This is a genomic window from Pseudomonas sp. CFBP2511 (assembly GCF_030209255.1).
In the GTDB taxonomy this organism is placed as follows: Bacteria; Pseudomonadota; Gammaproteobacteria; order Pseudomonadales; family Pseudomonadaceae; genus Aquipseudomonas; species Aquipseudomonas avellanae.
Map to the genome: position 1 here is coordinate 57,672 of NZ_JARVSI010000019.1, position 56,290 is coordinate 113,961.

Here is a 56,290-nt window from a genome sequence, read left to right on the forward strand (position 1 = left end):
GAACAGATGACACTGTGGTAACTCTGGCACAGCGAGGACAGCGCCAGCGAGTTGGCCGCTGTGCCGTTGAAGGCAAAAAACACTTCGCAGTCGGTTTCAAACAAACGGCGGAAATCATCCGAGGCGCGCGCAGTCCATTGATCGTCCCCATAGGCACGTTGATGGCCTTTGTTCGCCTGCTCCATCGCGGCCCACGCTTCAGGGCAGATACCGGAGTAGTTGTCACTGGCGAACTGTTGGCTTTGGTCTGTCATGGCCGATTCCTTATGGGCAATTATGCTGCGCACTGTAGCGAACAAAGAGGGGGGCGGTCATGCTTTGCATGCACGGCGCGCCCACACATTCAGGAGTGATATGGATCTTTCCAACCCGCCTTTTCTGCCCGGACGCAACAAGGCGCTGGACCTGCTCAAGTGGCTGGCGATGCTGAGCATGGTGCTCGATCATCTGCGCTACGTGGGTTGGTCGATTGATTTTCTGTACGTGCCAGGGCGTTTCGCCTTTCCCTGGTTCTGTCTGGCGATTGCGGTAAACCTGTCACGGTGCAGCGCAGCCCTTGTGGCCCCGCGTGTGCAATGGCGGTATCTGGGCTGGTTGTTGGCGTTCGCCGCGTTATCGGAGATTCCGTATCGACTGTTCATGGCGGATGCGACCGTGCTGAACGTGATGCCGACCCTGTTACTGGGGCTGTTGATTGCTCAGGGCTGGCAGCATCGCAATGTAACGACCCGTGTCATGGCCATCGTCGCACTGCTGCTGGCAGCGGTTTTTCAGCAGCACTTGATGTTTGGCTTCGCCGGCGTGCTGTTGCCGCTGGTCTTTGTGCTGGTGCTGCAAAAACGGCTTTGGTATGCAGCGTTCCCGGCTGTTTTTTGTCTGGCGGGGAACGCCTGGTCACAGATGTTCGCCGGTGCGGCCTGGGGCGATCCTATTTCCATCGGTTCGATAATTGCGTGTGCGCTGGCGCCGGTACTGGGCATCGCGTTGCTGCGGACAAAGCCTGAGTTCTCAGTGATCCCGATGCGGCGTTGGGCCTACGCGATCTACCCGCTGCATTTTCTGATGTTGCTGGGGGTGCGGGTGGTGTTGGGGCGGGTGTGAGAACCGCAACTATCGGGTATCAATTGCAATTATCGTGCGACGCTCCGCGTCGGCATGCCGTTCTGGACGCTCCGCGTCCTCTTTGCGACGCAGAGCGTCGCGAACGGCATTCCCACGCAGAGCGTGCCGAACGATAACCTCAACTATCGTGCGACGCAGAGCGGCCCTTCATCCATCAGCTATTGGGCAGTAACCGGCAAGTAATGCTCTTGATGTAGCGCGTCTCGGCAATCGCCGGGTGTACCGGGTGGTCCGGGCCCTGACCGCCGCGTTCCAGCAGCTGGATGTTGCGATCCAGATGGCGGGCGCTGGTCAGAAGGATGTTCTGCAAGTCGTCTTCCGGCAGGTGCATGGAGCACGACGCGCTGATCAGGATGCCGTCCTTGGACAGCAGGCGCATGGCCTGTTCGTTCAGGCGGCGATAGGCACCTTCGCCGTTCTTCATGTCTTTTTTACGTTTGATGAACGCAGGCGGATCGGCAACGATGACGTCGAAACGCTCTTCACCGGCTTTCAGCTCTTTCAACGCTTCAAAAACGTCGCCTTCGATGCAGGTCATCTTTTCCGCAAAACCGTTCAGCGCTGCGTTGCGCTCCACGCCATCCAGGGCAAAGGACGAGGCATCGACGCACGTCACGTCACTGGCGCCAAACGCTGCGGCCTGAATCCCCCAGCCACCGATGTAGCTGTACAGGTCCAAGACACGCTTGCCTTTGACGTAAGGGGCGATGCGTGCGCGATTCATGCGATGGTCATAGAACCAGCCCGTCTTCTGCCCGGCCATGACCGGTGCTTCAAACTTGACGCCGTTTTCTTCCAGCGCAACCCACTCCGGCACCAGCCCGAACACGGTTTCGACGTAACGATTCAGGCCTTCCGCGTCGCGGGCCGCCGAGTCGTTCTTGAACAGAATACCGCTAGGCTTGATGACCTGAACCAGTGCCGCAATGATGTCTTCCTTGTGGTTTTCCATGGTGGCCGAGGCCAGCTGGACAACCAGAATGTCACCGAAGCGATCCACCACCAGGCCCGGCAGCAGGTCGGAATCGCCGAAAACCAGGCGATAGAACGGCTTGTCGAACAGACGTTCGCGCAGCGAAAGCGCCACGTTGATGCGGTGCACAAGCAGGGATTTGTCGAGCGGCAGTTTGATGTCGCGCGACAGCAAGCGTGCACAGATCAGGTTGTTGGGGCTCATGGCGACGATGCCCAGCGGCTTGCCGCCAGCCGCTTCAAGCAATGCCTGATCACCGGCCGCAAAACCATTCAGCGGAGTGGCGGCTACGTCGATTTCGTTGCTGTAGACCCACAGATGACCCGCGCGCAGGCGGCGGTCGGCGTTGGCTTTGAGGCGCAAGCTAGGCAGGGACATGACGTCGCTCCTGAAAAAAGAGCGGGATTATAGCGCGTCATCCCGCTGATGCGCCGGGTTGACGACAACTTTCGTAACCTATTGTGCCGACAGCGCCTCAATGATCGGGACTGACCTTAACGCCATGGGGCACAGGGCCTGAAGCTGTCTATCAGCTAAAGTTCCGAGAATATCTTCTTCCCCGGTGATGGACCGTTGCCCCTCAAAAGGGTCAGAATCCCTTCACCACCGAGAGTGATTACCTATGTCCGAAGAGCTTACCTCCGAGCAGATCCAGATAGCGTTGCAAGGCATCAGCGTGCCCCCGCAGCCGCAGATCATGGTGGATCTGCAGATGGAGCAGTACATGCCTGACCCGGACCTGGGCGCGATTGCACGTCTCATCGCACAGGATCCCGGCTTGTCCGGGGCGCTGCTGAAGATTGTCAATTCTGCGCATTACGGACTGTCCAACAAGATCGCCTCGATCGACAAGGCGGTGAATCTGTTGGGCAGTCGGACCGTTATCAACCTGATCAACGCGCAGTCGATCAGGGGCGAGATGAGCGATGAAACCATCGTGGCACTCAACCGCTTCTGGGATACCGCTCAGGATGTCGCGATGACCAGTCTGACGCTGGCCAAGCGCATCGGCTCGCAGACGGTGGATGAATCCTACGCATTGGGTCTGTTTCATGACTGCGGCATTCCGCTGATGCTCAAGCGTTTCCCCAATTACATGCCGGTGCTTGAAGACGCTTACGCCAATGCCGGGCCTGAACGCCGCATCGTGGATACCGAAAACAGTGCATTTGACACCAACCATTCGGTTGTAGGCTATTACACGGCCAAGTCCTGGCGCTTGCCGGCGCACATTACCGACGCGATCGCCAATCATCACAACGCATTGGCGATTTTTGAAGACGATACCAGCCGTAATGCCACATTGAAGAATCTGTTGGCGCCCCTGAAAATGGCCGAGCATATCTGTCAGTCCTACCGGGTACTGGGCAATCAGGACGAGGATCACGAGTGGGAAAGCATCGGCGCGCTGGTGTTGGACTACGTCGGGTTGTCCGAATACGATTTTGAATACCTGAGGGAAAGTATTCGCGAGCTCGGTGCGCGCTGATCCTGCGCGCTGTCAGCCCTTACTTTCCGCACGACCGAGTTATCCATGCCTGAATTACCAGAAGTCGAAACCACCCGCCGTGGCATTGCGCCCCACCTCGAAGGCCAGCGCGTCAGCCGCGTGATCGTGCGTGATGGCCGTCTGCGCTGGCCCGTTCCCGAAGACCTGGACATCCGTCTTTCCGGGCAGCGCATCGTTCAGGTGAGTCGCCGCGCCAAGTACCTGCTGATTCAGGCCGAAGTGGGCACGTTGATCAGCCATTTGGGCATGTCGGGCAATCTGCGCCTCGTCGAGGCGGGGCTTGCGGCGCTCAAACACGAGCACGTCGATATCGAGCTGGAATCCGGGCTGGCGCTGCGTTACACCGACCCGCGTCGTTTCGGGGCGATGCTTTGGAGTCATGATCCGCATAATCACGAATTGTTGATCCGTCTTGGTCCCGAGCCGCTGACCGATCTGTTCGACGGCGAGCGTCTTTACGAGCGCTCGCGCGGCAAGTCGATTGCCGTAAAGCCGTTCATCATGGACAACGCCGTGGTGGTGGGCGTGGGCAATATCTACGCGACAGAAGCGCTGTTTGCGGCGGGCATCGACCCTCGGCGCGAAGCCAAGGGGATTTCCAGGGCGCGTTACCTGAAGCTGGCCATCGAGATCAAACGCATTCTGGCGTATGCCATTGAGCGCGGTGGCACGACGTTGCGCGACTTCATCGGCGGCGATGGCAAGCCCGGCTATTTTCAGCAGGAATTGTTTGCCTACGGGCGCGGCGGTCAGTCTTGCAAGGTCTGTGGCACAACGTTGCGCGAGATCAAGCTGGGCCAGCGCGCCAGCGTTTACTGTCCCAAGTGCCAGCGCTGAACGACTTATGAGCCCTGCGCCGCTTGCTTAACCCGCATCCCTGTTTATAGTGATGGCACCCTAATTTGCGACGCCTGAAGGACCAAGCCATGAACCCGTTTCGTATTTTCGCCGCCACGCTGGCGTTGTTCATCGGCTTGCAAGCCCTGCCCGCAGTCGCTGCCGATATCACGCAAGGCAGCGGCGATCCGGTCTACACCATCCAGAACCCGCCGGCGTTCGCCATGATCGGAGACTTGCTGATTGCCCGACCGCTGTTGATCGGCGCGACCATCATCGGCACAGGTCTGTTTGTCATTGCGGCGCCATTTGCAGCGGCAGGCGGCAACCTTGGCGCGACGGGCAAGGCACTGGTAGTCGATCCGGGCAAGGCGGCGTTTGTGCGTTGCCTGGGTTGCACCGGTGACGGATACGGCAAGCAGCAGTAGGGTCTGGATCAGACGTTGCTGGTGATGATCCGGTACTTGTCCATCAGTTGCTCTTTGCTTTCGACGTGATTTTCATCCAGCGGGATGCAGTCGACCGGGCAAACCTGCTGGCATTGCGGCTCGTCGTAATGCCCCACACATTCGGTGCACAGGTTCGGATTGATCACGTAGATCTCTTCACCCTGTGATATCGCTTCGTTTGGGCACTCGGGTTCGCAGACGTCGCAATTGATGCAATCGTCAGTGATGATAAGGGACATGAATTGCTCCTGCCGCGGCCGACGCCGGGGCATATGAAAACCAATGCGGCGAATTGTGCCGCATTAGGCTTCGGGATGCACCTTGATGTGCTAGCGTTTAAATCGCTCGGTCAGTGCCTGGGCGACGGCAGGGTGTACGAACTTGGTGATATCACCGCCCAACGTCGCGATTTCGCGCACCAACGTCGAAGAAATGAACGAGTAACGTTCTGACGGCGTGAGGAACAGGCTTTCGACGTCCGGTGCCAGTTGCCGATTCATGTTCGCGAGCTGAAACTCGTACTCGAAGTCCGACACCGCACGCAGGCCGCGCAGAAAGACATTGGCGTTCTGTTCCTTGGCAAAATGCGCCAGCAGCGTCGAGAAACCGACGACCTCCACGTTAGGCAAGTGCTTGGTCACCTCACGGGCCAGCTCGACGCGTTGCTCCAGGGGGAACAGCGGGTTTTTCTTCGGGCTGGCGGCAACTGCAATGACCACTTGGTCGAACAGGCGCGAGGCGCGTTCGACCAGATCGCCATGGCCCTTGGTGATAGGGTCGAAGGTGCCTGGGTACAACACTCGGTTCATCGCGTCGTCCTGGTCGGAGTCCGTTGTGGGACTCGGATGGTATCGCAGCCGTCCCGATGGGCCAAGCGACTCGACTGATGGAAAAGGCCGTATTGCGCCGATTATCGGCCATGTGTGGCGTGAAACCCCTGATTCAGGGGCTATTTACTGTTATGGCTTTCACGCAATCAACGCATGAAAAGTTTATAAACCAGGCGCTGAATCGCTTTGCCGTACGGTGGATAAATCAATCGCGCTGTGTTCAGGCGCTGTTTGGTGAACACCGCCTTGGCCTGGCTGAAGGTAAGAAAGCCTTCGCGGCCATGGTAATTACCCATGCCTGACGGGCCGACCCCGCCGAAAGGCAGATCGTCCTGAGCGGCATGCATCAGCGTGTCATTGATCGACACCCCGCCAGAATGCGTTCGTTCCAGTACCTGCCGTTGCTCGGCCTTGTCGTAGCCGAAGTAGTACAGGGCCAGCGGGCGAGGGCGCTGGTTGATGTAGGCGTATGCATCTTCGATACGGTGGTAAGGCACGACCGGCAGCAACGGTCCGAAAATCTCGTCCTGCATCACCAGCATGTCGTCGCTGACATCAAGTAACACACTGAACGGCATGCGCCGATTCTGACTTTGCTCATACAGCGTGATGATTGTCGCGCCTTTGTTCTCGGCGTCTTCCAGGCAGTGGTTCAGGCGCAGCAATTGGCGTTGATTGATGATTGCGGTGTAATCAGGGTTGTCGATCAGCGTCGGGTAAAAGCGTTTTACTACTGCGGTGTAAGCGTCGACAAACCCTGTCAAGCGGTCCTTCGGCACCAGCACATAATCCGGAGCAATACAGGTTTGTCCCGCATTGAGTGTCTTGCCGAATGCGATGCGCTCGGCGGCGTCTTGCAGGGGCACATCCTGCGACACGATAGCGGGCGATTTGCCGCCCAGCTCCAGAGTGACCGGCGTGAGGTTTTCAGCGGCAGCGCGCATGACATGCTTGCCAATGCTGGTTGCGCCGGTAAACAGCAGATGATCGAACGGCAGGCGCGAGAACGCCATGCCCGTTTCAGCTTCGCCGAGCACTACCGCAACCAGGTCTTCCGGGAACACGTTGGCCAGCAAACGCTTGAGCAGCGCGCCGGTTGCGGGTGTCGATTCACTGAGCTTGAGCATGACCCGGTTGCCTGCCGCCAACGCACCGATCAAGGGCCCGATCGCCAGGAAAAGCGGGTAGTTCCACGGCACAATCACCCCGATCACGCCTAGCGGCTGATACACGACTTTCGCCGATGCAGGCTGAAACATCAGGCCAACGCGCCGCCGCGACGGTTTCATCCAGCGCTTCACGTGTTTTCGCGCATCAGCAATACCCAGCAGGCTCGGCAATAGCTCGGCCAGAAGGGTCTCATCGGCACTGCGCTGGCCGAAGTCTGCGCCTATCGCGTCGATCAGATCCTGGCGATGAAGGCTCAACACCTCGCCCAGCGACTTGAGCCATTGCAGGCGCTGCGCGGCCGAAGGCATCGGATTGGCCCTGAATGCGGCACGTTGCAGGGCAAATGCACGGTGCATGGCTTCAATTGAAGGGTCAGTGTGCTGAGGCATTGTTTCGGCGAGCATGGAGGTTTCCGGGTTGGGTATGAAAGGGTTTCTAGAGTTTTTGCTCTACAGCGTCAAATTGGTCATGCCACTGGTCGTTGCAACCAATGGTTTTTTGAATGCTTAAAGGCATATGGTCATCTGATTTCTGTATGCCTTCAGGTGTTCGCCTGCTATTCGATACAACAATCACGAGGCTGACTGACTGCTGTCAAAGCGACGATTCAGTCACCATAGTGGCACTTGCCTGCGCTAAGATTGCCATCATCCCATCAGCAACCGAGCGTCCCGGCCCAGCATGGCACCCCGTACCAAAACCCGTGAACGTATTGTGCAAGCCAGCCTTGAGCTGTTCAATCAGCAAGGCGAGCGTTGCATAACCACCAATCACATTGCTGCGCACATGGAGATATCGCCCGGCAATCTCTATTATCACTTTGCCAACAAGCAGGTAATCATTGCCGAGCTGTTCACCCAGTACGAGACGCTGGTGGGCAGTTTTCTGACGTTGCGCACAGACCGTCTGCCGACTATCGAAGACAAGCGCGATTACTTTCTGGCAATGATCGACGCCATGTGGCGCTATCGTTTTCTGCACCAGGACCTTGAACACCTGCTGACGTCGGATGCGGAGCTTGCCAGGCGCTACCGGCGTTTTTCGTACCGCTGCCTGATGCAGGCGATGAACATTTACCGGGGTTTCATCAAGGCGGGCATCCTGCAGATGGATGAGTCGCAGATCGAGTGGACCAGCCTCAATACCTGGATTGTGCTGACGTCGTGGGTGCGGTTTTTGTGCACTAACCGGGAAAACAATGCCGAGCTGAACGAATCAGCCATCCGGCGTGGTGTCTATCAGGTGCTTATGCTCGAATCGGTCTTTGTCGCGCCTCAGGCTCGCGAAGCGTTCGATGCGTTATGTGAAACGTTCCATTCATCGTTGCCAGAGGCTCTGGCCTGAATCCAGAACCGATGAGCAGCCTGACCATCGGGTTTCTGCCACAGGAGTGTGTCATGTCCATTGCGCAACTGATCAGCCCTGAACGCCTGGCCATGCGCCAGAAAACGCCGGGCCTGGTCATTCTCGATTGTCGCTTTGCCCTGGAAGATGCGGATTACGGCCAGCGTAACTATGCGCAGGGCCATATCGAAGGTGCGTCGTTTGCCGATCTGAAGCGTGACCTCAGCGGGCCGGCTATCAAAGGCAAGACCGGACGCCACCCACTGCCGGAACCCGGTGCCTTGCTGGAAAGCATTCAGGCATGGGGTATCAATGCCGACAGCGACGTCGTGCTGTACGACGACGGCCCCGGTATGTTCGCCGCGCGCGCCTGGTGGCTGTTGGCCTGGATGGGCAAGCGCGAGGGTGTGTACCTGCTCGACGGTGGGCTTAAAGCCTGGCACGCGGCGGGTTTGCCGCTGAGCCTGGATGCGCTGAACCATGAGCCGGGCAATTTCAGCGGTGAGCCGGACATGTCGATGTTGCTCAGTGGCAGCCGATTGCAGAGCCGCCTCGGACGTGCGGAGATGACGTTGATCGATGCCCGCGCTGAAGCCCGCTTTCGCGGCGACGTGGAGCCCCTGGACCCTGTTGCCGGACACATCCCTGGTGCGCAGTGTGCGGCCTGCACCGACAATCTCGGGCCGGACGGGCGTTTTCTGCCGCCCGAGCAGCTCAGGCAGCGTTTCGCCGAAAAGCTGCAAGGCCGCCCGCCGGAAAGTCTGGTGTCCTATTGCGGCTCGGGTGTCACGGCCTGTCATAACCTGTTCGCACTGTGCCTGGCAGGCTACCCGATGGGCACCCTGTATGCAGGGTCCTGGAGCGAATGGATTACCGATCCGACGCGTGAAATAGCCACTGGCGCCGGTTGACCTGGCGTCAGCTTGAGCGGGCGCTTTCACGTTCCTGCGCGGCGCTCAGCCATGACGGGATACGCCGTTCGAGGTAATAAGTCGGGTTGCGCAACGAGCCGTCGACAAAACCGACGTGCCCGCCTTTGGCATGCAGTTCAAATTCGGTGCAGGCTGACAGTTCGCCGGGCTCGGGCAGGCTGTGGGGGAAAACGAACGGATCGTCGCGAGACTGGATAATCAGCGTCGGCGTTTCAATCTGGCCCAGGTAATAGCGACTCGATGCCCTGCGGTAATAATCCGTGGCATCGACGAAGCCGTGCAAAGGGGCCGTCACCCGGCCATCGAAGTCCCAGAACGTTCGCATGTTCTCCAGCGAGCCCAGGGCAGACAGTTCAGCGAGCCCTTCTGTCAGCCCTTCATGTTGAAAGCGCTGTTGCTTGTCGCGGATGTACGTCAGCATTTCGCGCATGAAGTGCCGTTGATAGACCTTGGAAAACCCCTGGCCGATACGGTTGGCGCACTCGTCCAGACGAAAAGGGACAGACACCGCTACCGCACCCAGCAGCTCGCTGTGCTTGCCTGACTCGCCCAGATACTTGAGCAACACATTGCCGCCCAGTGAATACCCCACGGCATACAGCGCAGCCAGTGGGCGCAGCAAGCGTAAATGAGCGATCACCTCGGCGAGGTCTTCGCTCGCCCCGGAGTGATAACTGCGCGACAGCAGATTGGGCTCCCCCGAGCAGCCGCGCCAGTTCAGCGCCACACTGGCCCAGCCCTTCGCCGCCATGGCCTTTTGCAGGCCGGCTACATACGGCGAGTTGGACGACCCGGTCAGGCCGTGCAGCACCAGCACCAATGGCGCATCGGCGTCGTTCGGCCCGTGCCAGTCCATGTCCAGAAAATCCCCGTCCTTCAACCACAACCGCTCGCGAGAACGCGCCAGCAGCGTTGGCCTGCGCACCAGCGGGCCCCAAAGCGTCTGCAGGTGCGGATTGCCCATGCCGACGGCCGGGACGAACGGGTTTGCATGGGGCACAAAGGCAGGGCGTGTAGGCACGGTATTGCTCGACGATCAATTCAAGGGCTGATGCGGTACGTTGCCACTAAGTGGGCCGGGATGTAAGTGGGGAATGGCAGGTGGTTTGATAAGCCGTCCTGGCAAGATCGGCACTACCCCGGGTTTGCCATGACATAAGGCTCGATCGGCGGCTGCTCGCGATGCTCCGCTTGCCACAAATCATAGTCCGCCTGTATACCCAGCCACAGGCGCGCGCTGCTGATACCCGCTCGCTCGAGCCTTACCGCCAGATCAGGGCTTACAGGTGCATGCCCATGCAGAATTCTTGACAGCGTTTCTCTTGCAAAACCCAGGTGACTGGCGAATTCAGTGATGGTGGTCTGCAAGCCGGGAATGACCTCTTCAAGGAGGATTTCCCCCGGATGGGGAGGATTGAACATTTCCATGGGGACCTCGGTTCAGTGGTAATCCAGGTAGTCGACCAGTTCGACATCTGTATCGAAAAAACGAAAAATAATCCGCCAGTTCGCATTGATAGTTATTGACCAGAAACCCTCCAGTTCACCTTTCAGGGGATGAAGCCGCCAGCCGGGCATGTTGACGTTAGCAGGGGTTCTCGCTCGATTCAGTACTGCCAGGACGTGCGCGAGGCGTTTTGAGTGATCAGCCCTGATGCCGCTGCTAGAGCCGGTTTCGAAAAAAGCTTTGAGCCCTTTGTGTCTCCAGCTGACGATCAATGGGTGATTGTGATGCGATACATCACACTCTGCAATTGCCGTATTGCAGTCCTTTGTAATCTGTTCATAACCTTCCTTTTAGACATGGCAAAAAGCCGCGAACGCGTATGAGGGGTATGAGCAGATGGGACTATGGCTGCTAGCTTGAGTCAACGAGGGCGACGTAGGACTGGTCTTCGATTTAGGTAGGTCGCTTGGGGAAGGACTGATTATCCGGCCAACGGGACGCCAGTGGGTGCGTCCCGTCTAATCAGATTTCTGTGCTACCCCCGCTGCCACAACGCGTAATACACCTGTCCGGCTTTTTTCTCGCGATGCAATCGCCAACTGCCCGGCAGGCCGGTGGTCGAGGGCGGTGTTTCGCTTTCGGTGTAGATCCAGGCGGTGTCGGCCAGCCAGCCGTGGGTTTCCAGCAGGGTGCAGGCCGAAGCGAGCAGGCCCTGGTGGAAGGGCGGGTCGAGGAAGACCAGGTCGAAGGGCGATGCGGTGGCGGTTTCCAGATGGCGCAGGGCGTCGGTCTGGGCAACCTGGCCGCTGGTGCAGTTCAGGGCGTTGAGGTTCTGGCGCAGGCTGGCGATGGCGGCAGCGTTGCTGTCCAGTGCCAGGCCCATGCTGGCGCCACGCGACAGCGCCTCGAAAAACAGCGCGCCGCTGCCGGTGAAGACGTCCAGCACCCTGGCGCCCGCGATGTAAGGCGCGAGCCAGTTGAACAATGTTTCGCGCACGCGATCAGGCGTCGGGCGCAGGCCGGGGGCGTCGGGGAAGGTCAGGCGGCGGCTGCCCCATTCTCCCCCGATGATACGAAGCTGACCCAGGCCGTTATGGCCCTTCGGACGTGGATTGGCCATCAGTGTTCCGGGACCCCTACAGGTTGGCGAACGGGTTTGTCGGTTGGCGCGGGCAGCGGCTTTTGCTCCACTGTCGGGCCAACGCTGACGATGACCATCTTGTCGGCGCTCAGATGCTTGCTCATTGCAGCCTTGACCTGATCGACCGTCACGCTCTGGGCGGCGGCAATGTAGTCCTCAAGGTAGGTCAATGGCAGATCATAGAAGCCGATGGCGCCCAATTGGCCGACGATGGCCGAGTTGCTGGCTGCGGTAAGCGGGAAGCTCCCGGTCAGCTCGCGTTTCACGTCGTCGAGTTCTTTCTGGGTCGGGCCGTTGGCGAGGAAGTCGCGAACTATGTCCTGGACCAGCTTGAGGGTGTTTTCGCTCATTTCCGCACGGGTCTGCAGGCCGATCATGAACGGCCCGGCCACTTGCATGGCCGTGAAGCCAGACGAGACACCGTAGGTCAGTCCGCGTTTTTCACGCACTTCGGTCATCAGTCGGCTGCCGAAACCGCCGCCACCCAATACCGAATTACCGACGGTCAGCGCCGCATAATCCGGATCGTTGCGGTCGATGCCCAGTTGCGCGAGCATCAGGTGGGTCTGGTTGGAAGCAAACTCGATGTGCGTCGGGCCAGCCTTGGGTTCGACCGGGTCGGCAACCTTGGCCAGCGCCGGGCCTTTTGGCAGCGAGGCGGACACCTGCGCCGCGATGGCTTGCGCTTCGTCTCGCGACAAGTCGCCAACCAGTGCAATCACCGCATTGCCAGCCGCATAGGCTTTGGCGTGAAACGCTTTGAGTTGAGCCAGCGTAATAGCATTGATACTTTTTACATTACCTTCGCTCGGATGAGCATATGGATGATCGCCATACAGACGCTCGAACAGCGCCTTGTTGCCGATGGCACCCGGGCTCTGCTTCTGGCTTTCCAGGCTGTCGATCAGCTGGTTTTTGAGGCGCGCCAGCGAGTCGGCAGGGAAGGTGGGCTTGCCCACGACCTCGCCGAACAGCTTCAAGGCCGGGTCGCGCTTGTCGACCGCACTCAGGCTGCGCAACGATGCGACGGCCATGTCGCGATAGGAGCCGTTGCCGAAGTCTGCGCCCAGCCCTTCAAAACCCTGGGCTATGGCGCTGACGTCCTTGCCCTTGACGCCTTCATTGAGCATGGCGTTGGTCAGCAAGGCGATACCGGGCGATTTTTGATCCTGACTGCTGCCAGCGGCAAAAATCACGCGCATGTCGAACATCGGTAGTTCGCGAGACTCGACGAACAGCACCTTGGTGCCTTCAGCGGTGTTCCAGGTCTGGATGTTCAAGGCGCGGCGAGCTGGGGCCTTGCCGTCCAGTTCTTTCAGGGTTTGCAGGTTGCTGCCCAATGCGGGCGTGGTCTGGGTTGCCTCGGCAACAGCGGCTTCGTCAGCCAGAACCGGCTGGGCGACAAAGGCACCCAGCGAACCGGCCAGGATCAGGCCGAGCAGCGCATGACGTGGAGCATTGCGCTTGATCATTTGGCTTTCTCCTCAGGCAAAACGTGCGCAACGCTGAGGCGCTCACGGGTGAAATAGGTGTTGGCGGCTTTCTGAATGTCCTGCGGGGTCACGCTCTGCAGGTCTTCCAGTTCCTTGTCCATGAGTTTCCAGGACAGGCCGACGGTTTCCAGCTCGCCGATCATGGTCGCCTGGCTGGTGATCGAGTCACGTTCGTAAACCACGCCGGCGATGACCTGAGCACGGACGCGTTCAAGTTCTTCAGCGGACGGCGCCTTGGTTTTCAAGTCATCGAGCAGACGCCAGATGCCGGTTTCGACATCGGCCAGGGTCTTCTTCTTTTGCATGTTCGGCGTGGCGCTGATCATGAACAGGCTGTCGCCACGAGCGAAGGCGTCGTAGCGCGACGAAGCACCGGACACCAGCTCTTCGCCACGTTCCAGGCGTGTCGGAATGCGCGCGCTGTAACCGCCGTCGAGCAGGGCGGCGATCAGGCGCAAGGCGTTGGCCGAGCGTGGGTCTTCGGCGGTGGCTACGCTCGGCACGTTGAAGCCGTAGATCAGGCTCGGCAACTGGGTTTTGACGTGCAGGGTAATCTTGCGCTCGCCGGGTTCGGCCAGCTCAAGCGGCTTTTTCGAAGGCGGCACGTCGCGGCGCGGGATCGGGCCGAAGAAACGCTCTGCCAGTGCCTTGACCTCGTCCGGCTGCACGTCACCGACCACCACCAGCGTGGCGTTGTTCGGCGTGTACCAGGATTCGTACCAATGGCGCAGCTCTTCAACCTTCATGCGTTCAAGGTCGGCCATCCAGCCGATGGTCGGCGTGTGGTAGCCGCTGGCCGGGTAGGCCATTGCCTTGAAACGCTCGAAAGCCTTGCCCATCGGTTTGTCATCGGTGCGCAAACGGCGCTCTTCCTTGATGACTTCGATCTCGCGGCCGAACTCGTCGGCGGGCAGTTTAAGGGTTGCCATGCGATCGGCTTCCAGCTCCAGCGCAACGCTCAGGCGATCGCGGGCCAGCACCTGATAGTAAGCGGTGTAGTCATCACTGGTGAAGGCGTTCTCTTCAGCGCCCAGATCGCGCAGAATCAGCGACGACTCCCCCGGCCCGGTCTTGCTGCTGCCTTTGAACATCATGTGTTCAAGGGCATGAGACAGACCTGTCTGGCCCGGCGTCTCGTAACTGGAGCCGACCTTGTACCAGATCTGGGAAACCACCACCGGAGCGCGGTGATCTTCGCGGACAACCACCTTCAGGCCGTTATCCAGGGTAAATTCATGGGTCGGTTGCGGGTCAGCAGCCAATGCTGTCAAAGGCAGACAAATCGTGCTGAGCAGCAGGCCTGCGGCGCGGCGGGCTAGAGCATTCATTCGTTGTTTGAACCTGTAGGACGGCCCGCGTGAACTTAGCGTCGGCGGGCGCGGGGGTGTTAGGATACTGATCCGTTTGCCTCAGAGACAGCCTTCACTGGCCAATTGCGAGTGAAACCTGTTTAAAGCGCAGGTAAAGGTAGCTGCTTAAGCGGCCGCTGAGTGAACAAGAAGTCTTAAACGCAGTCTGTTTTGCATGTCAGAATTTTCCGCGCCGCCCTCTGGCGGCCCGCAACCTTGAGATAGCCGTCATCCATGTTTGGTTCCAGCGACGACAAGAAGACCCCAGCTGCGGCTGGTGAGAAGAAAGGCCTGTTCGGATGGCTGCGCAAGAAGCCGCAGCAAGAAGCCGAACCAACGCCGCCAGAATCATCGCCGGCGCAACCCGAACCGGTCGTCGATCAGGTTATAAAGACCCCCCTGGTCGAGCCATCTGCTGCCCCGCAACCTGCGCCCGAGAGCATCCCCCAGGCGGATGCGCCTGCCCCGCAGATCAATGTAGAGCCGGGCGCGCCGTCACCTCAGCCCTGGCTGACCTTGCCGGTCAACGAAGAGTCGGTGGCGCTGAGTGATGAGCGCGAGCCGCACGTAACTCCGGCGATTCCACTACAGGGTCATGTTCATGTCGTGCCTGAGCCGGTGGTGTCCGAACCTGTCGCCTATGAGCCGCAAGCCGAACCTGTAGCCGATATCCTGCCGCTCAGCGCTCAAGAGTCGGTATTGGTTGAGCCTGCTGCAGAACCTGCTCCGGAACCTGAACCTGTCGCGGCCCAGCCCGTCCTTCAGCCAGTGCAGCCTGCTCAGACAGTGGTTCCGATCATAGCGCCAGCAGCACCGGCACCTGTGCCAGAGGCAGAAGCCGGCAAGGTCGGTTTTTTCGCTCGCCTCAAGCAGGGCCTGTCGAAGACCAGCGCCAGCATCGGCGAAGGCATGGCCAGCCTGTTTCTGGGCAAGAAAGCCATTGATGATGACCTGCTGGAAGAAATCGAAACCCGTCTGCTGACCGCAGATGTCGGCGTCGAGGCCACGTCAGTCATCATCAAGAGCCTGACCCAGAAAGTCGCGCGCAAGCAGTTGACCGACGCTCAAGCGTTGTACACCTCGCTGCAGGGTGAGCTGGCAGCGATGCTCAAGCCGGTCGAGCAACCGCTGGTGATCAAGGCCGAGCACAAGCCCTTCGTGATTCTGGTGGTAGGCGTCAATGGCGCAGGCAAGACCACGACTATCGGCAAACTGGCCAAGAAGCTGCAACTGGAAGGCAAGAAAGTCATGCTGGCGGCGGGTGACACCTTCCGCGCTGCCGCTGTCGAACAATTGCAGGTCTGGGGCGAGCGTAACCACATTCCGGTCATCGCCCAGCACACCGGCGCCGATTCCGCCTCGGTGATCTTCGATGCCGTGCAGGCCGCCAAGGCCCGTGGCATTGATGTACTGATTGCCGACACTGCCGGGCGTCTGCATACCAAGGACAACCTGATGGAGGAGTTGAAGAAGGTTCGCCGTGTGATCGGTAAACTCGACGCCGACGCCCCCCATGAAGTCCTGCTGGTACTCGACGCTGGTACTGGTCAGAACGCCATCAATCAGGCCAAACAATTCAACCAGACGGTCACCCTGACCGGGTTGGCACTCACTAAACTGGATGGCACAGCCAAGGGCGGCGTGATTTTCGCCTTGGCCAAGCAGTTCGGCCTGCCTATTCGCTATATCGGCGTGGGCGAGGGCATAGATGATCTGCGTACCTTCGAGGCCGAACCCTTTGTTCAGGCTCTGTTTGCGGAGCGGGAGCGTCCATGATTCGATTCGAGCAGGTCGGTAAGCGCTACCCGAATGGACATGTCGGGTTGCATGAACTGAGCTTTCGAGTACGTCGCGGCGAGTTTCTGTTCGTCACCGGTCATTCCGGTGCCGGCAAGAGCACGCTGTTGCGCCTGTTGTTGGCCATGGAGCGCCCGACGACCGGCAAACTGATGCTGGCAGGTCAGGACCTGGGGCAGATCAGTAACGCGCAGATCCCGTTTCTGCGTCGGCAGATCGGCGTAGTGTTCCAGAATCACCAGTTGCTGTTCGACCGCACGGTCTTCAACAACATCGCCTTGCCCCTGCAGATCCTCGGCTTGTCCAAGCCGGAGATTGCCAAGCGGGTCGATTCGGCACTTGAGCGTGTGGCGCTGTCCGACAAGTCCGATCTGTACCCCGGCGACCTCTCCACCGGCCAGCAACAGCGTGTCGGCATTGCCCGCGCTATCGTCCATCGCCCGGCCTTGCTGCTGGCCGATGAGCCGACCGGTAACCTCGATCCACGTCTGGCAGCGGAAATCATGGGCGTGTTTGAAGACATCAACCGACTGGGGACCAGCGTGCTGATTGCCAGTCACGACCTCGCATTGATTGCCCGCATGCGCCACCGCATGCTGACCCTGCAACGCGGTCGTCTGATCGGTGACGGGGAGGCTGGAGTATGAGTGCTACACGCAGCCCCAAGGTTTCAGAGCGCGTCGCGCCCAAAGCCGCCGATCCTTCGCCGCAAAAGCAGAAAAAACCGCGCCACGATCATGATGATGACGGCCCTGACTTCAGTGCGCTGTTGTCTGCCTGGCTGGAGAGTCATCGGTCCAGTCTGCTCGACAGCCTGCGTCGTCTGACCAAGCAGCCGATCGGCAGCTTCTTTACCTGTCTGGTGATGGCCATTGCCCTGAGCCTGCCCATGGGCCTGTCATTGTTGTTGAGCAATGTCGAGCGCCTGGGTGGTTCGTGGCAGCGTGCGGCGCAGATTTCGATTTATCTGAATCTGGATGCCAGCACCACTGATGGCACCCGCATGCGCGATGAGATCAAGGCCATGCCCGGCGTGGCAGATACCGAGTACATCAGCAGCGAGCAGGCATTGGGCGAGTTCAAGCAACAGTCCGGCCTGGGCGAGGCGCTCAAGGAATTGCCGGAGAACCCGTTGCCTGGCGTAGTGCTGGTTACGCCGGACGAAGTGGACAAGCCCGCGCTGGAAGCCTTGCGCACCCGGCTCGCCGGCCTGCCGAAAGTGGAGCAGGCGCAACTGGATCTGGTCTGGGTCGAACGACTGGCGGCGATCCTCAAACTGGGTGACCGGTTCGTTTTCGGCTTGACGGTTCTGCTGGTCTCGGCTTTGCTGTTGGTAATTGGTAACACGATACGTCTACACATCGAAAACCGCCGTACCGAAATCGAAGTCATCAAACTGGTGGGCGGCACCGACAGCTACGTGCGCAGACCCTTCCTTTATATGGGCGCGCTGTACGGTTTCGGGGCAGGGATCCTGTCCTGGGGGGTTCTGGCGTATGGTCTTAACTGGCTGAACGGTGCGGTCGTCGGGCTGGCGGGTCTGTATGGAAGCGACTTTGCGCTGGCGGGTGTTCCGACGGGTGATGGTCTTTCGCTCTTGCTTGGAGCCGTTCTGTTAGGGTATATCGGTGCCTGGATTGCGGTCGCTCGTCACTTGCGTGAACTGGCGCCCCGCTAAAGGGAATTTTTTCGTTCACCAGATTGGCTTCTGAAAATCAAGGAACTTGGTTAGCGGTTCCGGGTCAATCTGGCTAGTGTTGAACTGCACATCACATGTGCGCTGGAGGTTTTTTCGTATGACCACTTCTTTGCAACCTGCTTATGCCTTAGTCCCGGGTGCAAACCTTGAGGCCTATGTGCACACGGTCAACAGCATTCCCTTGCTGACGCCGGAGCGGGAGCGTGAACTGGCTGAGAGTCTCTACTATGAGCAGGATCTGGACGCGGCCCGACAAATGGTCCTCGCTCACCTGCGATTCGTCGTGCACATCGCGCGCAGTTATTCGGGTTACGGTCTGGCTCAGGCTGACCTGATCCAGGAAGGCAACGTCGGCCTGATGAAGGCTGTGAAGCGCTTCAACCCGGAAATGGGCGTGCGTCTGGTGTCGTTTGCCGTGCACTGGATCAAAGCCGAAATTCACGAGTTCATCCTGCGCAACTGGCGTATCGTCAAGGTCGCCACGACCAAGGCGCAACGCAAGCTGTTCTTCAATCTGCGCAGCCAGAAGAAGCGTCTGGCCTGGCTGAACAATGACGAGGTGCATCGCGTCGCCGAAAGCCTGGGTGTCGAGCCGCGCGAAGTTCGCGAAATGGAAAGCCGCCTGACCGGTCACGACATGGCCTTCGACCCGGCAGCCGAGGCGGATGACGACAGCGCGTTCCAGTCGCCTGCCAACTACCTGGAAGACCACCGTTACGACCCGGCGCGTCAACTGGAAGATGCAGACTGGACCGACAACTCCACCGCCAACCTGCATCAGGCGCTGGACGTGCTGGACGAACGCAGCCGCGACATCCTCTACCAGCGCTGGCTGGCCGAAGAAAAAGCCACGCTGCACGACCTGGCGCAGAAGTACAACGTCTCCGCCGAGCGCATTCGTCAGCTGGAAAAAAGCGCGATGAACAAGCTCAAGACGTCGATCGCTGCGTAAGGCTACCCCGGCAACGAAAAACGCCCCGAGATGATCGGGGCGTTTTCGTTTGTGTATCAACTATCGTGCGTCGCTCCGCGTCGCATGCCGCTTCGGACGCTTCGCGTCCTCTTTTGTGACGCAGAGCGTCACGAACCGCATTCCCACGCTGGAGCGTAGGGAACGATAATCTCAATATCGCATGCCGTTCTGGACGCTCTGCGCCCTCTTTGTGGCGTGCTCACCACCGACGGCTGCTATTGAGCCCCTGCAAATACTCATCCCCACCCAGTTGACGCATCTGTTGACGTATCCAGCCCGCGCGACGCGAGACGTAGCCGCTCGGGTGGCTGGCGCTCCATTGGCGGGGGTTGGGCAGGACGGCGGCGAGGTAGCTTGCCTGTTGCTCGGAGAGGGCGCTGGCGTTGGTGCGGAAGTGGTGTTGCGCGGCAGCCTGGGCGCCGAATACGCCTTCGTCCCATTCGACGCTGTTGAGGTACACCTCAAGGATGCGCTCCTTGGACCACAGCAGTTCAATGAGCATGGTGAACCAGGCCTCAAGCCCTTTGCGCAGGTAGCTGCGGCCCGACCACAGAAACAGGTTCTTCGACACCTGCTGGCTCAACGTGCTGGCCCCGCGAATCGAACCGCCTTGCTCGTTGTGCAGAATGGCGGCCTGAATCGCGTCGACGTCAAAGCCCCAGTGCTCGGCAAACTTCTGGTCTTCGCCGGCAATGACCGCGATTTTCAGGTTGTTGGAAATTTTGTCCCACGGCTCCCAATCGCGCTGCAGGTCGATGGGTTCGCCGTCGAACCAGGATTCGACCTTGCGCTCGACCATCAGCGCCGTGCCTGGTGGCGGTACCCAGCGCAGGACCAGAACCACGAGTGCGCTGCCCGCAGCGAACCACAGCAGGGCTTTTATGAGGCGACGGAGAATGATTTGCAGCATAGAGATGGCTTGGCCGAACCCGTTGAGCGGGCCATTATACAGACCGTGCGCCTTCCGACGATTTTTCCCTGGAGTTCCTGATGCTTCGTAGTTTTTTGATGCTGGCCGCTTTCTTCGGCTTTACCGGCGTGGCGTTGGGCGCATTCGCGGCTCACGGCCTGAAAGAACGCCTGAGCGCCGAGTACCTGGCGGTTTTTCATACCGGTGTGCTTTACCAGCTTATCCATGCGCTGGCGCTGCTGGGCGTGGCCGTATTGGCGACGCACATCCCCGGACGCCTGATCAATTTTGCCGGGTTTTCTTTCGCCATCGGCATTCTGCTGTTCTCCGGCAGCCTGTACGCATTGACCCTGACCGGCATCAGCAAGCTGGGCATCATCACCCCGTTCGGCGGTCTGGCGTTTCTGTTCGGCTGGTCGATGCTGGGGCTGGCGGCCTGGAGGCTGGGTTCCGCTCCTTGAGTGCTCCCTGAACAACAGGCCGCTCGAGACGAATGGCGTGGCTTTGCCTTGGTCATACCGGCTGATCGGGCTAGAATGCTGGCCCCCTAAAATGATGGCTGCTGTCGCATGCGCATTCAGTTGAACGGTGAATCCTTTGAATTGCCCGATGGCGAGACCGTCACGGCGCTGTTGACCCGCCTGGACCTTGCCGGACGCCGGGTTGCGGTGGAGCTGAACCTGGACATCGTGCCGCGCAGCCAGCACGTATCGACCGTTTTGCGCGAAGGCGATCAGGTCGAAGTGGTGCATGCCATCGGTGGTGGCTAGTTCGCACTCGCCCTGCACCGAACCCCAATTTGCACGTTATGAGGATTTCCGATGAGCGATGTTCGCAGCGACAAGCCCTTCGTCCTGGCCGGTCGGACTTTCGAGTCGCGCCTGCTGGTGGGCACTGGCAAGTACATTGATATGGAGCAGACCCGTCTGGCCATCGAAGCCTCGGGTGCCGAGATCGTCACCGTTGCCGTGCGTCGCACCAACCTGGGCCAGAACCCGGGCGAGCCGAACCTGCTCGACGTGTTGCCACCTGACCGCTACACCATCCTGCCGAACACCGCTGGTTGCTTCGATGCCGTCGAGGCCGTGCGCACCTGCCGCCTGTCTCGCGAGCTGCTCGACGGCCGCAATCTGGTCAAGCTGGAAGTGCTGGCGGATCAGAAAACCCTGTTCCCGAACGTGATCGAAACCCTCAAGGCCGCTGAAATACTGGTCAAGGACGGTTTCGACGTCATGGTCTACACCAGCGATGACCCGATCATCGCCCGCCAGCTGGCTGAAATCGGCTGCATCGCGATCATGCCGCTGGCCGGTCTGATCGGCAGCGGTCTGGGGATCTGTAACCCGTACAACCTGCAGATCATCCTTGAAGAAACCAAAGTGCCGGTGCTGGTCGATGCCGGTGTCGGCACTGCGTCCGACGCCACCATCGCGATGGAGCTGGGTTGCGAGGCGGTGTTGATGAACTCGGCCATCGCCCACGCTCAGCAGCCGGTCATGATGGCCGAAGCGATGAAGCACGCTGTAATTGCCGGTCGTCTGGCGTACCTCGCCGGGCGCATGCCACGAAAACTCTATGCCAGCGCGTCTTCGCCGCTGGATGGCCTGATCAAGTAAGAGCCCGTTGATGACTGATACACACGTTCCGCCCCCCGAGTTGCCTGCTGCCGAAGAAGGCGAAGAGCGACCTCACCGCCGCATCAAGAGTTTTGTGATGCGCGCTGGCCGTATGACCGAAGGCCAGCAGCGTGGTCTGGACCAGGGGCGCCCGCTGTTCGGCCTGTCGCTGACCGACACGCCGGTGGATTTCGACCAGGTGTTCGGCCGCTCTGCGCCGCGCACCCTGGAGATCGGCTTCGGCATGGGCCATTCGTTGCTGGAAATGGCCGCGGCGTCACCGGAACAGGATTTCATCGGTGTCGAAGTGCATTACCCAGGCGTGGGCGCGATGCTCAATGGCGTGCTCACCCAAGGGCTGACCAATGTGCGCGTCTACGATTGCGACGCCATTGAAGTGCTGAACCGCTGCATCGCCGATAACAGCCTTGATCGACTGATGCTGTTCTTCCCGGACCCGTGGCACAAGAGCCGTCACCACAAGCGCCGTATTGTGCAGCCTGAGTTTGCCGCCTTGGTGCGCAGCAAGCTGAAAGTCGGCGGCGTATTCCATATGGCCACCGATTGGGGCCCGTACGCGGAATACATGCTGGAAGTGATGAGCGTAGCGCCTGGCTATCGCAATCAGGCCGAAGACAACCAGTACGTGCCGCGCCCTGCGGAACGTCCGATCACCAAGTTCGAGCGCCGGGGTGAAAAACTCGGCCACGGTGTGTGGGATTTGAAGTTCGAGAAAGTCGACTGAGTGAGCTTGCGGGTTGGTAACAACCCGCAAGTCCTTCACCGCTTACTGAATCTCGTCCGGCTTGACGATGACCCAGTTCTTGTCTGCCGTCACCGGCAACTTCTCCTTGGCCTGAGCTTCGGCATTGGCTTTGATCATGCCGTTGAGCTGGGTCATGTACTTGTCCTTGCGGTTGATCCACAAGTGCACGCCGCCTTTGCTCACATCGACGCTGTGAAACAGCATGTAGCCGTCACTGGTGGGCGTGTCGCCGCCGACCAGCACCGGTTTTTTCCACTGATCGATGTAAGTCAGAATCGCCGCCTGCTTGCCGGCCATCCAGGTTGCCGGGGTCCACAGGTAGGGCGTCAGCTCCAGGCCCATGTTGCTTTTCGCATCGTATTTGCCCGCGGTGATCTGCTTGCGCGCGGTGGTCAATTCGCCGGTCTTGCGGTCCTTGAGCAGCGTGGTGACGCCGATCACGTTCTGCGGTTTGACGTTGTAGCCGTACTTGGGATCGGCGGCGACCATGCGCACCAGCTCTTCGGACGCGGCGGTCATTACATAGACCTCGATGCCGTTTTCCATCAGCTTGTTGTACAGCTCGGTCTGCCCGGTGAACACGCGTGGCGGCTCGACATTTAGCTGCTTGACGGTATCGCCGTCGTAATAGGTCGCAGGGATCGGCTTTTTCAGGGCCATCAGCTCATCGACGTAGCCTTTGAGTTCCTGAAGCGTGAAGCCGGAAAACACCTGCGCCACCCACGGGTAGCAGACCATGTCGTCGAGTTCGCATAGGCGATAGTAGTAACTGAACAGGCTTTCCTTGTGTTCGGCGGTGTCTTTGAAGGGGATCAGTTTCAGGGACGGGTCAAGGGTTTCGCGGGTGATCAGGCCTTTGTTTTCCATGTACGGCAGCAGCGACTCTTCAAGGTCGAAGCGGTAGCTGGTGTTGTCCATGTCGAAGACCGCGTAATTGCCCTTGTTGGCATTCGCGGCAATCATCGCGTCAAGTGCCTTGGCGGCAGGCTCGGGCCAATGCTTCAATTGGGTGGCAGCAAAAGCCTGGCTGGCAAGCCCGGCGCAGAGTGCAACAGCCAGCAATTTTGGCGCGAATTTCATAGGTGATTTCCCCTTGTCAAAAAAACGAAGGGGCAGACCGTAACAAATTATTGTGAAGGCAAAAGTACGTCAGCGACCCGAAAAAGGTCGAAAGACGCCGTTTGCCCCTTTATTTGCGACGACGAAACCAAAAACGACACTTTTGTTGCGGTTTTTCGTCAGCGACCTCAAAAACGCTGATCAGACGCGCTCCCAGACTTCGAAGCTGTAAGCAGGCTTTTCATCAACGGCAGCGTTCTCGGCATTGGACACCAACGCCCACTGCGCCGTATCGAATTCCGGAAACCATGCGTCGCCTTCAGGGCTCAACGCTACGCGAGTCAGGTACAGACGATCCGCCTGCGCCAGACCCTGCGCATAAAGCTGCGCACCGCCAATCAGCATCACCTCATCGACGCCCTGTTCTTGCGCCCATTGCTCGGCGCGTACCACGGCGGCGTCCAGTGACGGGAAGACCTCCGCACCCTCAAGTTGCAGGTCCGTCTGGCGGCTGACCACCAGATTGAGACGGCCGGGCAGTGGGCGGCCCAGCGAGTCCCAGGTCTTTCGACCCATGATGATCGGCTTGCCGAGGGTCGTGGCCTTGAAATACTTGAAATCCCCCGGCAGATGCCAGGGCATGGAATTGTCGACGCCGATCACTCGGTTTTCACCAAGGGCGGCAATCAGGCTGAGCGGGAGATGAGTTTTCATGGGCGCGAGGATATCAGAGGTCGCGGGGCGGGCGAATGAACTGATACGCGCCGTGCTCAGTCCCATGACAGCGGTTATGCTCACCGCAGTATTCAATCCCGCAGTATCCATTCAAGAGACCCCGTGTGACTGCACTGACCCCCCTCGATACTCTCTGGCTGACCGAAGCCGTGCGTCTGCGTGAACAACAGGCGGGCGCACTGGATGATCAGGAAGCCAACCGCCGTGCCCGCGCTGCCGGAGGCGACCTGACTGCCCGCATCACGCACCGTGCCCTCGGGCTGGCTGAACGCGACGGCATGCTAGCGGCGCTGCATCGCTGGAAGCAGGGCGCACGGCTGGCGTTGATTGTTTTGGCCGTGCTGGCCGTCATCAGCGGCGCGGGCCTGGCCTTCGCGGCGATGGGGGACGGCCAGGCCCCGGTCAATGTGTTCTGGGCGCTGGGCAGCTTGTTGGGCCTGAACCTGATGCTGTTGGCCAGTTGGGCGCTCGGTTTGATCTTCGCCGGGCGCAGCAACACCGGGCTGGGGCGGCTGTGGCTGTGGTTGAGCGAAAAGCTCGCCCGCGATGCTCAGGCCGCACAACTCGCGCCTGCGCTGGTTCTGCTGCTGCAACGCAAACGCCTGAATCGCTGGGTGCTTGGATTGATGGTCAATAGCCTGTGGCTGCTGGCGCTGATTAGTGCGCTGGTGGTGCTGTTGATGCTGATGGCGACCCGGCGTTACGGGTTTGTCTGGGAAACCACCATTCTGAGCAGCGACACCTTCGTCAGCCTGACTCAGACCCTCGGCACGCTCCCGGCCTGGCTGGGTTTCAGCGTGCCGGATGAAACCATGATCCGCGCCAGCGGAAATGGCGCGCTGAGTATCGAGAACGCTCGGCAGGCCTGGGCCGCCTGGCTGGTCGGTGTGCTGCTGGTGTACGGCATCCTGCCGCGCTTGCTGCTGGCGGTGTTTTGCCTGTGGCGCTGGAAGCGCGGGCGGGCGGCCCTGCGTCTTGACCTTGAGCTGCCGGAATACCTTGAGCTGCGTGAGCGGCTGATGCCCAGCAGCGAGCGATTGGGCGTCAACGATGCCGAGCCTGCTGCGCTGCATCAGGTGCAGTCCAATGCGGGTGCTGCTGAAAGCGACGGCGCGCTGCTGGTGGCCATCGAGCTGGATGATCAGCAGGTCTGGCCGCCACAGTTGCCGTCTGGTGTGGCCAATGCCGGGGTGCTCGACAGCCGTGAATCGCGCCAGAAGTTGCTGGAGCAACTGGCTCACTATCCGCCTGCGCGCCTGGTCATCGCCTGTGATCCGCGTCGTTCACCGGATCGCGGCAGTCTGGCGCTGATTGCCGAACTGGCGCGTTGTGCAGGGGCGACACGCCTCTGGCTGCTGCCCGCGCCTGCCGGGCAGACGCTCGACCCTGAGCGCCTTGACGACTGGCATGTCGCGCTGGATCAACTGCAATTGTCCCGCACAAATAGCGCACCCTTGAACTGGCTGGAGACGGGCCATGACTGAAATGGACAACGCACCCGCCATCAAGCTCGCAGTGGTGGGGCATACCAATGTCGGCAAGACCTCGCTGTTGCGCACGTTGACCGGCGATGTCAGCTTCGGCGAAGTTTCTCATCGGCCCAGCACCACCCGTCATGTGGAAGGGGCACGCCTGTCGGTAGACGGTCAGGCGTTGGTTGAGCTGTACGACACGCCCGGTCTGGAGGATGCCATTGCGCTGCTCGATTACCTGGAGCGGCTGGATCGTCCCGGCGAACGACTGGATGGCCCTGCGCGATTGGCGCGCTTTCTGGAGGGCAGCGAAGCACGGCAGCGCTTTGAGCAGGAGGCCAAGGTCATGCGCCAGTTGCTCGCCTCGGACGCAGGGCTGTATGTGATCGATGCGCGCGAACCGGTGCTGGCCAAATACCGTGATGAACTGGCGGTGCTGGCGAGCTGTGGCAAGCCGCTGCTGCCGGTGCTGAATTTCGTCAGTGCGCGCGAACACCGCGAGCCCGAGTGGCGAGAAGCGCTTTCGCGTCTGGGGCTGCATGCGCTGGTGCGTTTCGACAGTGTGGCGCCGCCCGAAGACGGCGGCCGTCGTCTGTATGAAAGCCTGGCACTGCTGCTGGAAAGCGCGCGGCCCCGGCTCGAGCGTCTGATTGAAGATCAGCAGCAGCAACGCCAGGCCAGAAAACACAGCGCGGCACGCCTTATCGCTGAGCTGTTGATTGACTGCGCGGCCTGTCGGCGCAGCGTCGAGACGCTTCCCGAGCAAGAGCGGCAGGCGGTGGAAGCGTTGCGCCAGGCTGTTCGTCAGCGTGAGCAGCACTGCGTCGAGGCGCTGCTCAAGCTGTACGCGTTTCGCAAAGACGACGTGTCCACCAGCGACCTGCCGTTGATGGACGGCCGTTGGGGCGATGACCTGTTCAACCCCGAAACCCTCAAGTTGATGGGCGTGCGCGTCGGCGGCGGCGTGGCGGCGGGTGCAGCCGCCGGGGCGGGGGTGGATTTGATGGTTGGTGGCGTGACCCTCGGTGCGGCGGCGCTGGTCGGCGCGCTTGCAGGCGGAGCCTTGTTGACGGCGCGCAGCTATGGCGGCCGTTTGCTGGGCAAGCTCAAGGGCCGCAGAGAACTGACCGTCGATGACGCCGTGCTGCGCCTGCTCGCGCTGCGTCAGGGCCATTTGCTGCTGGCGTTGGGGGTGAGAGGGCACGCAGCCATTCACAGCATGGAATTGACCACGCCACAGGACAAGACCTGGCGCAAAGGCAAGATCCCCGAGCCGCTTTCTCGAGCCCGCGCCCACCCGCAGTGGTCAACACTCAACCCGCATCCGAAACCGAATCAGGGCGAGAGGCAGGAAGCGATTGATGAATTGGCGAGTGTGGTGTTGCAGGATTGAGCTGTTCCAGCGCTGAAGACCGGACGCAGAGCGTCCAGAACGGCATGCGACGCGGAGCGTCGCACGATAGTTGAGGATGAGGCATTAGCACGATAGTTGAGGTCATCGTTCCCAACGCTCCAGCGTGGGGATGCCTGTCGTGACGCTCCGCGTCACAAATCTGCGCCTTGACGCATCCCCCGGCACACCCGCATTCAGGCGCTTTTCAGCTTGCCACTTGCCGCTAAAAACTCGCCACTGATTTTTATTGATTGATCGTTCAATAAAAAATCTTTAGACTGGCGTCACCATTTTGGTACAACGATCACTGCAGACAACCGGGAGATTTGCGCCAATGCCCAAGGTCGGTATGCAACCCATCCGCCGCCAACAACTGATCCAGGCCACGCTCACGGCGGTCGATCAGGTCGGTATGGGCGATGCCAGCATTGCGCTGATCGCACGCCTGGCAGGCGTCTCCAACGGCATCATCAGTCACTATTTTCAGGACAAGAACGGCCTGATTGCCGCGACGATGCGGCATCTGATGAACGCCCTGATCCAGAACGTCCGCGAACGCCGTCAGGCATTGACCGAAGACAGCCCCAGGGCGCATCTGCAAGTGATCATCGAAGGCAACTTCGACGCCAGTCAGGTCAGCGGCCCGGCCATGAAAACCTGGCTGGCCTTCTGGGCGACCAGCATGCATCACCCCTCGCTGCACCGATTGCAGCGTATCAACGACCACCGTCTGTATTCCAACCTGTGCTGCCAGTTCCGTCGCACCTTGCCACTGGAACAGGCACGCAACGCCGCCCGTGGGCTGGCAGCCCTGATAGACGGGCTGTGGCTGCGAGGCGCACTGTCAGGCGATGCATTCGACACCGAGCAAGCGCAACGGATCGCTTACGAATACATGGATTTTCAACTGGCGAAATCAGCGAGCTGAGTGCTTTTGAAGCCCGCTCGCCGAACGACTGCATACACGTGTTGCCCAAAGTTTCCGGCACACTGAAATCAGTCATCGCCCCCCCACTGAATTTGCGAGGACTTTATGGCCCGTTTTGAATTGCAAAAACTCTACATCGACGGCGGTTATGTCGATGCCAGCAACACTGAAACCTTCGACTCGATCAACCCTGCGAACGGTGAAGTTCTGGCTAAGATCCAGCGCGCCAGCAAGGAAGACGTCGAGCGTGCGGTGGTCGCCGCCGAGAATGGCCAGAAGATCTGGGCCGCAATGACTGCAGTCGAGCGTTCGCGCATCCTGCGTCGTGCCGTCGATATCCTGCGCGAGCGCAACGATGAGCTGGCCGCGCTCGAAACGCTGGACACCGGTAAAGCCATTTCCGAAACCCGTTACGTTGACATCGTGACCGGCGCCGACGTGCTGGAATACTACGCAGGCCTGGTGCCCGCCATCGAAGGCGAGCAGATCCCGCTGCGTGATTCCTCCTTCGTCTACACCCGCCGCGAGCCGCTGGGTGTGGTCGCCGGTATCGGTGCGTGGAACTACCCGATCCAGATCGCCCTGTGGAAATCCGCCCCCGCACTGGCTGCGGGCAACGCGATGATCTTCAAGCCGAGCGAAGTCACCTCGCTGACCACCCTGAAGCTGGCAGAAATCTACACCGAAGCCGGCGTGCCGAACGGCGTGTTCAACGTGTTGACTGGCAGCGGTCGTGAAGTCGGCACCTGGATCACCGAGCACCCGCGCATCGAGAAAGTCTCCTTCACCGGCGGCACCGACACCGGCAAGAAAGTCATGGCCAGTGCGTCGAGTTCGTCGCTCAAGGAAGTGACGATGGAGCTGGGTGGCAAGTCGCCGCTGATCGTTTTCGACGACGCCGACCTGGATCGCGCCGCCGACATCGCCATGATGGCCAACTTCTACAGCTCCGGTCAGGTCTGCACCAACGGTACGCGCGTGTTCGTACCGAATGCCCTGAAAGGCGAGTTCGAAGCGAAAATCCTGGAGCGTGTGAAGCGTATTCGTCCCGGCAACCCGGAAGACGAAAACATCAACTTCGGTCCGCTGGTCAGCTTTGAACATATGGAAAGCGTGCTGGGCTACATCGCCAAGGGTAAAGAGCAGGGCGCACGCCTGTTGTGCGGCGGCGACCGTTTGACCGGTGGCGTGTTCGACAAGGGCGCGTTTGTGGCTGCAACCGTATTCACCGATTGCACCGACGAGATGACCATCGTGCGCGAAGAGATCTTCGGCCCGGTGATGAGCATTCTGGGTTACGACACCGAGGACGAAGTGGTGCGCCGCGCCAACGACACCGACTTCGGCCTGGCTGCGGGCATCGTGACCCGTGACCTGAACCGCGCGCACCGCGTGATTCACTTGCTGGAAGCCGGTATCTGCTGGATCAACGCGTGGGGCGAGTCGGCGGCGCAAATGCCGGTCGGCGGTTACAAGCAGTCGGGCGTCGGTCGTGAAAACGGCATCAGCTCGCTGGCCCAGTACACGCGCATCAAGTCGGTTCAGATCGAGTTGGGCGACTACGCCTCGGTGTTCTAAAGACCGTTCAAGTGGCACGCGACAAGCCTCAAGCAGACGCAATCAAAAGCGGCTTGCCGCACCCCATTTTCACAAGTATCGCCTGGCTGCTTCTGCTTGCAGCCCAGGCTTGAGACTTGCAGCTCTATGAGGGAGCCTCTATGACCACGCAATCCGAATACGACTACATCATCATTGGTGCCGGCTCTGCCGGTAACACCCTGGCAGCCCGTCTCACCGAGGACGCAGGCGTCACTGTTCTGCTGCTGGAAGCCGGTGGCCCGGACTATCGTCTGGACTTCCGTACCCAGATGCCCGCCGCCCTGGCGTTCCCGTTGCAGGGCCGTCGCTACAACTGGGCCTACGAGACCGAGCCAGAGCCGCACATGGACAACCGCCGTATGGAATGCGGTCGCGGCAAGGGCCTGGGCGGTTCGTCGCTGATCAACGGCATGTGCTACATCCGCGGCAACGCGATGGACTACGACGGTTGGGCGAAAGAGCCGGGCCTCGAAGACTGGAGCTACCTCGACTGCCTGCCGTACTTTCGCAAGGCTGAAACCCGTGACATCGGCCCGAACGATTACCACGGCGGCGAAGGCCCGGTCAGCGTGACCACGCCCAAGGCCGGTAACAATCCGTTGTTCCACGCGATGGTCGAGGCGGGCGTGCAGGCCGGTTTCCCGCGCACCGACGACCTCAACGGTTATCAGCAGGAAGGCTTCGGTCCGATGGACCGCACCGTGACCCCGAAAGGCCGTCGCGCCAGCACTGCTCGCGGTTACCTGGACGAAGCGAAAAAGCGTGACACGCTGAGCATCGTCACACATGCGCTGACCGACCGCATCCTGTTCGAAGGCAAGCGCGCTGTGGGTGTGGCCTATCTTGTGGGTGACAGCGACACGCGCATTGAAGTCCGTGCCCGCAAGGAAGTTTTACTGTGTGGCGGCGCCATCGCTTCGCCGCAGATTCTGCAGCGCTCCGGTGTTGGCCCGGCCGACGTCCTGAACAAGCTGGATATTCCAGTGGTTCATGATCTTCCGGGTGTGGGTCAGAACCTTCAGGATCACCTGGAGATGTACCTGCAGTACGCCTGCACCCAGCCTGTGTCGCTTTACCCTTCGTTGAAGTGGTGGAACCAGCCTGCCATTGGCGCAGAGTGGATGTTCCTCGGTACCGGTATCGGCGCGAGCAACCAGTTTGAAGCCGGTGGTTTCATTCGTTCCAGCGAAGCCTTTGAGTGGCCAAACATTCAGTATCACTTCCTGCCGGTGGCGATCAATTACAACGGCACCAAGGGTGTTCAGGAACACGGCTTTCAGGCGCATGTGGGTTCGATGCGTTCGCCAAGTCGTGGTCGGGTCAATGTCAAATCCAAGGACCCGCGTGAATACCCAAGCATTCTGTTCAATTACATGGCATCGGATCAGGACTGGCAGGAATTTCGCGACGGCATCCGCCTGACCCGCGAGATCATGCAGCAACCGGCTCTCGATCCGTACCGCGGCCGCGAAATCAGCCCGGGCATCGACGTGCAGTCTGACGAAGCGCTGGACCAGTTCGTGCGTGAACATGCCGAAACGGCGTATCACCCGTCCTGCTCCTGCAAAATGGGCACCGACGAGATGGCAGTGGTCGATGGTCAGGGCCGTGTGCACGGCATGCAGAACCTGCGTGTGGTGGATGCCTCGATCATGCCGATCATCACCACCGGCAACCTGAATGCGCCGACGATCATGATCGCCGAGAAAATCGCCGACAAGATCCGTGGCCGTCAGCCCCTGCCACGCAGCACCGCCGACTACTTCGTCGCAGGCGACAAGCCAGCACGCGGCAAGCCGCTGCGTGAGATCAGCCACCAGGCGTGATCTGATCTGGGCGACCAGTCGTTCTCACGCCGTGAGGGCGACTGGCGTCCGCTAGCCAACGCTACCGTCAGCCTCCCGACAGACGCCAATTGCCACTCCCCCTCCGCTCTGCCACAATCGCGAATGATTCTCTTTAGTTAGATCTTTCTCATCGAGGCCATTCGTGTCGTCAGTCCCAAGCGCTCATAGCGAGATCGTTGGTGCGTTGTATCGCGATCATCGCGGCTGGTTGCTGGCCTGGCTGCGGCGCAATGTCGCTTGCCCACAACGGGCTCAGGACCTGAGCCAGGACACGTTTGTGCGCCTGCTGGGGCGCGATGAACTGCAATTGCCCCGCGAGCCGCGTGCTTTTCTGGCGACCATCGCCAAAGGTCTGATGTTCGATTACTTCCGGCGGGCCGCGCTTGAACAGGCTTATCTTGGGGAATTGCTGCAGGTCCCCGAGGCCGAGCAGCCGTCGCCCGAAGAGCAACTGCTGATTCTGGAAGACCTCAAGGCCATCGACCGCATGCTGGGCACGCTGTCCAGCAAAGCGCGGGCTGCGTTTCTCTATAACCGTCTCGACGGGCTGAGCCACGGCGAGATTGCCGAGCGCCTGGGTGTCTCGGTATCACGCGTCAGGCAGTACCTCGCCCAGGCTGTGCGCCAGTGCTATGTCGCGCTGTACGGAGAGCCGACATGAACACACGACCGGTATCTGCCCGTGTGCTCGACGCCGCAATCGAGTGGCAACTGAACATGGATGGCAACAGCGGCAGCGAAGCCGACCGCGCCGAACTGGCCCGCTGGCTGGCCGCCGACGAAGAACATGCCAGGGCCTGGAGCCAGTTGGGCATGGTCAACCAGCGCTTCGTCCTGCCAGCCGGCCCGGCACGCAAGGCCTTGCAGCAATCGCCGGTTTCGCTGCGGCGCAGCGTGCGCAAGCTTGGCGGTGGTCTGGCGGGAGTGTTCATGGCGTGCGGCCTGGCGCTGTTTGTCGGGGACCGTTACTTGCCGATGGATTACTGGCTGGCCGACCAGCGCACCGCAACCGGCGAACAGCGCGAAGTGCGTCTGGCTGACAACACCCTGGTTCGTCTCAACACCCACAGCGCAATCGATGTGCGCTTCGACGCGCAGCAACGCCGGATCATTCTGCAGGACGGCGAAATACTGGTGCAGACCGGCAATCACGACGATCCCCGGCCATTCATCGTTGAAACGGCAGACGGCAATATGCGCGCGCTGGGTACGCGATTTCTGGTCAGACGCGAGGCCGACGGGACTCTGCTCAGTGTTCTGCAATCGGCAGTTGTCGCCCAGCCACGCAACGCACCGGGCGAACAGGTGCTGCATGAAGGCCAGCAGATTCGCCTGACCCGCAGCGGCTTTGGCACATTGCTCGCCTTGCCGTCAGGTGCCGATGCCTGGACGCGAGGCATGCTGGTGGTGGACAACGCGCGGCTGGCCGACATGCTCGCTGAACTGGGCCGCTATCGTGCCGGGCACGTTGGCGTCGATCCGAAGGTGGCGGACTTGCGCATCACCGGCAGTTTCCCGCTGGCCGATACCGATCTGGCGCTCAAGGCACTGCTGCCAACGTTGCCGGTGCAGATCGAGCACCACACCCAATGGTGGGTCACGGTGCTGGCGCGCGATGAGCAGGCGGCCGCCAACCCGGCAAAACCCTGATACACCTCGATTTACATCAGCGTCGATTCGCCCTGACACTTTTCCGGTTTCGAGCGGCTTAGTCTTATACGTCATTTCGAGGCGCGCTCAGCGCCTGGCCTCATCGCCTGTGGATAAACCATGAAAAGCCAAACCGTGCGTCGCTGGTCCATCGTGCACACCTGGAGCAGCCTGATTTGCACCCTGTTTCTGTTGATGCTGGCGATCACCGGCCTGCCGCTGATCTTCCACCATGAGATCGATCATCTGCTGGGCGACGCGCCGCATTACAAAGAGATGCCGGCCGACACGCCGCATCTGAATCTGGAGCAACTGGCCAGAGCTGCCGAAGCTCATCGGCCCGGCGAGGTCATGCAGTATTTCGGCTGGGATGACGAAGACCCCAATGGCGTGATGGCGATCACCGCTGCCACGGCAGGCACCGAGCCCAACTCATCACACACCTTTGCCCTGGATGCGCGCACCGGCGAGGCGCTGGAAATGCCTTCAGCCAACGGCGGTTTCATGATGGTCATGCTGCGCCTGCACGTGGACATGTACGCCGAGTTGCCCGGCAAACTGCTGCTGGCCTTCATGGGGCTGCTGTTCGTGGTGGCGATTGTTTCCGGGACCGTGCTGTATTCGCCGTTCATGCGCAAGCTGGAGTTTGGCCAAGTGCGGGTCAACAAATCCACGCGTACGCGCTGGCTGGACCTGCACAACCTGATCGGCGTAGTAACGCTGACCTGGGCGCTGGTGGTGGGCGTAACGGGGGTGATCAGTGCCTGCGCCGACCTGCTGATTGCTTCATGGCGCAACGACGCGCTGGCCAGCATGATCGCCCCTTACAAAGATGCGCCGCCGCTGACGCAGCGAGCAGCGCCGACACGCCTGCTGGAGATTGCCGAGTCGGCTGCGCCCGGCATGCAAGCTGACTTCATCGCGTTTCCCGGTACGCGTTTCTCCAGCGAGCACCACTACGCTGTATTTCTCAAAGGCAATACGCACCTGACCGCGCATCTGGCCACACCGGTGCTGATCGACGCACAGACTCTGCAAGTCACCGCAGTGGTCGAGCGTCCGTGGTACATGGATGCGCTGGGCATGTCGCAACCGCTGCATTTCGGTGATTACGGCGGCATGCCGATGAAAGTGCTCTGGGCGGTGCTGGATGTGCTGACCATCATCGTGCTTGGCAGCGGGGTCTACCTGTGGTGGGTCCGACGCCGCGTCGCCCGTTCGGTCAGCGCTGTTCAAGCGCAGGTCGCGCAATGAGCGCGAGGCCGTCGCGGTTCTGGAAGGCTTTCGCCATCCCCGGCGTGATTGCCGTGCTCACCGCAACAGGCCTGTTCGCGGCGCTACTGGGTGACGGCTGGTGGGACACGCTGGCCTGGCTGGCGATGGGCAGTGCATCGGTCTTCAGCGTTCGGGGGTTGCTGGCGCGGCGCGGCTGATCAACACATCGATTGCAGACCGGCTACTCGCTGACTAGTCTAGGGAGCTGTCTCATTCGAGGAACACTCATGTCCGCGCCCACGATGACGTTGTACTTCAACGCCGCTTCGCCTTTCGCCCGCAAAGTGATGGTGATGCTTCATGAAACCGGTCAGCTCGACCGTGTGCAGTTGCAGCCTACCGTGTTGACGCCGGTCAGCCCGTCTGCCGAACTCAATGAAGACAATCCGGCGGGCAAGCTCCCGGCCTTGCGCCTGGCCGATGGCAACGTGATCCACGACAGCCGTGTCATCCTTGATTACCTCGACCACCAGCACGTGGGACAGCCGCTGATCCCCCGCGAAGGCTCTGCGCGCTGGAGACGCCTGACCCTGGCGTCGCTGGCCGATGCCGTACTCGACGCTGCGGTGCTGATTCGCTATGAAACCGCCTTGCGCCCGCAGGAAAAACACTGGGATCAATGGCTGGACAATCAGCAGCAGAAGATCGAACGCTCGCTGAGTTATTTCGAGCGCGATGCAATTACCGAACTCAGTTCGTCGTTCGATGTGGCCTCCATCAGCGTGGCGGCCGCATTGGGTTATCTCGACTTCCGCCAGCCCGAACTGCGCTGGCGCAACACGTACCCACGGCTGGCCAACTGGTACCTGGAAGTCAGTCAACGGCCGTCGATGCTGGCAACCCAGCCGCCGGCGTAAGTCATGACCGTGACTATCGTGCCTCACTCCAGCGCCGGAACGCATTGCGTCACAGATCTGCGTCACGTCGCGTGTTCAGGATCGGACGCGGAGCGTCCAGAACGGCATGCGACGCAGAGCGTCGCACGATAGTTACGCTTTAGCTCAGACACCTGTCGTTCCTCACGCTCTGCGTGGAAATGCCTTGCGTGACGCTTCGCGTCACAGGTTTGCGCAGCGCCGCACGATAGTGCAAGGCGATAAAAACCTCAGCAATCAGGCTCGTCAGCGGTATAACGGCGTGCCGGGTTGATGGCAGCGCCGAACTCGCGCAATGCCTTGGCCCCGATCAGCAGCGGGAAGTTGAAGTGGCTGCGGTCTACAAGGTTGACTTCGACGGTGCGTTTCTTATTGCCCAGGCAAAGCTCCAGATCAACGACAGGGCGTTTGGCGGGGTTGATGCCTTCGTCGTCCTCATCATCACCTTCGGCACGGCCCTTAATCTTGCTGATCCGCGACACCTTGTGCTCGTACACCTTGTCATCCGCGCCCTTGGTTGCCAGGCGGAAGCGAACCCAGTCATCGCCATCACGCTGGAACAGCTCGATGTCCTTGGCCGACAGCGAAGCGGTCAGCGCGCCGGTGTCCATCTTGGCTTTGAAGGTCTGGCCTATTTCCAGAACCTTGATGTTCTCGTAGCGGCCATACAGCGTGGGTTCAGCGGCCATGACCGGCAGAGCCAGCAGAGACAATAGCGCCAGGATCGGTTTCACGTGAGAGGTTCCTCGCAAGGGGCAGCGCCGGAGTGGCGTCCGGGTTTAGACAGCGAACCGCTGGCAGGTTCGGTGGCATGAGTGTCTATTCAGCATAAATGCCCAAGCGTGAAACATTTGTAAGTACCTGTGTAATTGGCGTAAAACGCGCAGATCATTATCATTGCCGCCCCTGAACCCTCAAGAGTCCGTCATGCGCCGTCTGCTCACCGGCTGTTTCGTTGCCATTTTGTTGCTGATAAACACACTCGTGCTGATCGGCCCGCTATTGATTTTTGCGTTGCTCAAGCTGCTGTTCAGAGGTCGAATGCGCGATCATTGCTCAACGGGCGCGATGTGGGTCGCCGAGACCTGGGCCGAAATCGACAAGCTCATTTTCGCCTGGTGCGTGCCGACGCAATGGGACATCCGCGGCGATAAAGGCCTGCGCAGCGACACCTCGTATCTGGTCATCAGCAATCACCAGTCTTGGGTCGATATCCCGGCGCTGATTCAGGCGCTTAACCGCCGCACGCCGTTCTTCAAGTTTTTCCTGAAAAAGGAACTGATCTGGGTGCCGTTGCTGGGGCTGGCGTGGTGGGGGCTGGATTACCCATTCATGAAGCGCTACAGCAAGGCTTTTCTGGCAAAGCACCCGGAACTCAAAGGCAAGGACCTGGAAATCACCCAGGCGGCCTGCGAACTGTTCAAGCGCCAGCCGGTGACCATCGTCAACTACCTGGAAGGCACACGTTTCACACCGGCAAAACATGCCGCCCAGGCTTCGCCATACGCCAGCCTGCTCAAGCCCAAAGCAGGCGGCGTTGCATTTGTGCTGGCGGCAATGGGCGAACAACTGGACGCCATTCTGGACGTCACCGTGGTCTATCCTGGCTCAGGCATTCCGGGGTTCTGGGACATGCTTTGCGGGCGGGTTGCCAAGGTGATCGTCGACATCCAGACCCGCGAGCTGGACCCTGCGCTGTGGCAGGGCGATTACGAGAACGACCCGGTGTTTCGCGAGAAAGTGCAGGCTTGGGTCAATCAGCTCTGGGTCGAGAAAGATGCGCGTATTGCGGCGTTGCGGCGTGAATCAGCTGCCGGCACCCCATAACCCGCTCAAACTCTGCAATGCCGACCCGCTGGCGCCTTGCTGGCCGAGGTATTGCAGAATCAGCGGGGCAAACTGGCTGACCATGGTGCTGTCCATGCCCAGTGCCTTAAAGGCAGTGTTCACGTCGTTCATGTTCTGCACATTGCCCAGCGCGCTGTTGAGCATCGAGTTGTTGGCCGAGTTGCCGCCCAGCAAACTGCCCAGCCCGTTTGCGCCACCCAGACTCTCAAGCGCCGATGTTCCGGACAATTGCTCCAGCCCAGGGACCGACTTGCTCAATTGCGAGTAGTCAGCGCTGGTCAGCTTATTCTTTGCCAGCCCCAACAATGCGCCCGTTCCGCCGACAGCCTGCTCAGGTGTGACATTCAATTGGCTGCCCAGCATATTGAGCAAGCCGGCCGCCTCGGGTGCCGCCGTGGCTTTCTGATTGCCGCCCGTGGCATTGGAAACCGCATTTGCGGCGTCATTCAGATTGAAGGCAAACGCCGGGCTTGCCGCAAGCGCCATCAACGTTACCAAAGCCATACCGCGTGCAGTTTTCATTGCGTCACCTTTATCGAACTCGAACCGCCCGTGAGTGGGCGATAAAGCACACGGTTTGACTGTGAGCAACAGAGGCTTGTTCCCAACGCGCTGAAGACAGGCGGTTATTTCATCTGTCGGAATCAGCTCTGGCAGGCAAGGCGGGCTCCCTAGCACAGTTGCTAGCTGTGCAGCACGAGATCATACGCCCAGAATTACGGTTCTATCATCGATTGCCGCGGGTGATGTTCATGTCTTCTGCCAACCCTGTAGTGCTCTGCACTTACCATTACGACGCAACGGATCGCTTGGCTGACTGCTCGCCTGCGGAGCAGGACAGCACTCGGCTTTTTTTTATCAGAAGAGCCGCTTGGCGACGCAAATTCAAGGGCAGATCCAGCACACGCTTCTGCGTACGGACGAGTATTTGCTGGCCCGCCTGAGTGTGGAAAACAACCAGAGCAACTGTGCGTTGCTGGCGACGGATCAACAGCAGTCCGTGATCGCAGCTCAGAGTTTGGCGTTTGCTTATACGCCTTACGGCCATCGTCAGCCTTCAACAGGGCCGATGAACCTGCCGGGCTTTACAGGTGAGCGAGTTGATCCGGTAACGGGGCATTATTTGTTGGGCAATGGTTACCGGGCGTTTAACCCGGTGTTGATGCGGTTCAATAGCCCGGACAGTTTGAGCCCGTTTGGCGAGGGTGGGCTGAATGCGTATGGGTATGGGTATTGTGCGGGGGATCCGGTTAATCGGGTTGATCCGAGTGGGCATATGCGAAAGAGTTTATCTCGATTTTTTAAAAAAACACGTGGTGATCAACAGCCTTTACTTGGCAGGTCACCCAGCCTAGAGTCTATGGAATCCTCGGCGAATTATTCTGCCGCGAATCCCATGTCCATACAAACTACTGCTCTGGATACCTCGAGTGAGGTGAGCGTACCTTTGTCTGCACCTCATGTTATGGATAACTCACGCGTTGGACCACCCCGTCCTCCCAAGACAAGGCCACCCCTTCCTCCCAAGCACGGGCAACGCGGTAAATTCCCACCAGTCGCTCCTCCCAAAAGCATGCCACCACCACCCCTCCTTTTTCCCAGGAACGGGCAGGCCGTTAATTTCCCATCATCCCCTCCTAAAGAAATCGTCGTGTCTATAGAGGGAAAACAAATGGGCATTCGTGACGCTTATAAACAGTTGGATGAGTGGATCCCAAAAACGTGAATAATTTACTGGCAAGGATAAGCATGTGCCGTATGTTGTAGATAATAATATTAACTATTATGAAGCGGTTGTTAAAAACTTCGACATGGCAATGACACATTGTACACGCCGGTAGACGTGCCAACTCGATTTCGATCATGGCCAACCATTCAGTTGGTTAAAGGGTAGGTGGAGCGCCTTTTAATCATGAAGGTGATGATAAGTTTGTTGTGTTTAAGTCATGCCAAAAACCCCTGCGGATTAATTACAAACTTCTTCGGCACGCCCGCATCAAGCTCCGCGATGGCGTGTGCTTCGGGCTAAGCGCCGGTGTGACCGTGCCCAGCGCCTTCCTGCCTGGCACCTAGTAGTTCTGCTAGCTGGGCCAAAGCACTGAGTAAGCCCAGACTGGCTGTCACAGCGTTGCATCAAAGGAATGACACCGTGGCTATTTCTGATCGATCTGTACTCTGCGTTTATCGCTACGACCCATTGGACCGCTTGGGCGACTGTTCGCCTGCGGGGCAGGGCAGCGCCCGGTTTTTCTATCAGAAGAATCGCCTGACGACGCAAATTCAAGGGCAGATTCAGCACACAGTTCTGCGTACGGACGAGCATTTGCTGGCGCAACGGCGTACGGAAAACAATCAGAGCGATAGCGAGTTGCTGGTGACCGATCAACAGCAGTCTGTGATCGCGGCTCAGGGTTTGCCGTTTGCTTATACGCCTTACGGCCATCGTCATCCTTCAACAGGGCCGATGAACCTGCCGGGCTTTACAGGTCAGCGACTTGATCCGGTGACGGGGCATTATTTGCTGGGCAATGGGTATCGGGCGTTTAATCCAGTGTTGATGCGGTTCAATAGCCCGGACAGTCTGAGCCCGTTTGGCGAGGGCGGGTTGAATGCGTATACGTACTGTGAGGGGGATCCGGTTAATAAGGTTGATCCTAGTGGTCACATACTTGGGTATTTAAAAGCGCCGTTTTCTGCAAGTTTGGTAGCGAAACCACGGTCTGTTATAATCCCCCCACAAAATGGAGTGCGTTCGCAAAAAAAACCGGTTGCGATCAATCAGAGTACTCAAGCCGCACCATCGCACGAGGGCTACAGTAAAATTGATGTTTTTTATGCCGAATATCGTAAGGTCAGTAAGGTGTTGTCTGGAGCAGAGCGTTCTATCGAGGTCATGCGTAGTAAAGGAGTTTATAAGACTTTGGCTAATCAATTACGTGATGAGCAAATTTCGAAACTGGCTGGGCTTGAAATAAAATTAAGTGGTGGGGATCCACCTAGTTATGCTTTTGCTAAATTTTACGAGGGAATGCCCTATGTTCCTGTGCGTAGTTACGGATCGGTAAGTTCGGTTCGTCCCCCGCCTCCACGCCCACCCGGTCCTGATCCTGATCGAGTAAGGCATCTAACAGGAAGAAACTAAAAATCGTTTATCGATGATGGGTGCGGGATAATATCTAAGCCGATCACCTCGACATCCGCTACAGACCTGTCTGGTTTTCCGCGCTCTAGCTTGTCGTATAAATTCTTATTTTGTTAGGCGGGCAGTACCGACTGCCCGCTCACAAAACCTACACCCCACCAAACAACCCATGCGGATCAATCACAAACTTCTTCGGCACGCCCGCATCAAACTCGCCATAACCACGCGGCGCATCGTCCAGGCTGATCACCTCGACACCCACCACGTCGGCGATCTTGATGCGGTCCCACATGATGGCTTGCATCAGTTGGCGGTTGTATTTCATGACCGGTGTCTGGCCGGTGTGGAAGCTGTGGGATTTGGCCCAGCCCAGGCCGAGGCGGATGCTCAGGCTGCCCATTTTCGCGGCGGCGTCCACCGCACCTGGGTCTTCGGTGACGTACAGGCCGGGGATGCCGATCTTGCCGGCTACACGCACCACGCCCATCAATGAGTTGAGCACGGTGGCGGGTGCTTCGGCCTGCGCGCCGGCGTGACCGTGGCCGCGTGCTTCGAAGCCTACCGCGTCGATGGCGCAGTCGACTTCCGGTTCGCCGAGCAATGCAGCGATCTGCTCGTGCAGCGGCGTGTCCTGAGACAGGTCGGCAATCTCGAAACCCTGTGCCTTGGCGTGGATCAGGCGAGTCGGGTTCACGTCACCAACGATCACCACCGCTGCACCCAGCAAGCGTGCTGAAGCTGCGGCGGCCAGACCGACCGGGCCCGCGCCTGCAACGTAGACCGTGCTGCCAGGGCCAACGCCTGCGGTCACTGCGCCGTGGTAGCCGGTGGGCAGGATGTCGGACAGGCAGGTCAGGTCGCGAATCTTCTCCATCGCCGCATCGCGGTCCGGGAGTTTGAGCAGGTTGAAGTCTGCGTAAGGCACCAGCACGTATTCAGCCTGACCGCCGACCCAGTCGCCCATGTCGACATATCCGTAAGCACCGCCGGGGCGGGCAGGGTTGACCGTCAGGCAGACGCCGGTATTTTGTTCCTTGCAGCTGCGGCAACGACCGCACGCCACGTTGAACGGTACGGAAACCAGATCACCGACCTTGAGATGCTCGACATCGCGACCGGCTTCCAGCACTTCGCCGGTGATTTCATGCCCCAGCACCAGCCCGGTTTGCGCCGTCGTGCGGCCACGTACCATGTGCTGATCGGAGCCGCAGATATTGGTGGAAACAACGCGCAGGATGACGCCATGTTCGATGCGCTTGCCGCGTGGGTCTTCCATTTTCGGGAAGGGGATGGATTGCACTTCGACCTTGCCAGCGCCGAGATAAACTACACCGCGATTACCAGACATACATGTCGCCTCGCTTTTATTGTGGTGAAGCAGAGAGAAACTCTTGCAGCTACAAAACTACCGTCCTGTTGGCGTTGAGAAACACCCGTCGTTCGATGTGATAACCCACCGCGCGGGCCAGTGTCAGCCCTTCAATGTCCCGACCCTTGGCAATCAGGTCTTCGGGGTAGTGGCTGTGATCGACCACTTCGACGCCTTGGGCAATGATCGGGCCTTCGTCCAGATCGTTGTTGATGTAATGCGCCGTTGCACCCACCAGTTTCACGCCTTTTTCGTAGGCCTGATGGTACGGTTTGGCGCCTTTGAAACCGGGCAGCAAGGAGTGATGGATATTGATCGCCTTGCCATCCAGCTTGCGGCACAGCTCCGGTGACAGCACCTGCATGTAGCGGGCGAGGATCACCAGTTCAGCACCGGACTCCTCGATCACCTGCCAGACCTTGGCTTCCTGCGCAGGCTTGTCGTTAGGGTCCAGAGGGAAATGGTAGTACGGAATTCCGTGCCAGCCAGCGAGCGGTTCGAGATCCGGGTGGTTGGACACCACCGCGACCACGTCCATTGACAACTGGTTGATGCGTTGGCGATAGAGCAGGTCGTTCAGGCAGTGATCGGCTTTTGAAACCATGATCACCACTTTTGGCCGGTAGTTGGGCGCTGTGAGTTCGAAGATCATGCCGAACGTCTCGCCGCGTTCAGTCAGCCCTTCACGAAATGCCTGCTCGTCGAAGGCGTCAGGCTGACGAAATTCCACGCGAATGAAGAACCGCCCCGACAGGCGATCATCGAAGGAGTGGTGCTCTGTTACGTAGCAGCCCTGCTCGAACAGAAAGCGGGTCACCGCATCTACCGTGCCCAGCATGCTGGGGCAGTCGGCTGTCAGAATCCATGTGTCCGGGGCGCGGCTCATTCAATCAATGCTCCTGGGTATTTGTTATCCGCAAAGCTATACACAAATCTGCTTTTGATTCTGGCCGAAGGCCGTGGGAACGAACTTGTTCGCGAAGGGGACGGTATATTCACCGAAAATGTATCGCCTGGACTACCGTCTTCGCGGACAAGTCCGCTCCCACAGGCTTTTCACGCCTGAATGCTCAGCCCGTACTCGGCACTCGCATCCTGCAACCACAGCCACCAGTAATCCGAGAAGCTGCGGCGGATCAGCAGTTCCCAGGTCTCTTCGCCGGTCCTGCGGATCACCAGTTGCGATTTGGCGAACACCGTGCCGACCGCCTTGCCCACCGGGAAGTTGTCCGGGTGGACGTCGTAGCTGGTGGACTTCATCAATACCTGGCGCACTTTCGGGCCGGTCAGTTCGAGGATCGACTGGCCGCCGCTGACGTTGACGATGGCGATGTGCAGCCCGGTCAGTTCAGCACGCAGTTTCTGCTCCGCAGCGAATTCCTCGCCGCTTGGCACAATCAGCAGCCACTCATCCGGGCCGAGCCATTGCAGCGAGCTTTCGCCGTTGATCACCAGCATCAGTGCTGCTGGCAGTTCCATGCCCAACGCCTTGTGTACGCCAGCGGCGAAGGCCGGATCATGCGCATCGCCCCGAATCGTGAGGTGGCCCAGCAGTTTCTTTTCGCGCAGAAACACGCCCGGACTGGCGCGGCCTTTGCCGATCAGGCTGTCGAGGCTGGCGTGGGACAGCGGCGACTCGGCTTTGACATCGCTGGTCGGGCGCTGCTGGTAAACGTTGGCTGTGCTCATGATTCACCTGCTTTGAATGCTGTGTGGCCCTGCTGTTTACTCGACATTCTGCTGCTCGCCCTTCGGATCGAAGAACACCGACGAGACGATTTCGGCTTCAATCACGCGGCCATCGGCCAACGGCGCGAACACGCGTTCGCCGATCCGGTTCAGGCCGCCTTTGACCACGCCCATCGCGAACGAATAGCCCAGCGAGTTGTGCGCATAGCTGGAGGTCACGTGGCCGACCATGCTCATCGGGATCGCCTGCCTGGTGTCGAACACTAACTGAGCGCCTTCCGGTAGCCATTGGGTCGAGTCTATGGGTTTGAGGCCGACCAATTGCTTGCGTTGTTCACGCACACAGTCTTCGCGGTTCATGCCGCGCCAGCCAATCCACGAGAACGGTTTGGTCCGCCCGACGCACCAGCCCATGTTCAGATCGTCCGGGGTCATCGAGCCGTCGGTGTCCTGACCGACGATGATGAAACCCTTTTCGGCGCGCAGTACGTGCATGGTTTCAGTGCCATAAGGCGTCAGGTTGTACTGCTTGCCGGCCTCGGCGATCTTTTCCAGAACACCCATCGCGTAGTCGGCCTGAATGTTGACCTCATAGGACAGCTCGCCGGTAAACGAGATACGGAACACCCGCGCCGGCACGCCTGCGACCAGGCCTTCTTTCCAGGTCATGAACGGGAACGCTTCACGGCCCAGGTCGATATCGGTCACTTCGCTGAGCAGCTTGCGGCTGTTGGGGCCAGACAGCGTCAGGGTCGCCCAGTGATCGGTCACTGAGGTGAAATATACTTTCAGATCCGGCCATTCGGTTTGCTGATAGATTTCCAGCCATTGCAGGACGCGTGCAGCACCGCCCGTCGTGGTGGTCATCAGGAAGTGGTTGTCGGCGAGGCAGGCAGTCACACCGTCATCGAAGACCATGCCGTCTTCCTTGCACATCAGGCCGTAACGGGCCTTGCCCACGTCCAGTTTGGTCCAGGCGTTGGTATAGATGCGGTTGAGGAATTCGCGCGCATCCGGCCCTTGAATGTCGATTTTGCCCAGCGTCGAGGCGTCCAGCAGGCCAACGCTGTCACGCACCGCCTTGCATTCACGCGTCACGGCAGCGGGCAGGTCTTCACCGTTTTTAGGGAAATACCACGGGCGTTTCCACTGGCCGACGTCTTCGAATTCGGCACCGTTTCTGATGTGCCAGGCATGCAGCGCGGTGAAGCGCACCGGCTCGAAGATGTGCTTGCAATGACGCCCGGCAATCGCGCCGAAGGTGACCGGTGTGTAGTTGGGGCGGAACATGGTGGTGCCCATTTCCGGGATCGACACGTTCAGCGAGCGGGCGGCGATGGCCAGCCCGTTGACGTTGCCCAGCTTGCCCTGATCGGTGCCGAAGCCCAGCGCGGTGTAGCGTTTGACGTGCTCTACCGACTCGAAACCCTCGCGGGTCGCCAGTTCAATGGCGGCGGCGGTCACGTCGTTCTGGAAATCGACGAATTGCTTGGGCGCCCGTGCAGTGCCTTTTTCATGGGGCACCTGGAACAGCGCCAGCGTCGGTTCTTCGGCGCGGCTGAGGGCTTTGGGCATCACGCCCTCGACAATCTTGAAGCCTGCTTCGCTGGCAGCGCGCACGCCACCCTCGAAACCATCGGCCAGGCTGTCTGCCAGGCTGTAGACGCCGTTCACGCCGCCCACACAGATACGTTTCTGCGGCGCTTCGCCCGGCACGAAACCGAGGATGTCTTCACGCCAGACCGGCTTGCCGCCCAGGTGCGAGGCCAGATGGACGATGGGGCTGTAACCGCCGGAACTTGCCACCAGATCGCACTCAAGCCACTCGCCGGGGCTGGTGACGCTGTGCGTTTTTAGGTCGATGGCGGCAACGCGTGCAGCGCTCACCCGCTTGCTGCCACGCGCTTCGATCACGGCGCTGCCGGTCAGAATACGAATGCCTTTGGCGCGAGCCTCTTCAACCAGCGGGCCGCGTGGATTGTGCCGCGCATCGGCAATCGCCACAACGTGCAGGCTGGCGTCGAGCCAGTCCAGCGCGACGCGGTAGGCGTGGTCGTTGTTGGTGGACAGCACGAGTTTTTTGCCCGGCGCGACGCCGTAACGACGCACATACGTCGAGATTGCACCCGCGAGCATGTTGCCCGGCACATCGTTGTTGCCGTAGACCAGCGGCCGCTCGTGCGTACCGGCAGCCAGCACCACACGTTTGGCGCGCACCCGGTGCATGCGCTGGCGGACCATGCCGATGGGCGCGCGATCACCGAGGTGATCGGTCAGGCGCTCGTGGATGGTCAGAAAATTGTGATCGTGATAACCATTGACCGTGGCGCGAGGCAGCAGAGTAACGTTGCGCAGGTTTTTCAGCTCGGCGACCACGCTGGCGACCCATTCAGCAGCGGGTTTGCCATCCAGGCTTTCACGGCTGTCGAGCAGACTGCCGCCGAATTCTTCCTGTTCATCGGCAATGATCACTCGGGCGCCACTGCGGCCCGCCGCCAGCGCGGCGGCCAGACCGGCAGGGCCTGCGCCGACGATCAGCACGTCGCAGTGCTGGTTCATTGCGTCGTAGCTGTCCGGGTCGTTCTCGGTCGGTGAGCGGCCCAGGCCCGCCGCCTTGCGGATGTATTTCTCGTACGTCATCCAGAACGATTGCGGGTACATGAAGGTTTTGTAGTAGAAACCCGGTGGCATCAGTTTGCCGCCGACCTTGCCCAGAATGCCCATCACATCTGTATTCACGCTCGGCCAGCCGTTGGTGCTGGTCGCCACCAGCCCGGAATAAAGCGCTTGCTGCGTCGCGCGCACGTTGGGGATCTGCGTCGCTTCGGTCGCGCCGATCTGCAACACGGCGTTCGGTTCTTCCGAACCCGCCGCGAAGATGCCGCGTGGCCGGGAATACTTGAAACTGCGACCAATGATCTCAACACCATTGGCCAGCAGCGCGGACGCCAGCGAGTCGCCTTCAAAGCCCTGATAGGTCTGGCCGTTGAAGGTGAAGTTGAGCACTTTGCTGCGGTTGATGCGGCCGCCGTTGGGCAGGCGATTGCTCTGGCTCATGCCTTTTCTCCCTGATCCGTGAACTGCGGCTTGCTACCGATCGGATAGGTTTCGAGAATCTCGTAGGTCACCGTGTTGCGCGTCATGTTGAAGTACTGACGGCAACCGGCAGCGTGAATCCACAGCTCGTGGTGCAGGCCACGAGGGTTGTCGCGGAAGAACATGTAATCGCCCCATTGCTCATCGGTGCAGGCAGCGGGGTCCAGCGGGCGTGGGATGTGCGCCTGGCCGGACGGATGGAATTCCTCTTCGGAGCGCAGCTCGCCACAGTGAGGACAGAAGATATGCAGCATGGTCGGGTTCTCCTGTTAGTGGGCTACGGCTGCAGCGCCGTGTTCGTCGATGAGCGCACCGTTATGGAAGCGGTCGATGGAGAACGGTTTGGCCAGCGGGTGCATTTCGCCCTTGGCCAGGCTTGCAGCAAATACGTTGCCCGAGCCCGGTGTGGCCTTGAAGCCACCTGTGCCCCAGCCGCAGTTGAAGAACATGTTCGGCACCGGCGTCTTGGAGATGATCGGGCAGGCGTCCGGCGTGGTATCGACGATGCCGCCCCATTGGCGGTTCATGCGTACGCGGGACAAGACTGGAAACATTTCGACGATGGCCTGAATAGTGTGTTCGATCACCGGGTACGAGCCGCGCTGGCCATAGCCGACCCAGCTGTCGATACCGGCACCGATCACCAGGTCGCCCTTGTCGGACTGGCTGATGTAGCCGTGCACGGCGTTGGACATGATGACGCTGTCGATAATCGGCTTGATCGGCTCGGAGACCAGCGCCTGTAACGGGTGTGACTCGATCGGCAAACGAAAGCCGGCCAGTTTGGCCATGTGCCCGGAGTTACCGGCGGTCACCACGCCAACGCGTTTGGCACCGATGAAGCCCTTGTTGGTCTCGACGCCGATGCACACGCCGTTTTCCTTGCGAAAACCGATCACTTCGGTTTGCTGAATCAGGTCCACGCCCAAAGCGTCGGCAGCACGTGCGAAGCCCCAGGCCACGGCATCATGACGAGCCACGCCGCCACGGCGTTGCACGGTTGCGCCAATGATCGGGTAACGGGTGTTTTTCGAGCAGTCCAGGTACGGGATTTCTTCAGCGACCTGCTTGCTGTTGAGCAATTCGCCGTCCACACCATTCAGCCGGTTGGCGCTGACACGGCGTTCTGAGTCGCGCATGTCCTGCAAGGTGTGGCACAGGTTGTAAACGCCGCGCTGGGAGAACATGACGTTGTAATTCAGGTCTTGGGACAGGCCTTCCCACAGTTTCATGGCGTGCTCATAAAGATGAGCCGACTCGTCCCACAGATAGTTAGAGCGCACGATAGTGGTGTTACGCGCCGTGTTGCCGCCGCCCAGCCAGCCTTTCTCGACCACCGCCACGTTGGTGATGCCGTGTTCCTTGGCCAGATAATAAGCGGTCGCCAGACCATGCCCGCCGCCACCGACGATCACCACGTCGTAGACCTTTTTCGGCGTTGGCGTGCGCCACATGCGCTGCCAGTTTTCGTGATGGCTGAGGGAATGCTTGAGAAGGCCGAAGCCTGAGTAATGCTGCATGTAAGGCTACTCCTGACTCAGCGATAAACCGGGAAATCGGCGCACAAGGCTGCTACCTGGCTGGCGACGTTGGCCTCGACATCGGCGTCGCCGAGGTTGTCGAGAATGTCGCATATCCAGCCTGCCAGTTCGATGCACTGGGTGACCTTGAAACCGCGAGTGGTGACGGCCGGGGTGCCGATGCGCAGGCCCGAGGTGACAAATGGCGACTGCGGGTCGTTGGGCACCGAGTTCTTGTTGACGGTGATGTGCGCACGGCCTAGCGCGGCGTCGGCTTCTTTGCCGGTCAGGCCCTGACGGATAAGGCTGACCAGAAACAGGTGGTTGTCGGTGCCGCCGGAAACCACGTCGAAGCCGCGCGTAATGAAGACTTGCGCCATCGCTTGTGCGTTATCGATGACCTGCTGCTGATACGTCTTGAAGCCGGGCTCCATCGCTTCCTTGAAGCACACGGCCTTGGCCGCAATGACGTGCATCAACGGGCCGCCCTGACCACCGGGGAAGACGGCTGAATTGAGTTTCTTCTCCAGCTCTTCGTTGGCCTTGGCAAGGATCAGACCGCCGCGCGGGCCACGCAGTGTCTTGTGCGTGGTGGTGGTGACCACATCGGCATACGGCAGCGGGTTTGGATAAAGACCGGCAGCCACCAGACCTGCAACGTGGGCCATGTCGACGAACAGGTAGGCACCCACCTTGTCGGCGATTGCACGAAAACGCGGGAAATCCAGCGTTTTGGAATAGGCCGAGAAACCGGCAATGAGCATTTTTGGCTGGCATTCGACGGCGATGCGTTCGACTTCGTCGTAATCGATCAGGCCGGTGGTGGTGTCGATGCCGTACTGCACGGCGTTGTACAGCTTGCCCGAGAAACTGACTTTGGCACCGTGGGTCAGGTGGCCGCCGTGCGCAAGGCTCATGCCCAGCACCGTGTCGCCTGCCTGCAGCAGCGCCAGGTAGACCGCCGCGTTGGCCTGGCTGCCGGAGTGTGGCTGGACGTTGGCGTAATCGGCACCGAACAGCTGTCTGGCGCGTTCGATGGCCAGTTGCTCGACCTTGTCGACGTGCTCGCAACCGCCGTAGTAGCGCTTGCCGGGATAGCCTTCGGCGTATTTGTTGGTCAGGCCGCTGCCCTGGGCCTGCATGACGCGCTTGCTGGTGTAGTTCTCCGAGGCGATCAGCTCGATATGGTCTTCCTGACGCTGCTCCTCGGCGTTCATTGCCGACAACAGTGTGTCGTCATAACCCTGAATCTGGTCTTGCTTGCTGAACATCGCGGATCTCCCGGCGGCGGCGCGGCGCCTGACTTGTCGTTAGGGCCCAACGGCGCCCTCTGAGAGCGATGGTAGGGCCGGACCGAAGTCGCCAAATGCCTATGGACGCCACACAAAGGTGCGTTTACGACATGGGGGCTTGGGGAGTAGATATAGCGCGAGGGGGCGTTGCGCAGTGACGGGGCTGCAAACAAAAAAGCCCGCTCCCGGCTGGAGTGATTCCAGCGCGTAGGGGCGGGCTTGTCTGTTTCAGGCGTTAACCGTGGTTTTTGCCCAGCAGGGCGTGATACAGCTCGGTGTCACCGAGAATGCCGACCACTTTCTCGCCATCCTGCAAGACCAGCTTGTTGCCGGTCTGGTAACGGATCTGCAAGGCGTCGCGCATGCCGATGTTGGAGTGCACGAGGGTAGGGCGACGATCCAGCGTGCCAACGTCCTGTCCGGGGGTCCAGTTCTGCAGGTCCAGTGGCGCGGCACCTTGCCGGGCGCCCTTGATCACATTGCCTTCGGCCAGGTCGAGCCATGAGTCGCCGCTCGGGTCCAGGCACACCGAGCCGTTGACCTGCGTGCATTCATCAACCGTACGCATCAGGCTGCGACCGCACAGCACGTTCAACGGGTTGGTATGCGCCACGAAGGTGCGCACGTATTCGTCTGCCGGGTTAAGGACGATTTGCTCCGGCACGCTGTACTGGACGATGCGGCCATCTTTCATGATCGCGATCCGGCTGCCGAGCTTGAGCGCTTCATCCAGATCGTGGCTGACGAAGACAATGGTCTTGCTCAGCTTGCTTTGCAGGGCCAGCAGTTCGTCCTGCAAGCCCTGGCGGATGAGTGGGTCGAGCGCCGAGAACGGTTCGTCCATCAACAGGATGTCGGCGTCCATCGCCAGCGCGCGAGCCAGACCGACCCGCTGCTGCATGCCGCCCGACAGCTCGTCGGGCTTCTTGTTGCGCCACTGGGTCAGGCCGACCAGCTCGAGTTTTTCATCAACCAGCTTGCGTCGTTCCTTTTCCGGGCGACCCTGCATTTCGAGGCCGAAACTGATGTTTTCGCGCACCGTGAGCCAGGGCATCAGGGCGAATTTCTGGAAGACCATGGCGATGCGCTTGGTACGCATCATTTTCAGCTCGGCAGCGCTGCAGTTGGCGATGTTGATCTGCGAGCCTTCATGCTCGACGAACAGTGAGCCACGGCTGACGGTATTGAGGCCGTTGATGCAGCGCAACAGGCTGGATTTGCCCGAGCCGGACAAGCCCATTAAAACGCAGATTTCGCCTTTTTCGATGTCCAGACTGGCGTTCTCGACGCCGACGATCTGCCCGGTTTTCTTGAGGATCTGGTCACGCGTGAGGCCTTCGTCCAGCAGCTTGAGGGCTTCACGCGGGTCCTTGGAGAAGATGACGTCAACCTTGTCGAATTTGATGATACTCATGCGTCGGACCCTACCTTGGCTTCGGGTTGTTTGCAGATGCGGTCGAGCATGATGGCCAGCAATACGATTGCCAGGCCGGCTTCGAAACCGAGGGCGATATCGGCAGTGTTCAGTGCGTTGACCACCGGTTTGCCCAGGCCATCGGCACCGACCAGCGCGGCAATTACCACCATCGACAGCGACAGCATGATGCACTGGGTAATCCCGGCGGCGATGCTGGGCATTGCGTAAGGCAGTTCGATGCGGGTCAGCAACTGGCGGCGCGACGAGCCAAAGGCCTTGCCGGCGTCGAGCAATTCCTGCGGCACATCGCGGATGCCCAGGTACGTCAGGCGTATGGGCGCTGCGATGGCGAAGACCACCGTCGAGATCAGCCCGGGCACCACGCCCAGACCGAACAGCGTCAGTGTCGGAATCAGGTAAACGAAGGTGGGAACGGTCTGCATCAGGTCGAGCAGCGGCCGGATGATTGTGTAGAACAGCGGCTTGTGCGCGGCAATGATGCCCAGCGGCACGCCGATGACGACGCAGACCAGAGTGGCGAACAGCACCTGCGCGAGGGTTTCCATGGTTTCCTGCCAGTAATGCAGGTTGAGAATCAGCAGAAACGACAGGATGACGAAAACGGTCAGGCCCCACTTGCGCTGAATAAAATGCGCGAGCGCGGCAATAAGGCCGATCAATACAAACGGGTTGAACCAGGTCAGGGCAAAGGTGAACCCGTGGATCATCATTTCCAGTGTCGAGGCTATCGCGTCGAAGTAGTCGGCGCCGTTGGCCGTCAACCAGTCGACGAATGCGGCGATGTACTCGCCCAGAGGGATTTTTTGATCAGTCAGCATGATGTCGGGTGTCCGCTTGCGGAAGGTGAAGAGGGCAACAGGCGGGACGGGCCCGCCTGCTGTCGGCTTACTGGGTCAACTTGGCCTTGGCTGCCTCCAGGCCTGGTTTGCCATCCACGGTGGTCACGCCTGCCAGCCAGGTGTCGAGCACTTGCGGGTTTTTCTTGATCCACGCCTTGGCGGCGGCATCAGGCTTGGTCTTGTCATCCAGCACATTGCCCATCAGGGTGCTTTCCATTTCCAGCGTGAAGGACAGGTTCTTGAGCAACTGGCCTACGTTGCTGCATTCCTGACTGTAGCCTTTGCGGGTGTTGGTGTAGATAGTCGCCTGGCCATAGTTGGGGCCGAAAAAGTCATCGCCGCCGGTAAGATATTTCATCTTGAAGCGTGTGTTCATCGGGTGCGGTTCCCAGCCCAGGAACACCACATCGTTTTTGCGTTTCACGGCGCGATCAACCTGCGAGAGCATGGCCGCCTCGCTGGATTCCACCACCTTGAAGCCCGCATCTTTGAGGCCGAAGGCGTTCTTGTCGATCATGCTCTGGATCAGGCGGTTGCCGTCGTTGCCGGGTTCGATACCGTAGATCTTGCCGCCCAGTTCTTTCTTGAATTTGGTGATGTCGGCGAAGTCATGCAGGCCTTTGTCGTAGAGCGCTTGCGGCACGGCCAGGGTGTATTTGGCGTTTTCGAGGTTTGCGCGCACGGTTTCGACAGTGCCGGCTTCGCGATAAGGCTTGATGTCGTTTTCCATGGTCGGCATCCAGTTGCCGAGGAAAACGTCCATGTTCTTGCCATCTGCCAGCGACTTGTAGGTCACCGGTACGGAAATCATGGTGGTCTTGGTCTTGTAACCCAGTGACTCGAGTACGGCGCTGGTCACCGCTGTGGTGACGGTGATGTCAGTCCAGCCTACGTCGGAGAAGTTGACCGTATGACAGGCCTCTGGCTCGGCTGCCTGAGCAAGCACCGGCATACAGAGCGTGGCGGCCAACAGCAACGATTTGGAACCTTTCATGGGGTGGACTCCTGTGAGTTTCTTCTAGTCATCAGCAGGTGAACGCTGACGCGGCTTATGGGTTGGCGAGGCTTTTCGCGAAGCTCCATCACTGCGCCGGGCGATCGAGTCGGACCCGATCATGTAACAGGGAAAATCAAACGCCTACAGGGGGCGTCGTATCCAGTGCAGGAGGCGTCGCATCCAGTGCGCGCAAGGTCGCTTACAGATTCATTGCATCGTACGCGCGCCCGGTTGCAGTGTCGGGACTGCTGAAAAGCGGCCAGTACGTTACACGGTCGCTGCGCAGGTCGGCAGCCGTCGGTTGGCAGGTCGGTGCCTGCGCGAACGCGGTCTTTTGGAGGGGGGTAACGCCGACAAGTTCATTATGGGCTGTGGTCGGGCCATCGCCGCGCCAAAGATGATACGACTTTCGAGCACTGCGCACTTTTTGATCACACGCCTCGATGGCCGCCACCTTTTAGCGCGAAAACCCGCTGGCTGCCTGATTTTTTCACGGTGTGCCTTGAGTAGCACTCGGGGCACGGTCAGCCCCTGAGCGTTTCCCCGTAGTGCTACCGAATTGCTCATCAGGCAGCGCAGCCCGCATGCCTGCGCGTCGCAAACAGACACTCGGGTCGCTGCCGGATAGACACTTCGCGACGTCGTTTTCAGGTGTTATTGAATGCCTGATCAATTTCCGGCATGAGATTTGCGATGTCATCACAAAGCCCTTCAGTGACGAGGGGTATAAGAAGAGCCCGCCCTGAGGCCAACCATAGCCATATGTGAGGAGATAGTGTGATGACATCGTTCAATCAAGGGGCTCAACCCCAGAACCGCGCGCCACAGTCCATCGGCTTTCTGCTGTTGGATAACTTCACCCTGATCTCCCTCGCATCGGCGGTAGAACCTCTTCGCATGGCCAACCAGCTGTCGGGCCGCGAGCTGTATCGCTGGACCACGCTGAGTGTCGATGGCAGCCAGGTCTGGGCCAGCGATGGCTTGCAGATTACCCCGGACGCCGCCATGCACAAGGCCCAGGCGCTCGATACTGTGATTGTCTGCGGCGGTGTCGGCATTCAGCGCACTGTAACCCGTGAGCATGTCAGTTGGCTGCAGAGCCAGGCGCGTCAGTCGCGTCGCCTGGGTGCTGTGTGCACCGGCAGTTGGGCGCTGGCGTGCGCCGGTTTGCTCGATGGTTTCGATTGCAGCGTGCATTGGGAATGCCTGGCTTCAATGCAGGAAGCCTTTCCGCGTGTGTCCATGAGCACCCGGTTGTTCACGCTGGACCGTAACCGCTTCACCAGCTCCGGTGGCACCGCGCCGCTGGACATGATGCTGCACCTGATCAGCCGCGATCATGGCCGTGAGCTGTCGGCGGCGATTTCCGAGATGTTCGTTTATGAGCGCATTCGTAACGAGCAGGACCATCAACGCGTGCCGCTCAAGCACATGCTGGGCACCAATCAGCCGAAATTGCAGGAAATCGTGGCCTTGATGGAGGCCAATCTCGAAGAGCCGATCGACCTTGATGAGCTGGCGGTGTACGTCGCCGTGTCGCGCAGGCAACTGGAGCGGCTGTTCCAGAAATACTTGCACTGCTCGCCGTCGCGTTATTACCTGAAACTGCGCCTGATCCGCGCCCGGCAATTGCTCAAGCAGACACCGATGTCGATCATCGAGGTTGCGTCAGTGTGCGGCTTCGTGTCGACGCCACACTTCTCCAAATGCTACCGCGAATACTTCGGCATTCCGCCGCGCGACGAGCGCGTAGGCTCCAACACCGCGCAACAGGTCGCCATGATGCCAATCCCGCAAGCACTGGTGCTCGCGCCGTTGTCGGGACCGCTCTCGGCGTTGAGCCAGGCGCGTAATGAATCGACGTTTGCGAGTGTGCGGCTTTAATTTGACCGATCTTTGCGCGGGGCCCGCAAAGAGGACGCGGAGCGTCCAGAATGGCGTGCGACGCAGAGCGTCGCACGATAATTGAGATAGTCAGGTTATCGTTTTCGACGCGCTGCGTCGCAAAAGGACGCGGAGCGTCCAGAACGGCATGCGACGCAGAGCGTCGCACGATCGTTGACCCTTAAAGCGCGAAGCGCGACACCATGCTGTTGAGGTCCACGGCCAGGCGGGAAAGCTCGGTGCTGGCTGCGCTGGTCTGGTTGGCGCCGCTGGTAGATTGTGCCGAGAGGTCGCGGATGTTCACCAGGTTGCGGTCCACTTCGCGTGCGACTTGCGCTTGCTCTTCAGCGGCGCTGGCGATGACCATATTGCGTTCGTTGATCTCTTCGACCGCGACATTGATGGTGTTCAGCGCCATGCCCGCGCCTTTGGCGATGTTCAAGGTGGATTCGGCGCGTTCGGTGCTGTTGCGCATCGAGCTTACTGCCTGTTCCGTGCCGCTCTGAATGCTGCCGATCATGCGTTCGATTTCGCTGGTCGATTGCTGCGTGCGGTGTGCCAGGGCGCGCACTTCGTCGGCCACTACCGCAAAACCGCGTCCGGCTTCACCGGCACGTGCAGCTTCGATGGCGGCGTTGAGCGCCAGCAGGTTGGTCTGGTCGGCCAGGCCGCGGATCACGTCCAGCACCTTGCCGATATCACGAGACTCAGTAGCCAGGTTGATGATCAGTTCAGCCGTGCCTTTCACGTCACCGCTCATGCGTTCGATGGCGCTGACGGTTTCCTGAACCAGATCACGACCGTCACCGGCAGAGGTCGCCGCATTGCGAGACGCTTGCGACGTACTGACAGCGTTGCGGGCGACTTCTTCCACGGCGCTGGTCATTTCGTTGACCGCAGTGGCAGCCTGCTCGATTTCGTTGTTCTGCTGCACCAGCCCACGTGCACTTTCGTCGGTAACGGCATTCAGCTCTTCGGCCGCCGAGGCCAGTTGCGTGGCCGAACCGGAAATGCCCTGCAGCGTGTCGCGCAGCTTGTCCTGCATGGTTTTCATGGCCAGCAGTAAACGACCGGCTTCGTCGCTGCCATCAATCTGGATCGGCTGGGTCAGGTTACCTTTCGCGATGGTTTCCGCCGCATGCAGCGCCGTGGCGATCGGCGTGGTAATGCTTTTGATCAGCATCCAGGCAAACACGATGGTGAGCAGCGTGGCAGCTATGAGCAGCCCGATGACCATATTGAATGCCGAGTCGTACTCGCGGGAAGCATCCTTTTTGACCTGGTTCAATTGAGCAGTATTGATCTCTACCAGCTTGCCGAGCACGACGTTCATCTGATCGGAGTTGCTGAGCAGTTCGTTGTTGAGCAGGCTCTGCAGCTCTTCGATTTTGTTGGCGCGGGTCAGCGCCTTCAGGCGCTCTTCAAGCTGGCGATACTGCCCAAGCAGTTGCACGTACTGGCCGTAAAGATTGCGCTCGTCGGGGTCGCTGATCAGCTTCTCGTAAATCGCCTGAGCGTCGGTGATCTGCTTGTTGCGCATCGCCAGCAGGTCGATGGTCTTCTGCTGGGTTTCCGGGTCGCGGTTGACCAGCAATCGGTAAGACAACACGCGCAAACGGATACTGACTTCTGCGAATCGATCGAGGCTTTTGATACTGGGCACATTGCCGTTGGCCAGGTCTTCAGTCGCGCCACGGATCTTGTTCATCTGGGACAGGGCGAATACACCGAGGATCAGCATGAGTGTGCCGATGATGGCGAATCCAAGAAACGCTCGGGGCGCGATGTTCATATTTCGCAGGGACATAGAAAGCTTCCAGGGTAGGTACGCGGTCCATGCGATTTAACGGTGAAGGGAATGCAGTGAATGGCTGCCTATCGGTCATGCGACTAACGTCTTGAGTTAGTAGGCACTAAATATTGACGACTTATTACTGACGGTTATTTTGGGATATGGCAAAAATCCGCGCAAACCCTTGAAAACA

55 protein-coding genes and 2 pseudogenes (1 of these 57 running past the window's edge) are annotated in these 56,290 nt (G+C 59.8%); 28 read left to right on the forward strand and 29 right to left on the reverse strand.

Translation table 11 applies throughout. The features are described from left to right. Positions 1-254, reverse strand: the 5' portion of a protein-coding gene (locus tag QRN38_RS16130) for a threonine aldolase family protein (RefSeq protein ID WP_005613930.1). It extends 787 nt beyond the left edge of the window; only the first 254 of its 1,041 coding nucleotides appear in the window; the start codon lies at positions 252-254; the stop codon falls past the left edge of the window. Between the two features lie 100 nt (positions 255-354). Between QRN38_RS16130 and QRN38_RS16135 the strand changes: the two genes are divergently transcribed. Then, positions 355-1,101, forward strand: a complete 747-nt coding sequence (locus QRN38_RS16135) for a TraX family protein (RefSeq protein WP_057418159.1) — start codon at positions 355-357, stop codon at positions 1,099-1,101. A gap of 175 nt (positions 1,102-1,276) precedes the next feature. Here the strand turns inward: QRN38_RS16135 and QRN38_RS16140 are convergent, their stop codons facing one another. Beyond that, the gene (locus tag QRN38_RS16140) at positions 1,277-2,473 is read right to left on the reverse strand and encodes a class I SAM-dependent rRNA methyltransferase (protein ID WP_005763607.1); all 1,197 of its coding nucleotides are present in this window, start codon (positions 2,471-2,473) and stop codon (positions 1,277-1,279) included. Positions 2,474-2,771: 298 nt separating this feature from the next. On the opposite strand from QRN38_RS16140, the gene QRN38_RS16145 reads away from it, so the two are divergent. The 3 genes from QRN38_RS16145 (at position 2,772) to QRN38_RS16155 (ending at position 4,870) form a co-directional block, all read left to right on the forward strand. Next, positions 2,772-3,584, forward strand: coding sequence for an HDOD domain-containing protein (locus QRN38_RS16145; RefSeq protein WP_174171208.1), 813 nt, complete (start codon positions 2,772-2,774; stop codon positions 3,582-3,584). Between the two features lie 45 nt (positions 3,585-3,629). Then, positions 3,630-4,442, forward strand: coding sequence for a bifunctional DNA-formamidopyrimidine glycosylase/DNA-(apurinic or apyrimidinic site) lyase (gene mutM / locus QRN38_RS16150; protein ID WP_057418301.1), 813 nt, complete (start codon positions 3,630-3,632; stop codon positions 4,440-4,442). An 89-nt stretch (positions 4,443-4,531) separates the two neighbouring features. Continuing rightward, positions 4,532-4,870 (forward strand): hypothetical protein, encoded by a 339-nt coding sequence (locus tag QRN38_RS16155; protein WP_005763613.1) that lies wholly within the window; start codon positions 4,532-4,534, stop codon positions 4,868-4,870. Positions 4,871-4,878: 8 nt separating this feature from the next. Here QRN38_RS16155 and QRN38_RS16160 read toward each other — a convergent pair whose 3' ends face one another. The 3 genes from QRN38_RS16160 to QRN38_RS16170 all read right to left on the reverse strand — a co-directional run bounded on the left by QRN38_RS16160 (position 4,879) and on the right by QRN38_RS16170 (position 7,295). After that, positions 4,879-5,130 (reverse strand): YfhL family 4Fe-4S dicluster ferredoxin, encoded by a 252-nt coding sequence (locus QRN38_RS16160; protein ID WP_005763614.1) that lies wholly within the window; start codon positions 5,128-5,130, stop codon positions 4,879-4,881. A 90-nt stretch (positions 5,131-5,220) separates the two neighbouring features. Beyond that, positions 5,221-5,700, reverse strand: a complete 480-nt coding sequence (gene coaD / locus QRN38_RS16165; RefSeq protein WP_005737440.1) for a pantetheine-phosphate adenylyltransferase — start codon at positions 5,698-5,700, stop codon at positions 5,221-5,223. A 167-nt stretch (positions 5,701-5,867) separates the two neighbouring features. After that, a complete protein-coding gene (locus tag QRN38_RS16170) occupies positions 5,868-7,295 on the reverse strand; it encodes a coniferyl aldehyde dehydrogenase (RefSeq protein ID WP_057418300.1) in 1,428 nt (475 codons plus the stop codon). A 277-nt stretch (positions 7,296-7,572) separates the two neighbouring features. Between QRN38_RS16170 and QRN38_RS16175 the strand changes: the two genes are divergently transcribed. Together QRN38_RS16175 and QRN38_RS16180 are read left to right on the forward strand one after the other, a co-directional pair. Next, positions 7,573-8,235 carry a TetR/AcrR family transcriptional regulator gene (locus QRN38_RS16175; RefSeq protein ID WP_005763620.1) on the forward strand — a complete coding sequence of 221 codons (663 nt, stop codon included), beginning with the start codon at positions 7,573-7,575 and terminating at the stop codon, positions 8,233-8,235. A 53-nt stretch (positions 8,236-8,288) separates the two neighbouring features. After that, positions 8,289-9,146 carry a sulfurtransferase gene (locus QRN38_RS16180; RefSeq protein WP_005763623.1) on the forward strand — a complete coding sequence of 286 codons (858 nt, stop codon included), beginning with the start codon at positions 8,289-8,291 and terminating at the stop codon, positions 9,144-9,146. Positions 9,147-9,153: 7 nt separating this feature from the next. Here the strand turns inward: QRN38_RS16180 and QRN38_RS16185 are convergent, their stop codons facing one another. The 6 genes from QRN38_RS16185 to QRN38_RS16210 all read right to left on the reverse strand — a co-directional run bounded on the left by QRN38_RS16185 (position 9,154) and on the right by QRN38_RS16210 (position 14,576). After that, positions 9,154-10,188 carry a hydrolase gene (locus QRN38_RS16185; RefSeq protein ID WP_161797805.1) on the reverse strand — a complete coding sequence of 345 codons (1,035 nt, stop codon included), beginning with the start codon at positions 10,186-10,188 and terminating at the stop codon, positions 9,154-9,156. Between the two features lie 113 nt (positions 10,189-10,301). Further along, positions 10,302-10,595 carry a HigA family addiction module antitoxin gene (locus QRN38_RS16190; protein WP_005763627.1) on the reverse strand — a complete coding sequence of 98 codons (294 nt, stop codon included), beginning with the start codon at positions 10,593-10,595 and terminating at the stop codon, positions 10,302-10,304. Positions 10,596-10,607: 12 nt separating this feature from the next. Further along, the gene (locus QRN38_RS16195; protein ID WP_005737444.1) at positions 10,608-10,886 is read right to left on the reverse strand and encodes a type II toxin-antitoxin system RelE/ParE family toxin; all 279 of its coding nucleotides are present in this window, start codon (positions 10,884-10,886) and stop codon (positions 10,608-10,610) included. 263 nt (positions 10,887-11,149) lie between these two features. Beyond that, positions 11,150-11,734, reverse strand: coding sequence for a 16S rRNA (guanine(966)-N(2))-methyltransferase RsmD (gene rsmD / locus QRN38_RS16200; protein WP_054089766.1), 585 nt, complete (start codon positions 11,732-11,734; stop codon positions 11,150-11,152). After that, positions 11,734-13,227, reverse strand: a complete 1,494-nt coding sequence (locus tag QRN38_RS16205) for a M16 family metallopeptidase (RefSeq protein ID WP_057418299.1) — start codon at positions 13,225-13,227, stop codon at positions 11,734-11,736. The genes rsmD and QRN38_RS16205 overlap by 1 nt, the downstream gene beginning before the upstream one ends. Further along, positions 13,224-14,576, reverse strand: a complete 1,353-nt coding sequence (locus QRN38_RS16210) for a M16 family metallopeptidase (RefSeq protein ID WP_024667850.1) — start codon at positions 14,574-14,576, stop codon at positions 13,224-13,226. The genes QRN38_RS16205 and QRN38_RS16210 overlap by 4 nt, the downstream gene beginning before the upstream one ends. A 255-nt stretch (positions 14,577-14,831) precedes the next feature. Between QRN38_RS16210 and ftsY the strand changes: the two genes are divergently transcribed. From ftsY to rpoH, 4 genes are all read left to right on the forward strand, one after another. Continuing rightward, positions 14,832-16,373, forward strand: a complete 1,542-nt coding sequence (gene ftsY, locus QRN38_RS16215; protein ID WP_057418298.1) for a signal recognition particle-docking protein FtsY — start codon at positions 14,832-14,834, stop codon at positions 16,371-16,373. Then, on the forward strand, positions 16,370-17,041 hold the full coding sequence (gene ftsE, locus QRN38_RS16220) for a cell division ATP-binding protein FtsE (RefSeq protein WP_003379871.1): 672 nt from the start codon (positions 16,370-16,372) through the stop codon (positions 17,039-17,041). Before ftsY ends, ftsE begins: the two co-directional genes overlap by 4 nt. Next, positions 17,038-18,072 carry a permease-like cell division protein FtsX gene (gene ftsX, locus QRN38_RS16225; RefSeq protein ID WP_057418297.1) on the forward strand — a complete coding sequence of 345 codons (1,035 nt, stop codon included), beginning with the start codon at positions 17,038-17,040 and terminating at the stop codon, positions 18,070-18,072. The genes ftsE and ftsX overlap by 4 nt, the downstream gene beginning before the upstream one ends. Positions 18,073-18,190: 118 nt before the next feature. Next, positions 18,191-19,045 (forward strand): RNA polymerase sigma factor RpoH, encoded by an 855-nt coding sequence (gene rpoH, locus QRN38_RS16230; protein WP_003379873.1) that lies wholly within the window; start codon positions 18,191-18,193, stop codon positions 19,043-19,045. A 220-nt stretch (positions 19,046-19,265) separates the two neighbouring features. Here rpoH and mtgA read toward each other — a convergent pair whose 3' ends face one another. Next, positions 19,266-19,976, reverse strand: a complete 711-nt coding sequence (gene mtgA / locus QRN38_RS16235; protein ID WP_005763642.1) for a monofunctional biosynthetic peptidoglycan transglycosylase — start codon at positions 19,974-19,976, stop codon at positions 19,266-19,268. A gap of 80 nt (positions 19,977-20,056) precedes the next feature. On the opposite strand from mtgA, the gene QRN38_RS16240 reads away from it, so the two are divergent. From QRN38_RS16240 to trmB, 4 genes are all read left to right on the forward strand, one after another. Then, on the forward strand, positions 20,057-20,437 hold the full coding sequence (locus tag QRN38_RS16240) for a DUF423 domain-containing protein (RefSeq protein WP_005613956.1): 381 nt from the start codon (positions 20,057-20,059) through the stop codon (positions 20,435-20,437). Between the two features lie 108 nt (positions 20,438-20,545). Further along, positions 20,546-20,746: a sulfur carrier protein ThiS gene (gene thiS, locus QRN38_RS16245; RefSeq protein ID WP_003379876.1), complete on the forward strand. Its 201-nt coding sequence runs from the start codon at positions 20,546-20,548 to the stop codon at positions 20,744-20,746. A gap of 51 nt (positions 20,747-20,797) precedes the next feature. Next, positions 20,798-21,592 carry a thiazole synthase gene (locus QRN38_RS16250; RefSeq protein ID WP_005613959.1) on the forward strand — a complete coding sequence of 265 codons (795 nt, stop codon included), beginning with the start codon at positions 20,798-20,800 and terminating at the stop codon, positions 21,590-21,592. Positions 21,593-21,689: 97 nt separating this feature from the next. Beyond that, complete coding sequence (gene trmB / locus QRN38_RS16255) at positions 21,690-22,337, forward strand: tRNA (guanosine(46)-N7)-methyltransferase TrmB (RefSeq protein WP_216598005.1); 648 nt, start codon at positions 21,690-21,692, stop codon at positions 22,335-22,337. 42 nt (positions 22,338-22,379) lie between these two features. Here trmB and QRN38_RS16260 read toward each other — a convergent pair whose 3' ends face one another. Both QRN38_RS16260 and QRN38_RS16265 read right to left on the reverse strand, forming a co-directional pair. After that, positions 22,380-23,438 carry an HAD family hydrolase gene (locus QRN38_RS16260; RefSeq protein WP_005763647.1) on the reverse strand — a complete coding sequence of 353 codons (1,059 nt, stop codon included), beginning with the start codon at positions 23,436-23,438 and terminating at the stop codon, positions 22,380-22,382. A gap of 180 nt (positions 23,439-23,618) precedes the next feature. After that, positions 23,619-24,131 (reverse strand): dihydrofolate reductase, encoded by a 513-nt coding sequence (locus tag QRN38_RS16265; RefSeq protein ID WP_007244533.1) that lies wholly within the window; start codon positions 24,129-24,131, stop codon positions 23,619-23,621. A 125-nt stretch (positions 24,132-24,256) separates the two neighbouring features. Between QRN38_RS16265 and QRN38_RS16270 the strand changes: the two genes are divergently transcribed. The 10 genes from QRN38_RS16270 (at position 24,257) to QRN38_RS16315 (ending at position 35,173) form a co-directional block, all read left to right on the forward strand. Continuing rightward, positions 24,257-25,636, forward strand: coding sequence for a DUF2868 domain-containing protein (locus tag QRN38_RS16270; RefSeq protein WP_103409245.1), 1,380 nt, complete (start codon positions 24,257-24,259; stop codon positions 25,634-25,636). Continuing rightward, the gene (locus QRN38_RS16275; protein WP_024667857.1) at positions 25,629-27,017 is read left to right on the forward strand and encodes a GTPase/DUF3482 domain-containing protein; all 1,389 of its coding nucleotides are present in this window, start codon (positions 25,629-25,631) and stop codon (positions 27,015-27,017) included. The genes QRN38_RS16270 and QRN38_RS16275 overlap by 8 nt, the downstream gene beginning before the upstream one ends. 334 nt (positions 27,018-27,351) lie before the next feature. After that, positions 27,352-27,945, forward strand: coding sequence for a transcriptional regulator BetI (gene betI / locus QRN38_RS16280; protein WP_005737465.1), 594 nt, complete (start codon positions 27,352-27,354; stop codon positions 27,943-27,945). A gap of 105 nt (positions 27,946-28,050) precedes the next feature. Continuing rightward, on the forward strand, positions 28,051-29,523 hold the full coding sequence (betB, locus tag QRN38_RS16285; RefSeq protein WP_057418217.1) for a betaine-aldehyde dehydrogenase: 1,473 nt from the start codon (positions 28,051-28,053) through the stop codon (positions 29,521-29,523). A 140-nt stretch (positions 29,524-29,663) separates the two neighbouring features. Beyond that, entirely contained in the window at positions 29,664-31,370 is a 1,707-nt protein-coding gene (betA, locus tag QRN38_RS16290; RefSeq protein WP_057418218.1) for a choline dehydrogenase, read from the forward strand. A gap of 163 nt (positions 31,371-31,533) precedes the next feature. Next, positions 31,534-32,052, forward strand: coding sequence for an RNA polymerase sigma factor (locus QRN38_RS16295; protein ID WP_007244528.1), 519 nt, complete (start codon positions 31,534-31,536; stop codon positions 32,050-32,052). After that, positions 32,049-33,041 carry a FecR domain-containing protein gene (locus QRN38_RS16300; protein WP_054089771.1) on the forward strand — a complete coding sequence of 331 codons (993 nt, stop codon included), beginning with the start codon at positions 32,049-32,051 and terminating at the stop codon, positions 33,039-33,041. The genes QRN38_RS16295 and QRN38_RS16300 overlap by 4 nt, the downstream gene beginning before the upstream one ends. Before the next feature lie 120 nt (positions 33,042-33,161). After that, positions 33,162-34,295 (forward strand): PepSY-associated TM helix domain-containing protein, encoded by a 1,134-nt coding sequence (locus tag QRN38_RS16305; RefSeq protein WP_054089772.1) that lies wholly within the window; start codon positions 33,162-33,164, stop codon positions 34,293-34,295. Beyond that, complete coding sequence (locus QRN38_RS16310) at positions 34,292-34,474, forward strand: hypothetical protein (RefSeq protein WP_024667861.1); 183 nt, start codon at positions 34,292-34,294, stop codon at positions 34,472-34,474. Before QRN38_RS16305 ends, QRN38_RS16310 begins: the two co-directional genes overlap by 4 nt. A 69-nt stretch (positions 34,475-34,543) precedes the next feature. After that, positions 34,544-35,173 carry a glutathione S-transferase family protein gene (locus QRN38_RS16315; RefSeq protein WP_010205456.1) on the forward strand — a complete coding sequence of 210 codons (630 nt, stop codon included), beginning with the start codon at positions 34,544-34,546 and terminating at the stop codon, positions 35,171-35,173. A 248-nt stretch (positions 35,174-35,421) separates the two neighbouring features. Here the strand turns inward: QRN38_RS16315 and rloA2 are convergent, their stop codons facing one another. Next, a complete protein-coding gene (gene rloA2, locus QRN38_RS16320; RefSeq protein WP_005613972.1) occupies positions 35,422-35,925 on the reverse strand; it encodes a retropepsin-like aspartic peptidase RloA2 in 504 nt (167 codons plus the stop codon). Between the two features lie 193 nt (positions 35,926-36,118). Here rloA2 and yihG point away from each other — a divergent pair, with 193 nt between their 5' ends. After that, positions 36,119-37,018, forward strand: a complete 900-nt coding sequence (yihG, locus tag QRN38_RS16325; RefSeq protein ID WP_057418219.1) for a 1-acylglycerol-3-phosphate O-acyltransferase, YihG family — start codon at positions 36,119-36,121, stop codon at positions 37,016-37,018. On the opposite strand, the gene QRN38_RS16330 is transcribed toward yihG, so the two are convergent. Then, positions 36,998-37,561, reverse strand: a complete 564-nt coding sequence (locus QRN38_RS16330) for a DUF2780 domain-containing protein (protein WP_005763676.1) — start codon at positions 37,559-37,561, stop codon at positions 36,998-37,000. The genes yihG and QRN38_RS16330 overlap by 21 nt on opposite strands. Positions 37,562-37,791: 230 nt before the next feature. Between QRN38_RS16330 and QRN38_RS16335 the strand changes: the two are divergent. Continuing rightward, a pseudogene (locus QRN38_RS16335) lies at positions 37,792-38,765 on the forward strand (RHS repeat-associated core domain-containing protein). Between the two features lie 423 nt (positions 38,766-39,188). Beyond that, the gene (locus QRN38_RS16340) at positions 39,189-40,181 is read left to right on the forward strand and encodes an RHS repeat-associated core domain-containing protein (protein ID WP_081025384.1); all 993 of its coding nucleotides are present in this window, start codon (positions 39,189-39,191) and stop codon (positions 40,179-40,181) included. A 148-nt stretch (positions 40,182-40,329) separates the two neighbouring features. Here the strand turns inward: QRN38_RS16340 and fdhA are convergent, their stop codons facing one another. The 11 genes from fdhA to QRN38_RS16395 form a co-directional block, all read right to left on the reverse strand. After that, complete coding sequence (gene fdhA, locus QRN38_RS16345) at positions 40,330-41,529, reverse strand: formaldehyde dehydrogenase, glutathione-independent (RefSeq protein ID WP_003379921.1); 1,200 nt, start codon at positions 41,527-41,529, stop codon at positions 40,330-40,332. 49 nt (positions 41,530-41,578) lie between these two features. Continuing rightward, on the reverse strand, positions 41,579-42,436 hold the full coding sequence (gene purU, locus QRN38_RS16350) for a formyltetrahydrofolate deformylase (RefSeq protein ID WP_005763680.1): 858 nt from the start codon (positions 42,434-42,436) through the stop codon (positions 41,579-41,581). Between the two features lie 170 nt (positions 42,437-42,606). Beyond that, positions 42,607-43,239, reverse strand: coding sequence for a sarcosine oxidase subunit gamma (locus tag QRN38_RS16355; protein WP_057418220.1), 633 nt, complete (start codon positions 43,237-43,239; stop codon positions 42,607-42,609). Positions 43,240-43,275: 36 nt separating this feature from the next. Continuing rightward, positions 43,276-46,296 (reverse strand): sarcosine oxidase subunit alpha, encoded by a 3,021-nt coding sequence (locus QRN38_RS16360; protein WP_057418221.1) that lies wholly within the window; start codon positions 46,294-46,296, stop codon positions 43,276-43,278. After that, positions 46,293-46,589: a sarcosine oxidase subunit delta gene (locus tag QRN38_RS16365; RefSeq protein ID WP_003379926.1), complete on the reverse strand. Its 297-nt coding sequence runs from the start codon at positions 46,587-46,589 to the stop codon at positions 46,293-46,295. Before QRN38_RS16365 ends, QRN38_RS16360 begins: the two co-directional genes overlap by 4 nt. Positions 46,590-46,604: 15 nt before the next feature. Then, a complete protein-coding gene (locus QRN38_RS16370) occupies positions 46,605-47,855 on the reverse strand; it encodes a sarcosine oxidase subunit beta family protein (protein ID WP_005763688.1) in 1,251 nt (416 codons plus the stop codon). Between the two features lie 17 nt (positions 47,856-47,872). Then, on the reverse strand, positions 47,873-49,126 hold the full coding sequence (glyA, locus tag QRN38_RS16375) for a serine hydroxymethyltransferase (protein ID WP_057418222.1): 1,254 nt from the start codon (positions 49,124-49,126) through the stop codon (positions 47,873-47,875). Positions 49,127-49,382: 256 nt separating this feature from the next. After that, complete coding sequence (gene choV / locus QRN38_RS16380) at positions 49,383-50,561, reverse strand: choline ABC transporter ATP-binding protein (RefSeq protein ID WP_005763692.1); 1,179 nt, start codon at positions 50,559-50,561, stop codon at positions 49,383-49,385. Then, on the reverse strand, positions 50,558-51,406 hold the full coding sequence (gene choW, locus QRN38_RS16385) for a choline ABC transporter permease subunit (protein WP_174171207.1): 849 nt from the start codon (positions 51,404-51,406) through the stop codon (positions 50,558-50,560). Before choW ends, choV begins: the two co-directional genes overlap by 4 nt. A 64-nt stretch (positions 51,407-51,470) precedes the next feature. Further along, positions 51,471-52,418 carry a choline ABC transporter substrate-binding protein gene (locus QRN38_RS16390; protein ID WP_005763694.1) on the reverse strand — a complete coding sequence of 316 codons (948 nt, stop codon included), beginning with the start codon at positions 52,416-52,418 and terminating at the stop codon, positions 51,471-51,473. Positions 52,419-52,620: 202 nt separating this feature from the next. After that, the gene (locus QRN38_RS16395) at positions 52,621-52,875 is read right to left on the reverse strand and encodes a hypothetical protein (RefSeq protein ID WP_057418223.1); all 255 of its coding nucleotides are present in this window, start codon (positions 52,873-52,875) and stop codon (positions 52,621-52,623) included. Between the two features lie 326 nt (positions 52,876-53,201). Between QRN38_RS16395 and gbdR the strand changes: the two genes are divergently transcribed. Then, on the forward strand, positions 53,202-54,305 hold the full coding sequence (gene gbdR, locus QRN38_RS16400) for a choline metabolism transcriptional regulator GbdR (protein ID WP_005763696.1): 1,104 nt from the start codon (positions 53,202-53,204) through the stop codon (positions 54,303-54,305). Positions 54,306-54,486: 181 nt separating this feature from the next. Here the strand turns inward: gbdR and QRN38_RS28320 are convergent, their stop codons facing one another. Next, positions 54,487-55,359 (reverse strand): methyl-accepting chemotaxis protein, encoded by an 873-nt coding sequence (locus tag QRN38_RS28320; RefSeq protein ID WP_407719309.1) that lies wholly within the window; start codon positions 55,357-55,359, stop codon positions 54,487-54,489. After that, a pseudogene (locus tag QRN38_RS28325) lies at positions 55,342-56,112 on the reverse strand (MCP four helix bundle domain-containing protein); the annotation flags it as partial. The gene QRN38_RS28320 and the pseudogene QRN38_RS28325, both read right to left, overlap by 18 nt. Positions 56,113-56,290: the final 178 nt, after the last annotated feature.

Coding starts and splice junctions, on each gene's coding strand:
- QRN38_RS16370 (WP_005763688.1), bottom strand. CDS start 47,855: ATGCAGCATTACTCAGGCTTCGGCCTTCTCAAGCATTCCCTCAGCCAT.
- QRN38_RS16160 (WP_005763614.1), bottom strand. CDS start 5,130: ATGTCCCTTATCATCACTGACGATTGCATCAATTGCGACGTCTGCGAA.
- QRN38_RS16330 (WP_005763676.1), bottom strand. CDS start 37,561: ATGAAAACTGCACGCGGTATGGCTTTGGTAACGTTGATGGCGCTTGCG.
- QRN38_RS16170 (WP_057418300.1), bottom strand. CDS start 7,295: ATGCTCGCCGAAACAATGCCTCAGCACACTGACCCTTCAATTGAAGCC.
- ftsE (WP_003379871.1), top strand. CDS start 16,370: ATGATTCGATTCGAGCAGGTCGGTAAGCGCTACCCGAATGGACATGTC.
- purU (WP_005763680.1), bottom strand. CDS start 42,436: ATGAGCCGCGCCCCGGACACATGGATTCTGACAGCCGACTGCCCCAGC.
- QRN38_RS16140 (WP_005763607.1), bottom strand. CDS start 2,473: ATGTCCCTGCCTAGCTTGCGCCTCAAAGCCAACGCCGACCGCCGCCTG.
- glyA (WP_057418222.1), bottom strand. CDS start 49,126: ATGTTCAGCAAGCAAGACCAGATTCAGGGTTATGACGACACACTGTTG.
- QRN38_RS16390 (WP_005763694.1), bottom strand. CDS start 52,418: ATGAAAGGTTCCAAATCGTTGCTGTTGGCCGCCACGCTCTGTATGCCG.
- betI (WP_005737465.1), top strand. CDS start 27,352: ATGCCCAAGGTCGGTATGCAACCCATCCGCCGCCAACAACTGATCCAG.
- betB (WP_057418217.1), top strand. CDS start 28,051: ATGGCCCGTTTTGAATTGCAAAAACTCTACATCGACGGCGGTTATGTC.
- ftsX (WP_057418297.1), top strand. CDS start 17,038: ATGAGTGCTACACGCAGCCCCAAGGTTTCAGAGCGCGTCGCGCCCAAA.
- coaD (WP_005737440.1), bottom strand. CDS start 5,700: ATGAACCGAGTGTTGTACCCAGGCACCTTCGACCCTATCACCAAGGGC.
- QRN38_RS16275 (WP_024667857.1), top strand. CDS start 25,629: ATGACTGAAATGGACAACGCACCCGCCATCAAGCTCGCAGTGGTGGGG.
- QRN38_RS16190 (WP_005763627.1), bottom strand. CDS start 10,595: ATGGAAATGTTCAATCCTCCCCATCCGGGGGAAATCCTCCTTGAAGAG.
- ftsY (WP_057418298.1), top strand. CDS start 14,832: ATGTTTGGTTCCAGCGACGACAAGAAGACCCCAGCTGCGGCTGGTGAG.
- mtgA (WP_005763642.1), bottom strand. CDS start 19,976: ATGCTGCAAATCATTCTCCGTCGCCTCATAAAAGCCCTGCTGTGGTTC.
- QRN38_RS28320 (WP_407719309.1), bottom strand. CDS start 55,359: ATGAAAACCATGCAGGACAAGCTGCGCGACACGCTGCAGGGCATTTCC.
- QRN38_RS16210 (WP_024667850.1), bottom strand. CDS start 14,576: ATGAATGCTCTAGCCCGCCGCGCCGCAGGCCTGCTGCTCAGCACGATT.
- QRN38_RS16180 (WP_005763623.1), top strand. CDS start 8,289: ATGTCCATTGCGCAACTGATCAGCCCTGAACGCCTGGCCATGCGCCAG.
- QRN38_RS16155 (WP_005763613.1), top strand. CDS start 4,532: ATGAACCCGTTTCGTATTTTCGCCGCCACGCTGGCGTTGTTCATCGGC.
- trmB (WP_216598005.1), top strand. CDS start 21,690: ATGCGCGCTGGCCGTATGACCGAAGGCCAGCAGCGTGGTCTGGACCAG.
- QRN38_RS16250 (WP_005613959.1), top strand. CDS start 20,798: ATGAGCGATGTTCGCAGCGACAAGCCCTTCGTCCTGGCCGGTCGGACT.
- QRN38_RS16365 (WP_003379926.1), bottom strand. CDS start 46,589: ATGCTGCATATCTTCTGTCCTCACTGTGGCGAGCTGCGCTCCGAAGAG.
- QRN38_RS16260 (WP_005763647.1), bottom strand. CDS start 23,438: ATGAAATTCGCGCCAAAATTGCTGGCTGTTGCACTCTGCGCCGGGCTT.
- fdhA (WP_003379921.1), bottom strand. CDS start 41,529: ATGTCTGGTAATCGCGGTGTAGTTTATCTCGGCGCTGGCAAGGTCGAA.
- QRN38_RS16300 (WP_054089771.1), top strand. CDS start 32,049: ATGAACACACGACCGGTATCTGCCCGTGTGCTCGACGCCGCAATCGAG.
- yihG (WP_057418219.1), top strand. CDS start 36,119: ATGCGCCGTCTGCTCACCGGCTGTTTCGTTGCCATTTTGTTGCTGATA.
- rsmD (WP_054089766.1), bottom strand. CDS start 11,734: ATGGCCAATCCACGTCCGAAGGGCCATAACGGCCTGGGTCAGCTTCGT.
- gbdR (WP_005763696.1), top strand. CDS start 53,202: ATGACATCGTTCAATCAAGGGGCTCAACCCCAGAACCGCGCGCCACAG.
- QRN38_RS16240 (WP_005613956.1), top strand. CDS start 20,057: ATGCTTCGTAGTTTTTTGATGCTGGCCGCTTTCTTCGGCTTTACCGGC.
- QRN38_RS16205 (WP_057418299.1), bottom strand. CDS start 13,227: ATGATCAAGCGCAATGCTCCACGTCATGCGCTGCTCGGCCTGATCCTG.
- rpoH (WP_003379873.1), top strand. CDS start 18,191: ATGACCACTTCTTTGCAACCTGCTTATGCCTTAGTCCCGGGTGCAAAC.
- QRN38_RS16305 (WP_054089772.1), top strand. CDS start 33,162: ATGAAAAGCCAAACCGTGCGTCGCTGGTCCATCGTGCACACCTGGAGC.
- QRN38_RS16360 (WP_057418221.1), bottom strand. CDS start 46,296: ATGAGCCAGAGCAATCGCCTGCCCAACGGCGGCCGCATCAACCGCAGC.
- QRN38_RS16315 (WP_010205456.1), top strand. CDS start 34,544: ATGTCCGCGCCCACGATGACGTTGTACTTCAACGCCGCTTCGCCTTTC.
- betA (WP_057418218.1), top strand. CDS start 29,664: ATGACCACGCAATCCGAATACGACTACATCATCATTGGTGCCGGCTCT.
- choV (WP_005763692.1), bottom strand. CDS start 50,561: ATGAGTATCATCAAATTCGACAAGGTTGACGTCATCTTCTCCAAGGAC.
- QRN38_RS16355 (WP_057418220.1), bottom strand. CDS start 43,239: ATGAGCACAGCCAACGTTTACCAGCAGCGCCCGACCAGCGATGTCAAA.
- QRN38_RS16265 (WP_007244533.1), bottom strand. CDS start 24,131: ATGAAAACTCATCTCCCGCTCAGCCTGATTGCCGCCCTTGGTGAAAAC.
- mutM (WP_057418301.1), top strand. CDS start 3,630: ATGCCTGAATTACCAGAAGTCGAAACCACCCGCCGTGGCATTGCGCCC.
- QRN38_RS16175 (WP_005763620.1), top strand. CDS start 7,573: ATGGCACCCCGTACCAAAACCCGTGAACGTATTGTGCAAGCCAGCCTT.
- QRN38_RS16310 (WP_024667861.1), top strand. CDS start 34,292: ATGAGCGCGAGGCCGTCGCGGTTCTGGAAGGCTTTCGCCATCCCCGGC.
- thiS (WP_003379876.1), top strand. CDS start 20,546: ATGCGCATTCAGTTGAACGGTGAATCCTTTGAATTGCCCGATGGCGAG.
- QRN38_RS16135 (WP_057418159.1), top strand. CDS start 355: ATGGATCTTTCCAACCCGCCTTTTCTGCCCGGACGCAACAAGGCGCTG.